The sequence below is a fragment of the Streptomyces sp. NPDC006393 genome (genome assembly GCF_040628575.1).
Classification (GTDB): Bacteria; Actinomycetota; Actinomycetes; order Streptomycetales; family Streptomycetaceae; genus Streptomyces.
The window spans coordinates 1-50,162 of record NZ_JBEXZD010000054.1 but is presented as its reverse complement, the minus strand read 5'-3'; the positions used below and the strand labels follow the sequence as shown (position 1 = coordinate 50,162).

Genomic DNA, 50,162 nt, shown 5'->3' with positions numbered 1-50,162 from the left:
ACCATTCGGCGAGCGCGGCCACCGTCGGAAGGTCGAAGAGCTTGCGGATGGGTATCTCGATCCCCAGCTCGCCGCGGGCGCGGGTGATCAGCCGGGTGGCGAGCAGGGAGTGCCCGCCGAGCTCGAAGAAGCCGTCGTCGAGACCCACCTTCTCCAGGCCGAGCACTTCGGCGAACAGCTGGGCCAGCGCCTCCTCGCGGGGGGTGCGGGGCGCCCGGAAGGGCGTGGTGGAGGTGAGGTCGGGGGCGGGCAGGGCCTTGAGGTCGAGCTTGCCGTTGGGCGACAGAGGCAGCCGGTCGAGCGGCACATAGGCGGCGGGGACCATGTACTCGGGCAGCCGGTCGGCCAGGTGGTCGCGCAGTGCGTCCGCGTCGGGGATGCTCGCGCCCTCGGCGGGGACGAGGTAGGCGGCCAGGTAGGGGGCCTTGTCGTCGGGGTGCTGGGTGACGACGGCGACCTGGGCGATGTGCGGATGGGCCGTCAGCGCGGCCTCGACCTCGGCGGGTTCGACGCGGTAGCCGCGAATCTTGACCTGGGTGTCGATCCGGCCCAGGTGCTGTATCCGGCCGTCGGGGGTGAGGCCGGCGAGGTCGCCGGTGCGGTACATCCGGGAGCCGGGAGGCCCGTAGGGGTCGGGGACGAAGCGGTCGGCGGTCAGGCCGGGCTGGTTGTGGTAGCCGCGCCCCGCCCCGGCCAGATACAGCTCGCCGGGTGTGTTCGGGGGCAGCAGCGCGAGGCCCGGGCTGAGGATGTACGCCCGCACGCCCGGGAAGGGCTCGCCGATGGGCACACCGTCGGTGTACGGCTCGTCCGGGTCCAGGAGGAAGCCGGTGGCGTAGAACGTCTCGCTGGGCCCGTAGCTGTTGATGACACGGGCCTCGGGCCAGCGTGTGCGCACCCGCTCCGCGAGGACCGGGGTCAGCACCTCGCCGGAGATGTTCAGGGCCGTCGGCCTGATGCGGTCGGCGAGCTGGTCGACGAGTTCGGCGAAGGCCGACGGCACCGAGCAGACGACGTCGACGTCCCAGGAGTCGCGTTCGGCCAGCTCCAGTACGTCGCGCACGATCTCGGCGGTGCCGCCCCTGGTGAGCGCGGCGAACGTCTCGAAGGTGGCGACGTCGAAGCCGAACGAGGCGGCGACGAGGATCCGCAGGCCGGACTCCGCGCCGGCCTGCGCGACCAGGGTGTCCACGGCGTTGACGACGGTGCTCTGGGTGACGCCCACGCCCTTGGGCACCCCGGTGGAACCGGACGTGTAGATGACGTAGGCGAGGTTGCCGGGGCCGGCCTTGGGCCGTGCCGCGGCCTGTCCGGCGGCCGTGGCGTCCGCGGACGTGGCCAGGAGGTCGACGTCGTCGAGGACGAGGACCGGGATGTCCGTGGCGGGGACGAGCCCCCGGGTGCCCGCGTCGGTCAGGATCAGACGGGGCCGGGCGGTGGGCAGCACATGCGGGAGGCGGGCGGCCGCGTAGGCGGGGTCGACGGGCAGATAGGCCCCGCCCGCCTTGAGCACGCCCAGGAGGGCCACGACCATGTCCACGGTGCGCGGCAGGACCACGTTGACCACGGTCTCCGGGCCCACCCCGCGCCGGACCAGCTCGGCCGCGAGGCGCTCGGCGCGGGCGTCCAGCTCGGCGTACGTGAGCGACTCGCCGCCCGCGACCACGGCGGCCTTGTTGGGGGTCCGCGCCACCTGTGCCTCGACGAGCTCGGTGAGCGTGACGTGGCGGGCCCGGGCGGCCGCGTCGTCGAACCGGGCCAGCATCCGCTCGCGCTCGCCCGGCTCCAGGGAGTCGATCTGCGCGATCTTCAGCCCGGGGTCGGCCGCCAGCTGCCGCAGGAAGCGCACCAGACGGGCCGCGTACGTCTCCACCGACTCCCGGTCGAAGACACCCGGCGCGTACTGGATGACGAGCTGGAGGTGCGGGTCGGCCGCCGCCGTCAGACACAGGGCGTAGTGGTTGCCCGCGAACGGGCGCAGGCCGGTGAAGGTGATCCCGCCCGCGGCGTCGCTGGCGTCGCCGAGGCCCTCCCGGTCGACCGGGTACGACTCGAAGACGACCAGCGTGTCGAACAGGGACCGCACCCCGGCGGACTTCTGGATCTCCGCGAGCCCGTGGTAGTGGTGCTCCACCAGGCCGGCCTGCCGGCTCTGAAGCCGGCCCAGGACCTCGGCGACGGTGTCACCGGGCGCGTACCCGACCCTCACCGGAACGGTGTTGATGAACATCCCGACCATCGACTCCACGTCCGCCACCGCGGGCGGGCGCCCTGAGACGGTCGCACCGAACACCACGTCCTGGCGGCCGGTGAGCTGGCCGAGCAGCAGCGCCCAGGCGCCCTGCACCAACGTGTTGACGGTGACGCCCAGTTCGGAGGCGCGCCGGACGAGCTCACGCGCCTCGTCGGCGCCGAGCGCGACCTCCACCTGGTCGCGGCCACCGTCGTCCGCGCTCGCGGAGTCGGGGGCGAGCAGGGCCGGCTCCTCGAACCCTTCCAGTTCGGCCGCCCACGCCCGGGCCGCCTCGTCGTGGTCCTGCCGGGCGAGCCAGGCCAGGAACTCGCCGTAGTCGCGGGGGGCGGGCAGAGCGGCCGGATCGCCGTCGGAGGCGTAGAGCAGCAGCAGGTCCTGCATGAGCAGGGGCGTGGACCAGCCGTCGTAGAGCGCGTGGTGGGCGGTCAGCACGAGTTCGGGCCGCTCGGGGTCGAGGACCGCCAGGGCCAGCCGGATCAGCGGAGGGTGGTCCGCGTCGAAGTAGGTCGTCCGGTCCTCGGCGAGGAACCGCTCGAACGTCTCGGTGCGCTCGGCCTCGTCGAGCGCGGTCAGGTCCAGGTGCCGCCAGGGCAGGGTCACCGACTGAGGTACCACCTGGACGAGATCGCCGTCCGCGCGGTCGATGAACGCCGCGCGCAGGACGGGATGGCGGTCGAGCAGTGCCTGTCCGGCCCGGTGCATCCGCTCCGGGTCGACCGTGCCGGAGAGGTGGAACACCAGCTGGATGTGGTACGGGTCGAACTCCGCCCCGGCCAGCTTCGCCTGGAAGAGGATCCCGGACTGTGCCGGGGTCGCCGGCCATATCGTGGCCAGTCTGCCGAAGCGGTCCTCCCAGGTGTCGATCTCGTTCTGGGAGACCTTGACCAGTGGTGCGTCGCTCGGGGTCGGTCCGCCGGCGCCGGGGGTGGTGGCGTGCCGGGCCAGGGCGGTCAGCGCCTGGACCCACAGGCCGGCCAGTTCGGTGACCTCCTCGCGGGTGAGGACACCGGTGGGGAAGCCGAAGTAGGCCGTCAGTTCGTCCCCGTGACCGGTGTCGGTGGCGACCGCGTTGATCTCCAGTGCGGACAGCACCGGCATGTCCGCGTCCGGTGCGGCGATCAGATCCTGGTGGCTGGTGTCCGGGGCCCAGCCAAGGCCCCGCAGTTCTTCGGGCAGGTCGGCGCCGGAGGCCTTGCCCAGGTAGTTGAAGCCGATCTGCGGCCGGCGCCGCCCGGACAGGGCGGGAGCCGTGTCGGGGTTGAGGTGGCGCAGCAGGCCGTAGCCGATGCCGTGGTCCGGCACCGCCCGCAGCTGTTCCTTGACGGCCTTGACCGCCTTTCCGGCGGCCCGGCCGCCGGCGAACGCGTCGCTCATGTCGACGCCGGTCACATCGAGGCGGACCGGGTACATGGCGGTGAACCAGCCGAGAGTGCTCGACAGGTCCGCGCCGGGGATCAGGTGCTCCTCGCGGCCGTGGCCCTCCAGCCGGACGAGGGTGGAGGAGGCGGATTCACCACGGGTTCGGCGCCAGCGGGCCAGGGCCAGGGCGAGGCCGGTCAGGAGTCCGTCGTCGACTCCGCCGCGGAAGACCGTCGGCAGCGTGTTCAGCAGGGCTTCGGTGACATCGGCCGGGACCTGGACGCGGACGGTGTCCACGGTGGCGGTGATGTCCCGCGCGGGGTCCAGCTCGCGTGCTCCCAGGACCGGCTCGTCGCCGGACAGGATCTCCTGCCAGACGGGCAGTTCCGCCACCCGCTTCGGGGTGGCCGCCTCCTCGGCCAGGGCGTGCGTCCAGCGGCGCAGTGAGGTGCCCCCGGCAGCCGGTTCGGTCCGCTGCCAGGCGGAGACCAGGTCGGGCAGCAGGATCCGCCAGGAGACGCCGTCGACGACCAGGTGGTGCAGCACGATCAGCAGCCGGTTCGTCTCCGTCGCGGAGGTGAACCACACGAACTGCGCCATCACCCCCGCGTCCGGGTCCAGCCGGTCCGCGGCAGCGTCCAGTTCGGCCTGCACGTCCACCCCGTAGGGGACCTGCCACAGCAGCGCGTCGGCGTCCACGCTGCCCACCGGCTCCATGCGCAGGCCCGGGTCGGTCCGGTCGAGCCGGGAGCGCAGCACATCGTGGCGGTCCACGACCGCCTGCAACGTGGCCACCAGCCCCGCACGGTCGATGCCCTCGGGCAGGGTCAGCAGCGCCGACATGCAGAACCGGCCGATCCCGCCGCCCAGGGCGAGGACGTGCGCGGCGGTCGGCGGCAGCGGAGCCCAGCCCACCCCGCCACCGGGCAGCTCGGCCAGTACGACGCGTTCCTCATCGCTGCGGTCCTGGACCAGTTCGGCGAGCCGGGCGACCGTGCGGTGCTCGAAGACCTCCCGGGTGCTGACCAGTACGCCGCGGGTCTTGGCCCGCGCCACGACCTGGATGGAGCGGATGCTGTCGCCGCCGGAGGCGAAGAAGTCGTCGTCGATGCCCACCTGGCCGGCACCGAGCACATCGGCGTAGACCTCGGCCAGGATCCGCTCGGTGTCGCCTCGCGGGGCCCGGTACTCGGCGCCGGTGAACTCCGGCTCGGGCAGCGCGGCCCGGTCCAGCTTCCCGTTCGCGGTCAACGGCAGCCGGTCCAGGACCACCAGGTGCGCGGGGACCATGTAGTCCGGCAGCCGCCTGGCCGCGTACCGTCGCAGATCCGCCACCGACACAGTGGCGTCGATGGCCACATCGCCGTCCGCGGCGCCGGCGCCCGCCTGCGCCACATAGCCGACGAGCCGTTTGGTGCCGGTGTGGTCCTCGCACACCGTGACCACGGCCCGGCTGACCGCGGGGTGCTGGGCGAGGACCGTTTCGATCTCGGTCGGCTCGACCCGGATACCGTTCACCTTGACCTGGCTGTCGGCCCGCCCCGCATACCTCAGCCGGCCGTCCGCGTCCCACTGGGCCAGGTCACCGGTGCGGTACATCCGCGTGCCGGGAGGGCCGAAGGGACAGGCGACGAACCGCTCCGCGGTGGCGGCGCCGTTCCTGTGGTAGCCACGGGCGACCAGCCCGGCCACGTACAGCTCACCGATCACACCCGGCGCCACCGGCGCCAGCTCCGGACCCAGCACGTGGGCGCGCATGTTCGCCAGCGGCCCTCCGACCGGCACCGCGCCGGTCCCGGCCCACTCCCGCGGAACGGTGAAGGCCGAGGCGTAGAAACTCTCCGTCTGGCCGTAGGCGTTCATGACACGCGTCCCGGGCAGGGTCTCGTGCACCCTGCGGACCAGGTCCGAGGAGAGCGCCTCACCGGCGAGGACCACCGTCTCCACCTCGAGTGCGAGACCGCCCCCGCCGTCGGTGGCGATCTGGTCCAGCAGCGCGGAGAACACCGTCGGCACAGCGCTGATCGTGGTACCCGACCAGCCACCACGTTCGGCGAGTTCCAGCACGTCACGGACGATCTCGACACTCGCCCCACTGGTCAGCGCGGTGAAGATCTCGAACACGGAGACGTCGAAGTTCACCGAGGTCGCGGCGAGCATCCGGGAGCCTGCCCCGACATGGGTCCGCCGGCGCAGGTCCTGCACGCCGTTGACGACGCTGCGGTGGGTGACGGCCACGCCCTTGGGGGTTCCGGTCGAGCCGGAGGTGAACATCACGTAGGCGAGGTCGTCCGGCCCGATACGGACGTCCGGGGCTTCGCGAGCGGGGCCTTCGAGACTCAGGTCGTCGAGGTGAAGCACCCGCTGCCGGCACTTCGCCACCGTGGCCGCCGTCGCGTAGTCGGTCAGTACCAGTGCCGGGTCGGCCGTGTCGAGCAGGAGGTCGACGCGCGCGGACGGGTAGCCGGGATCGATCGGCAGATAGGCGCCGCCCGCCTCGAGCACCGCCAGCAGCGCCACCACCAGGTCCGCCGACCGCGGCAGCGCCACCGCCACCAGCACATCCGGGCCCACCCCGCGGTCCCGCAGCACCGCCGCCAGCCGGCCCGCACGCGCCTCCAACTCCCCGTACGACAGCACGGTCTCCCCGCACACCACCGCCGCGGCATCCGGTGTGCGCGCCGCCTGCGCGGCCACCAGCTCCACCACCGTCGCCCCGTCGACCGGTGCCGCCGTCTCGTTCAGCCCGGCCAGCCGGTCCCGCTCACCCTCGGTGAGCACGTCCAGCCCGCTCAGCCGCGTCCCCGGGTCGGCGACCACCTGCCGCAGCACCCGCACGAAGCGCTCCACCAGACCCTCGGCCGTGGCATGGTCGAACAGCTCCGTCGCGTACTCCAGGCGCCCGTAGGCGCGCCCGGACGGGTCCGGGACGATGTTGAAGAACAGGTCGAACTTCGACGTCTGCGTGCCCATCGGGACGGGCGTGACGCGCAAGCCCGGCACCTCGATCTCCGACCACGCGAACTGCCAGGCCAGCATCACCTGGAACAGCGGGTTGTAAGCGGTGGTGCGCTCCGGATTGAGCAGCTCCACCAGATGCTCGAAGGGGATGTCCTGGTTGTCGTAGGCGCCGAGAGCCCGCTCCCGCACCTGCCGCAGCAGATCACCGAACGTCGGGTTGCCCGACAGGTCGACGCGCAGCACCCAGGTGTTGGCGAAGAACCCGATCAGGTCCTCCAACTGCTCATCGGGGCGCCCCTCGATCGGACTGCCGATCGTCAGATCGTTGCCGGCGCCCAGATGGTGCAGCAGCACCGCGAGCACCGCCTGGGCGACCATCGGAGCGGTGGCGCCGTGGTCCGCGGCCAGCTTCCCGATCCCGGCCACCACCTCCGCGTCCAGCTCCAGGTCGACATGGCCGCCGTCATGCGTGGCCGAGGTCGGCCGCGGCCGGTCCAGCGGCAGCTGCACCGGCTGCGGCACGCCGGCCAACTCCTCGCGCCAGTACGCCAGTTGCTCCGCCGCGACGCTGTCCGGGTCGTCCTCCTCCCCCAGCATCTGCCGCTGCCACACCGTGTAGTCCTTGTACTGCACCGCCAGCGGCTCCCACTGCGGCGCAGCCCCCCGCACCCGCGCCCCGTACGCCGCCAGCAGATCCCGCATGAACGGCGCCATCGACGCCCCGTCCGCGGCCACGTGATGGAACACGAACACCACCACGTGCTCCTGCGGGGAGACGCGGAAGGCAGTGGCCCGCAACGGCAGGTCCGCATCCAGCTCGAACCCCGCGCCCACCACCTCGCGCAGCGCCGCATCCACCGCGTCCGCGGCCACGTCCACCACCCGGAACGGCACCCGGGCCTCAACCGGCGGCAGGATCCGCTGCTCCGGCGTCCCGTCCTCCCGCTCCACGAGCAGGGTCCGCAGGCTCTCGTGCCGGGTGACCACGTCCGTCACCGCCGCGGCCAGCGCCGCCGTGTCCAGCGGCCCCTCCAGGCGCAGCACGAACGGGATGTTGTACGTCGCGGACGGCCCCTCCAGACGATGGAGGAACCACAGCCGACGCTGAGCGAAGGACAACGGGATCATCGTGCTACTCCTCAACGTTCATCTGTCGCAGCCGAAGGCGGTTCGACTTGGCCGACTTCTCGATCCGGCCCGCCAGCTCGGCGACGGTCGGACTGCGGAACACCGTCGTGACCTTCACATCGACGCCGAGCTCGTTGCGTATGCGGCCGACCAGCCGGGTGGCCAGCAGCGAATGCCCGCCGTTGTCGAAGAAGTCGACGTCGATGCCGACCTCCTCCGCCCCGAGCAGCTCGGCGAACAGCCGGCACAGGACTTCCTCGTGGTGATTGCGCGGGCCCCGTCCGGTCGCGACCGCGGCGCGGTCCGGTGCGGGCAGCGCGTTGCGGTCGAGCTTCCCGCTGGGCGTCTTGGGGAACTCGGCGAGCGGCACGATCGCCGAGGGGACCATGTACTCCGGAAGGTGCTCCCGGGCCAGGTCCGTCAGGGCCGTGATGTCCAGCTCGGCCGGGTCCGCCGTGCCGCCGCCCGGCACCACGTAGGCGACCAGCCGCTGATCGTCGGCACGGTCCTCGCGCACCAGGGCCACCGCGCTGTCGACATCCGGGTGCGCGGTCAGTGCCTGCTCGATCTCGCCGAGCTCGATGCGGAAGCCGCGGATCTTGACCTGGAAGTCGGAGCGGCCGATGTACTCCACCTGGCCGTCCTCGTTCCACCGCACGACATCACCGGTGCGGTACATCCGGGTCCCCGGCGCGCCGAACGGGCAGGCCACGAAGCGGCTCGCGGTCAGACCGGTCTGCCCCAGGTAGCCCCTGGCCAGCTGGACACCGGCGAGGTACAGCTCACCGGTGACCCCGGGCGGGACCGGGCGCAGCGCCGCGTCCAGCACATACACCTGGGTGTTCCACACGGGTGTGCCGATCGGCAGCCGGTCCGCGCCCGGCACGTGCTGCCACGCCGTGACCTCCACCGACGCCTCGGTGGGCCCGTAGAGATTGTTCGCGGTGCAGCCCGGCAGCAGTTCGACGAACCGGTTGGCCAGCGCGGCCGGGAACGCCTCGCCCGCGACCTCGATCCAGCGCAGGCTGGTGCACTCCTTGGCCGACGGCTCGGTGACGAACGCCTCCAGCAGCGACGGCACGAAGTCCGCACCGGTCACCCGCTCCCGCCGTATCAGCTCCGCCAGGTAGGCCGGATCGCGCCGCCCGTCCGGACGCGCGATGACCACGGCCGCGCCCACCAGCAGCGGCGCGAACAGCTCCGGCACCGAGACATCGAAACTCGCCGTCGTGCTCAGCAGCACCCGGTCCTCGACCGTGACGTCGAAGTGCGCCAGACCCCACTTCAGCCGGTTCATGATCGACCGGTGCGCCACCGGCACACCCTTCGGGCCACCGGTGGAGCCGGAGGTGTAGATGACGTAGGCGGCGTTGTCCGGTGACAGCTCCCGCTCGGGGTCCGTCTCCGGGTATCCGGACACGTCCGGCAGCACCCCGTCCAGCAGCAGCAGCGGCTGCGCGCTGTCCAGCACGTGCCGCACCCGGTCCTCGGGCAGCTCCGGGTCCAGGGGCACATAGGCCGCACCCGCCTTGACCACCGCGTAGACCGCCACCAGCAGATCCACCGAGCGCGGGATCTTCACCGCGACCAGCTTCTCGGGCCCCGCCCCCTGTTCGACCAGCCAGTGCGCCAGGCGGTTCGCCCGACGGTTGAACTCCCCGTACGTCAGCCTCTCCTGCTCGCCGATCAGCGCGACCGCGTCCGGGGTCCGCTCCACCTGCGCCTCGAACGCCTCCGGCAGGGTCCCCGCGGCCACCGGGTGCGCGGTGTCGTTGACCCGCCGCACCAGCCGGTCCCGCTCGTCCTCCGCCAGCACCTCCACGGCACCGACCGGCGCCGACGGGTCGGCGAGCACCTGGTCGAGGACCCGGACCAGCCGGGCGGCGATCATCTCGGCCGCCTCGCGGTCGAAGAGGTTCCTCTGGTAGTCGAGGGAGAGCCGCAGGTAGGGGTCGGAGGAGTTGAGGGTGAGCGGGTAGTGCGAGCCCGCGAACGGGCGGATGGCGTCGATGGTGAAGCCCGCCGAGTCGTTGGCCTCGACGATGCCCTCGCGGTCGATCGGGTAGTTCTCGAACACGACGATCGTGTCGAACAGGGCGGGCAGGCCGGTGCCTCGCTGGATGTCGGCCAGGCCGTAGTAATGGTGGTCGAGCAGGGTGATCTGCCGGTTCTGCAGATCGGTGATGACATCGCCCACCCGGTGGTCCGGCCGGCACAGCGCCCTGGTCGGCAGGGTGTTGATGAACAGGCCGACCATCTCGTCGCTGCCCACCAGGTCCGCCGGGCGGCCGTTGACGGCGGCGCCGAAGACCACGTCCTGCTGCCCGGTCAGCTTCGAGAGCAGGATCGCCCACGCGCCTTGCAGCAGGGTGTTCAGCGTGACCCCGAGTTCCGCGGCGCGCCGGGCGAGCTCCCGCCCCTTGTCGATCGACAGCGGCACCTCGACCCGTCCGAGGGAGGACGCCTCCCCCTTGGACGGCATGCCCGCGGCCACGAGGGTCGGCTCGTCGAAGCCGTCGAGCTCGGCCTTCCACCGGGCGGCCGACGCGTCCCGGTCCTGCCGGTTCAGCCAGGCCAGGTAGTCGCCGTAGGAGCGGACCGGAGCGAGCTCGCCGGTCCCCGCGTACAGCCGGATCAGGTCCGTGATCACCAACGGCGACGACCAGCCGTCGAACAGGGTGTGGTGCGCCGTGAGGATGAGCTTCGCCTGCCGCGGCCCGCAGGTGAGCAGGGCCAGACGGAGCAACGGCGGCCGGGCCGGGTCGAGCTGCTCGGCCCGGTCGTCGGCGAGGGCCGCCCGGAGCGCCGCCTCCTGCTCGGCCTCGCTGCGACCGGTCAGATCGATGTGCCGCCAGGGCAGGGCCACGTGCTCCGCCACGACCTGCACCGGATCGCCGTCGGCCGTGGTGAGGAACGCGGAGCGCAGGTTCGGGTGGCGCCGGAGCAGTGCCTGCCCGGCCGCCCGTACGCGCTCCGGGTCCACGGGCCCCGACAGGTGCAGGACGAACTGCATGTGGTAGACGTCGAAGGTGCCGTCGGCGAGCGCCGCCTGGAACTGGATGCCGGACTGGCCCGGGGCCTGCGGCCACACCTCGACCAGCCGGCCGTAGCGCTCCTCCCAGGTCTCGATGTCGTCCTGGCGCACCGTGACCAGCGGGGCGTCCGAGGGGGTGAGCCCGCCGATCCGCGGGCGTGCGGCGTGCGCGGCCATGCCGTGCAGCACCTCGACCCACAGCTCGGCCAGTTCGGTGGTCCGCTCGCGGGACAGCACCCCGGTCGGGAACATGAAGGCGGCCTGCAACCGCGTGCCGTCGGCGGTGTCCGTGGCGACCGAGCTGACCTCCAGGACGGACAGCGCGGGCAGGTCCGGGTCGGGCTCCGCGATCAGCTCGGCGGACCAGGGCGCCGGTCCCCAGCCGTCCGTGCGCAGGTGCTCGGGCACGTCGGCGTCGGAGATCCGGCCGAGGTAGTTGAACCCGATCTGCGGTGCCGGGAGGTCGGCGAGCTGTTCGGCGGTCTCCGGGTTCAGGTGGCGCAGCAGCGCGTATCCCAGGCCCTTGTCCGGGATCTCGCGCAGCTGCTCCTTGACCAGCTTGATCGCTCTCCCGGCCGCGGGGCCGCCGGCCAGCACCTCGGCCAGGTCCACTCCGCGGACGTCGACCCGGGCCGGGTACATGGTGGTGAACCATCCGACGGTCCGGGAGAGGTCGGCGCCGGGGACGGCGTCCTCCTCGCGGCCGTGCCCCTCCAGGCGGACCAGGGTCGGACCGTCCGCGTCGCGCCACCGGTTCACCGCCAGGGCGAGCGCGGCGAGCAGCACGTCGGTACCGGTGCCCTGGAACGCCGCGGGGAGCCTGGTCAGCACCGCCTCGGTGACGTCGGCGGGCAGCTGCACCCGCACGGTGTCGACCGTGGACCACACATCCACCGCCGGGTCGAACGCCCGTGTGCCCAGCGGCGGGTTCGGCGCTTCGAGCAGGTCCCGCCAGTACGCCAGTTCCGCTTCCCGGTCCTCGGAGAGCGCCTCGTCCTGGAGCGCCGCCGCCCAGCGGCGGGCGGAGGTGCCGACCGCGGGCAGCTCGGGGGCCCGGCCGGAGCGGATCCGCTGCCACGCCTCGGCGAGGTCCGACATCAGGATCCGCCAGGAGACCCCGTCGACCACCAGGTGGTGCAGCACCACGAGCAGCCGGCCCGCGCCCGACGGCGGAGCGAACCAGACGAAGTCCGCCACGGTGCCGGCTTCCGGGTCGAGCCGGCCGACCGCGTCGTACAGCTCCGCCTTCGCCGCCGCCAGTGAGGCCGGCTCGTCCCAGCGGCCGTCGCAGTCGACCCGGCGGACCAGGTCCGCCGCCCGCACGGTGCCCTGCTCGCGTACGACGAGGGAGGGCTCGTCGCCGCGGACCAGCCGCGCGCGCAGCAGGTCGTGCCGGTCGAGCACCGCGTCCAGTGTCGCGGCGAGGCCGTCCGCGTCGATGCCCGCGGGCAGTTCGAGGACCATCGACATGGCGAACCGGTTCGTCCCGCCGCCGTGCTCGAACACCTGCCGTGCCACCGGCGGCAGCGGCATCGGGCCGACGCCGCCGCCGTCGAGCTCGGCGAGCACGGGCACCCGGTCCTGGCGGGCGGAGGCCGCTTCGGCGAGGCGGGCGGCCGTTCGGCACTCGAAGATCTCCCGTGTGGACAGCTCCAGGCCCCGCGCGCGGGCCCGCGCCACCACCTGGATCGACCGCAGGCTGTCGCCGCCCACCGCGAAGAAGTCGTCGTCGACGCCGACCCGGTCCACGCCGAGCACGTCCGCGTACGCCGCGGTGATGATCACCTCGGCCTCGGTGCGCGGCTCCCGGTAGGCCTCGCCGAGGAACTCCGGTTCGGGCAGGGCCGAGCGGTCCAGCTTGCCGGTCGGGCCGAGCGGCAGCCGGCCGAGGGCCACGAAGGCCGACGGCACCATGTAGTCGGGCAGCCGCGCGGCGACGAACGTGCGCAGCTCGGCGGCCGAGGCTCCGGCCAGTACGTCCACGTCGCCGATGCCGCCGGCGCCGTCGTCACCGACGGCTCCCTCGCCGGTGTGCACCACGTACGCGACGAGCCGGCGCCCGCCCGAGGGCACCTCCCGGCTGATGACGACCGCCTCGCTGATGCCGGCGTGTGCGGTGATCGCGGCCTCGACCTCGGCCGTCTCGATGCGGAAGCCGCGCACCTTCACCTGGCCGTCGTCGCGGCCGACGCACTCCAGCTCGCCCCGCGCGTTCCAGCGGGCCAGGTCGCCGGTGCGGTACATCCGCTCGCCGGGGGGGCCGAAGGGGCCGGCCACATAGCGTTCGGCGGTCAGGCCCGGGCGGCCGTGGTAGCCGCGGCCCAGGCAGGTGCCGGCCACGTACAGCTCACCGATCACGCCCTGCGGCACCGGGGCGAGTCCGGGGCCGAGGACGTAGGCCCGCATGTTCCCCAGCGCGGTGCCGATGGGCGCGACGTCGCCGTCCGCCCACTCCCCGGACGCCGCGAGGGAGAACGTGGTGGCGTAGAAACTCTCGCTCTGCCCGTAGGAGTTCACGATCTGCACACCGGGCAGGGCCTCGCGCACCTGCCGCACCAGCCGCCCCGGGAGCACGTCGCCCGCGAACACGACCGTGCGCACGTTCGGCGCCTTGTGGAGGTGTTCCACCAGTTCCCCGAGGACCGAGGGGACCCCGCTGATCACATGGCCGTCCCAGCCGTCCCGCTCGCCGAGCGCCAGCGCGTTCGCCACCACCTCGGCCGTGCCGCCGGTGGTCAGGGTGGTCAGCAGCTCGAAGACGGAGACGTCGAAGTTGACCGAGGTGCCGGCCAGCATCCGCCACCCGGGCGGCGCGTCGAGGACGCGCACCAGCTCCCGCACCCCGTCGACGACGCCCCGGTGGGTGATCGAGGCGCCCTTCGGCTTGCCGGTGGAGCCGGAGGTGTACATCACGTACGCCAGGTTGTCCGGGCCGAGCGGCGAGATCCGGTCCGTGTCGGCCGGCGCCCCGGCGGGCGGTTCCCATTCCGCGCGGTGGTCGAGGTTGACGCACGTCATGTCGCTCCGCGGCAGGGCCTGCCAGGTGGCGGTGTCGGTGACCGCGAACCGCGGGGCCGCCTCGGACAGCACGCTCTCCGCGCGCCCGCCGAGGTACTGCGGGTCCAACGGCACGTATCCGGCACCGGACTTGAGGATCCCGAGCAGGCCGGCCACCAGGTCCTCCGTGCGCGGCAGCGCGAGGACCACCAGGTCCTCCGGCCCGGCGCCGCGCCGGATGAGCTCCCAGGCGACGCCGTTCGCCCGGTCGTCGAGCTCCCGGTAGGTCAGCGTCCGCTCGTCGCACACGATCGCCGGGGCATCGGGCGTCCTTTCCACCTGGCTCTCGAACAGCTCCGGGACCGTCGGCCCGCAAGCCCGCGCGGCACCGCCGTCGGACCGGGTGAGCAGCAGGTCCCGCTCGGCCGCGTCGAGCACGTCGACGGTGCCGATCGCGCGCTCCGGCTCGGCCGTGAGCCGGCCCAGTACGCGGACGAACCGCCGGGCGACGGTCTCGGCCGTGTCCCGGTCGAACAGGCTGGTGGAGTACTCCAGACGGCACTCCGCCCCGCCCGAGCTGTTCGGCAGCAGGTCGAAGAACAGGTCGAACTTGGCCGTCCCGGTCTCCAGCCGCTCGGTCCGGACGCCCAGACCGGGCAGTTCCAGGGGCGGCACCGGAGGCTGCCAGGAGAGCATGACCTGGAAGAACGGGTTGTAGGCGGTGGACCGGTCCGGGTTGAGCAGTTCCACCAGCCGCTCGAAGGGCATGTCCTGGTTGTCGTACGCGGCGAGGGACCTCTCCCGCACCCGCTCCAGCAGTCGGCGGAAGGTCGGGTTCCCCGACAGGTCCACCCGCAGGACCCAGGTGTTGACGAAGAACCCGACGAGGTCGCGCAGCTCCTCGTCGGTGCGGTCCGTGATGGGCGCGCCGATGGGCACGTCGTCACCGCATCCCAGGTGGTACAGGAGCACCGCGAGCGCCGAGTGCATGACCATCGACACCGTGGTGTCCGCCTCCGCGGCCAGCTTCTCCACGGCCGCGAGCAGGTCCGGGCCGATCGAGAACGGGACCCGGTCACCCTCGGGGCTCATCACCCTCGGGCGCGGGCGGTCCGTCGGCAGGGCCAGCGGCTGCGGCAGATCGGCCAGCGTCTCGCGCCAGTACGCCAGTTGGCGGGCCGACACGCTGTCCGGGTCGGACTCGTCACCGAGCACGTCCCGCTGCCACAGCGTGTAGTCCGCGTACTGCACCGGCAGCGGCTCCCAGTCCGGGGCCCCGCCCTGGCTGCGGGCCGCGTAGGCCGTGGTGAGGTCGCGGAACAGCGGCCCGAAGGACTCCCCGTCCACGGCGATGTGGTGGGCCACGACGACGAGGGTGTGCTCGCGCGGCCCGCACCGCACCAGCCGGGCGCGGATCGGCGCGTCGGCGGCCAGGTCGAAGGTGCGGGTGGCCACCTCGTCGACCGCCGCCGCCCGCTCCTCCTCCGTGACCTCGACGACCGGCAGGTCGAACGGCTGCTCCCCGGACGCCAGCACCCGCTGGTGCGGAACGCCGTCGCCGTCCTCGACGATCACCGTGCGCAGGACCTCGTGCCTGTCGACGACGTCGCGGAGCGCCGCCCGAAGCGCCCCCACGTCCAGCTCACCGGTCAGCCGCAGGGCGAAAGCGCCGTTGTAGGTCGGCGACGGGCCTTCGAACCGGTCCACGAACCACAGCCGGCGCTGCGCGAACGACAACGGGATCATTGTTTCTCCAAATCGGCGGAACCAGGAGGGAGCAACTCGTCACTCAGCTGAGGTCGAGCAGGTCCAGGAGTTCGTCGTTGTAGAAGTCGTCGATGGAGCAGGCCCCCGACAGCGTGGAGAAGTACCGGTCGATGTGCTCCTGGTGTCCGACCAGCATCCGCAGCATGTCGACCCGCCCCTCGGGCTTCAGCTCGGCCACATTGAGCGCGCCCTGGTAGTGGCTGAGGGCTTCGCCGCTGAGGTCGTTCTCGTAGCGCTTCAGCGCCGTCCCGAGCGCGGCGTCGTCGTGCAGCCCCTGCCCGATGTGGTCGGTGAGCGACTGGGCCTGGACGAAGGCCTCGGTGATGCCGCGGGCGGTGATGGAGTCCTTGTGGTTCACCGCGTCGCCGACCAGCACCCACCCGGGCCCGTGGGCCTTGCGGAAGTAGTTCTCCTGGTGGCCCGTGCCGTAGAGCTGCTCCACGCGCTCGCCCGCTTGCATCCGCTCGTACAACTCGGGCGCCGTGGTGCGGAAGGAGTCCAGGTAGAAGGGTTCCACTCCCTTGCGGACGTCGTTGTACAGGTCCTGCGGGAAGTAGGTCATGAGCAGGGTGAGGTCGTCGTTGGTGGGGATGACACCGATCCAGCGACCCGGCCGCTCGTACAGCTCGAAGTGCGAGGGGACCCCGGACCAGTAGCTGTAGTAGGTGCAGCTGACCCGCGGGTGCTCGAGGACGTTCGGCGCGCCGACCTTGCGGGCCACCAGCGAGCGCATGCCGTCCGCGCCGACGACGAGGCGCGCCCGGTCCGTCGTCTCGGTGCCGCCGGGCGTCGTGTACCGCACGCCGACGACCCGGTCGTCCTCCCACACCAGGTCCTTGACCGCACAGCCCTCCCGGAACTCCACGCCGGACTCCACGGCGCCTTCGGCGAGGACCGGGTCGAGCACATACCGCCTCGGCGCGTACGTGTACCGCAGGCCGTCGACCGGCAGGGAGAAGCCCTCGATGCGGACACCGGGGCCCTGGTAGCTCTGGAGCGTGATCGGCCGGCAGCCCGCGTCGCGGAGCTTGTCGAGCAGCCCCCACCGGTGGAGCAGACCCATGCCCTGCATGTGGATGTAGTGCGAGGACAGCGTGTCCTGCGGGAACCGCGCTTTCTCCAGGAGGAGGACTCGGTATCCCTGCTGCGCGAACAGCATGGCCGTCGGCGAGCCCGCGCAACGGGCACCGATGACAATCACGTCGTACATGGCGCGCCTCTCTTACCAGGTAGTTTTTTGGACGCAACGCGGCTGCGGCCGGAAAACCCCTTCGGGGTTCGGCGCGTTATCGGCGCAGCGAACCCAGGGATTCGATGTACGCGGAGATCGACGCCACCGTCGGGTTGAGGAACATCTGGTCCATGGGGACCTCGACGCCCAGCTCCTCCATGAAGGCGCCCTGGATTTTGACCATGATCACGGACTGGCCGCCCAGGGCGAAGAAATCGTCGTCGGCCGCTATGTCGTCGCGGTTCAGTTCCCGGCACCAGATGGCGCGCACGCTGTCGGCAGTCATCACAGTCCTCTGTTCTTGAGGGCGTCGACCAGCGCCGCGCGGTCGACTTTCCCGTGCGGGCTCAACGGAATGCGGGGGATGTTCACGAACCTGGCCGGCACCATGTTCCGCGGCAGTGTCCGAAGAAGGCCGGTGCGCACCTCGTCCTCGGCGAGATCGCCCGACGCCGGGACGACGAACGCGGTCAGTTCGGCCTCGCCGGCGTCGGTGTACGTGACCGCCACGGCGGCCTCCCGGACCCCGGCCAGCCGGCCGAGGGCGCGCTCGATGTCGGCGGGGTCGATGCGCATGCCCCGCACCTTCACCTGGGCGTCCATCCGGCCGGCGACGACGAGTTCGCCGGCCTCGGTGACACGGCCGCGGTCGCCCGTGCGGTACAGCCTGAGCGGGGCGCCGTCGACCTCGATCGTCGTGAACTTCGCGTTCTCGGGGCCCGCGGCGCCCAGATAGCCGGCGCCGACGCCTGCCCCGGAGATGCAGATCTCGCCGTACTCCCCCGCCCCGACCCCGCGGAGCCGCTCGTCGAGGACGTGGATGCCGGTGTTGTAGGCCGGCCTGCCGACCGGTGCGATGTCGTGGTCGCCGCGCCAGTAGCCGGCGAGGTCGTACGACGTCGCCACGTCCGTGCACTCGGCGACGCCGTACTGGTGCAGGAGGGTGCACGTGTTGCCCTCGCGCCGCGCCCACTGCGCGAGCCGTTCGGTCTTCAGCGGCTCCCCGCCGAAGAGCACGTAGTCGAGGCGGGTGAGCGCGTCGCCGCCGCGTGCGGTCTCCCAGTCCACCAGCAGGTACAGCGTGCTGGAGGCGCAGTGCACCACGCGGATGTCGTGCTCGGTCAGGATCCGGTAGGCCATCATGGCGTCGAAGTTGCGGCTCGCCATCAGGTACTGGGTGGCGCCGCAGAACAGCGGTGTCATCAGGGCGCGCTGGGACAGGTCGAACCCGAACGCGCTGACGACCAGGTTGTTCGACCGGCTGTGCAGGCCGTACTCCAGCTTCAGCCAGTTCATCAGGTTGAACCAGCCCTCGTGCCGCACCGCGGTCAGCTTCGGCGTGCCGGTCGAGCCGGACGTGAAGACGGCGTAGCAGATGTCGTCCCCGGTGACGGGGACACCGGGGGCGGTCGACGGGAGACCCGCCAGGTGGCCGGAGAGCTGTTCGAGGTCGATGACGTCGACGGCCGCCGACTCGACCATCCCGGCCGTCGCCGGGGAGGCCACGATCAGGGCGAGACCGGGGACCTGGCCCAGCAGCAGCTGGAGCCTGGCCGCCGGGTAGGCGGGGTCGAACGGGACGTAGGCCGCGCCCGCCTTCAGCGTGCCGAGTATGGCGACGAGCATGTCGATCGAGTAGTCGAGGCAGACGCCGACCTTCGCACCCCGGCCGTGTCCGCGCGCGGCGAGGAAGTGCGCGAACCGGTTCGCCCTCACGTCCAGCTCCGCGTACGTCACCTGCCGGCCGGCCCAGGAGACGGCGACGGCGTCGGGAGCGGCCTGGGCGTTCGCCTCGAACTGCTGGTGGACGACGGGCGCCGAGGGCAGGGCGACCCGCTTTCCCTGAAGGATCATCAACTGACTCCGATACGAGAGGTCTCCGGTCGGACGAGCCGCCGTCGCACCGCGGACAGCGGGCTTGCCGGCAGCTTCGGGCGGTGCGCCTCTGCCAGGCGGTGCGCCTTTGCCAGGCGGTGCGCCTCTGGGCTAGGCGGTGCGCCGGTCAGCGGTGTCGAGCATCCGGGTCACCCACTGGTCGACGGGCAGGCCGTGCGCGGCAGCCACCTTCGAGTAGTGCTCCAGCTGGTCGGCGGACAGCTCGATGGTGAGCGTGGCGACCTTCCGCCGGCGCGTCCCGGCGGCCGCCGGCTCGGCCGGCCGGAGCCCCTCCTGCTGCTCGGCGCCGCCGCCGGGGGCGATCTCGGCCTTGTCGCTCTGCACGGCCAGACCGGCGCGGACCGCCCTGCGGAGTTCGTTGCGCGACCACTTCTGCTGTTCGGCCTTGCGCAGCCAGTAGTCCTGCTCCGGCGGCGACAGCCGGGTCACCTCGGCGTGGTGGGCGAAGCTGAGGCTTTCCCGCCTGCGGTGGTGCTCGAAGCGGCGGGCCACCCACGCGTAGTTGCGCAGGGTCTGGTAGTCGAGCCCGGTGCGCTCGATCGCCTCCTTGTACCGCCGCCACCCGTAGGTGGCCTCCCCGTAGATCAGCCAGTCGGCGAGCCACCACGCCGAGGAGTTCGCGAGCTCGCGCAGGCTGCTCCCGATCTGCTCCCAGGACCGTTCGGGCAGGTTCTGCGGGAAGATCATCCCCGTCTTCTGCACCGTGGCCCGACTGCCCACGAAGGACAGCAGCACATCGCGCTGCGCCGGCTCACCGCCGTTCTCCGCCGGCCTCGTCCGGTATCCGCTCGCGGTCCTCACGGCCCCCGTCACAACCTTCATCTCCCCACTCAGAGTGTTTCTTCGGGCGTAGACCGTCATCCGCCCGGGCACCCGGGCGGCGGTCGCCGGCGTTCCCGGGCACCGCGGGCCGCGGCGCTCTCCGGTTCACGGGGGCGGACAGCGCCGTCCCGGGTCGGGTCCGCGAGACCCCGCCGGTGCTCAGTCCGCCGCCATGGCCTCCTGGAGGCTCTTGGGGCGCAGGTCGGTCCAGTTCCGCTCGACGTACTCCAGGCACTCGGCCTTGGCCGCCTCGCCGAAGACCACGCGCCAGCCCGCGGGCACCTCGGCGAACACCGGCCACAGGGAGTGCTGCTCCTCGTCGTTGACCACCACGTAGAAGCGGCCGTCCGCGTCATCGAAGGGGTTCGTGCTCAACTGGCACCGTCCTTGTCCGTCATGGGATGGCTCGGGATGGGAGATCGCCGGGCCGGGTGCGGGAGTGCGCCGGGCGCGCCCGCGCCGATCGGCGTCCGTCCGGTCGACAGGACACCCGGCTGTCCGGTCGACAGGACACCCGGCACCGGTGGCGGCCCCGGCGATGCCACGTCACCGTAGGGACCCGGTCGTCGGCGCAACAAGGTCGGCAGGCCCGCCGGCTTTTCGCCGCCCGCCCGCGCCTGCACACCGCCGGGATCCTCTGTACCCGACCGGTTTCCTGTGCCACGATGCCGCGCTCGCGGGTCGGCCGGGCAGGTGGGCGGCCGGGCGGCCGGGACCACCGTCCGGGAGCCGCCGCACCGGCGGCGGAGCCCGTCCGGCACCGCACCCCCCCCGCCGGCCCGGAACCGTTCCGCGGTGCGAGGCCGCGGGGCCCGATCCGAGGGAGAGCGATGGACGGCACACGACCTGCCCTGCGCCTGTTCGTCCTGCACCACGCGGGGGGCTCCCACGTGCTGTACCGCCACTGGCCGGCCGCGCTGCCGGACGCGTGGGACGTGCGGCTGCTCGACGCCCCGGGCCACGGCCTCCTCCTCGACCTGCCGCGGATCGACGACGCCGGCCGTCTCGCCGAGTTCCTGCTGCGCGGCATCGAGCCCGAACTGACCTGCCCTTACGCCTTCTTCGGGCACAGCATGGGCGCCCTCGTGGCGTACGAGATCACCCGGCGGGCCGTCGACCGGGGTCTGCCGCCGCCGGTGTGGGTCGGTGTCTCCGCGCGCCCGGCGCCGCGGCCGGCGGGGCCGGGGCAGCGGTACCCCGAGTTGTCCGACGCCGAGCTGCGGGCTCGTCTGAGACTGCTCGGCGGCACACCCGACGGGGTCCTCGACGACCCCGGCCTGTGGGCCCTGTTCGCCCCGGTCATCCGGGCCGACCTGCACCTGGTGGAGAACTGGCGCCCCGATCCCGGCGCCGGTCCGCTGCCGGTGGCGCTGTCCGCCTACGCGGGCGCCGAGGACCGCTCCGCCTCACCACCGCGGATGGCCGGCTGGGAGGAGCACGCCGGACGCTTCCTGGGCCTGCGGGTCTTCGACGGCGGTCACTTCTACTTCCGGGACGACCCCGCGCCGCTGCTGCGGCAGATCGAGCAGGACGTGACCACAGCGCTCGGCACGATGCCCGTACGCCCAACTGACCTGCGGCTCGGTTGAGTTGACGCGAGCGGTGCGCAGCGGGTGCGGGACTGTCCGGTGCGGCGCCGAAGCTATCCGCGGGCGATGCGGGTGACCTACTCTGCCGCCCACGAACCGCACAAATGGGGAATCAGGCACGTGCGGACGACTCTCAGGAACGGGGAACGACGATGGCGACACGGAAGAGACCGAGGGCCGGTGCGGTCGCACTGGTGGCGGTGGCGCTCACGGCCACCGTCCTCACGGGTCCCGCCCGGGCGGCGGAGGACCCGGCCGGCACGGCGACCGGCCACCAGGCCACGCAGAGCGCGCTGGAGGCGGCCGTCGCGGCGGGTGTCCCGGGCGTCACCGCCGAGGCACGGGACGCGGACGGGGTCTGGAAGTCGGCGGTGGGCGTGGGCGACCTGGCCACGGGTGCGCCGCGCGGCAGGAACGACCGGTTCCGCGTCGGCAGCATCACCGACACCTTCGTGGCGACGGTCCTGCTGCAGATGGAGGCGGAGGGGAAGCTCAGTCTCGACGACACGGTGGAGCGCTATCTGCCCGGCGTGGTGACGGGCGACGGCAACGACGGCAGCAGGATCACGGTGCGGCAGCTCCTCAACCACACCAGCGGCCTGTACGACTACCTCGCCGACCCGGCGTACTACGAGACGTACACCCTGGGCGACGGCTTCCTCCGGCACCGGTACGACACCCTGACGCCGGCGCAGCGCCTGAAGGTGGCCTTCTCCCACCCGCCGATGTTCCCGCCCGGGGCCAGGCACTCGTTCTCGCACACCAACGACATCCTGTCCGCGATGGTGGTCGAGAAGGTCGGCGGCACGTCGTACGAGTCCCAGGTGCGCAGGCGCATCATCGAGCCCCTCGGGCTCAGCGCGACGTCGAACCCCGGCACGAGCACCGGTGTGCCCCGGCCGAGCAGCCGCGGCTACTCCAAGCTCTTCTACGGCACGCAGCCGGACCGGACCGACGACGTCACCGAGTTGAACGGGTCACAGAACTGGGGCGACGGTGACATCATCTCCAGCGCGGGGGATCTGAACCGGTTCTACGGGGCCCTGATGAGCGGGAAGCTGCTGCCGGCACAGCAGCTGACGGAGCTGAAGACGACCGTCGTCAACCCCGATTTCCCGATCTCGTCCTACGGGCTCGGCATCGAACGGCTCACGATGGGCTGCGGCACGACCCTCTGGTACCACGACGGGGGCGTGGTGGGCTCGCTCACGATGGTCGCCTTCACCGAGGACGGCCGCCACCGGCTCACGTTCAACTACAACGGCGACTGGGAAGTGTCGCAGCTCCTGCCCACCCTGAACGCCGAGTTCTGCGACACGGCGTCCCACTGACGCGCCGGGACCCGGATCGCGTGGGGACGACCTGTCCGTCGACCAGGAGGGTTCATGACAGTGCGAGCGGCCGTGGCCGGAGCCAGCGGCTACGCGGGGGGCGAGCTCCTGCGCCTGCTGCTGGCCCACCCCGAGGTGGAGATCGGTGCCCTGACCGCGCACTCCAGCGCGGGACAGCGTCTGGGCACGCTGCAACCGCACCTGACTCCGCTGGCCGAGCGGGAGGTGGAGCCCACCACCGCGGACGTCCTGAAGGGGCACGACGTCGTCTTCCTCGCCCTGCCGCACGGCCGGTCCGCCGCCGTCGCACGGCGACTGGGCGAGGAGACGCTCGTCGTCGACTGCGGGGCGGACTTCCGCCTCGCGGACGCGGCCGACTGGGAGAGGTTCTACGGCTCGCCGCACGCGGGCACCTGGCCCTACGGCCTGCCCGAACTGCCGGGCGCCCGCGCGGCGCTGGCGGGCGCCCGGCGCATCGCGGTGCCGGGCTGCTACCCGACCGCCGTGTCGCTGGCGCTGTTCCCCGCGTACGTGGCGGACCTGGCCGAACCGGAAGCGGTGGTCGTCGCGGCGTCCGGCACGTCCGGCGCCGGGAGGACGCCCAGGGCGGACCTGCTCGGCAGCGAGGTCATGGGATCCATGCGGCCGTACGGCGTGGGCGGCGGCCACCGGCACACACCCGAGATGGTGCAGAACCTCAGCGCCGTGGCGGGCCGCCGGGTCGCCGTCTCCTTCACCCCGACCCTGGCCCCCATGGCGCGCGGCATCCTCGCCACCTGCTCGGTCGCGGCGCGGCCCGGGGTCGGCGCACCCGACGTGCGGGCCGCCTACGAGAAGGCGCTGGCCGGCGAGCCGTTCGTACGGCTGCTGCCCGAGGGACGGTGGCCCGGCACCGGGGCCGTGCACGGATCGAACACCGCCCAGGTCCAGGTGGCCTTCGACGCGGCGGCCGGCCGGATCGTCGCGATCAGCGCCATCGACAACCTCACCAAGGGCACCGCGGGCGGCGCCGTGCAGAGCATGAACATCGCCCTCGGGCTTCCCGAGGAGACCGGGCTTTCCACGATCGGAGTCGCACCGTGAGCGTGACCGCAGCACGAGGCTTCAGGGCGGCGGGCATCGCCGCGGGAATCAAGGAGAGCGGCAACCGGGACCTGGCTCTCGTCGTCAACGACGGGCCGCGCCGTGCCGCGGCGGGCGTCTTCACCTCCAACCGCGTCCAGGCTGCCCCCGTCCAGTGGTCCCGGCAGGTCCTCGCGGACGGCGAGATCCGCGCGGTCCTGCTCAACTCCGGTGGCGCCAACGCCTGCACCGGACCGCAGGGCCTGAAGGACACGTGCGCCGCCGCCGGGCGGGCCGCCGAGCTGCTCGGCCTCGGCTCCGGCGACGTGGCGGTCTGCTCCACCGGGCTCATCGGTGTGCCCCTGCCCATGGACCGGCTCCTGGCCGGCGTCGAGAGCGCCGTCTCCCGGCTGTCCGCCTCCGGCGGCGAGGACGCGGCCCTCGCCGTCATGACCACCGACACGGTGTCCAAGACCGCCGCCGTCACCCGGGGCGAGTGGACCGTCGGCGGCATGGCCAAGGGCGCGGGCATGCTCGCCCCCGGGCTGGCCACCATGCTCGTCGTGCTCACCACGGACGCCGACCTCGACAGCGGCGTACTGGACCGGGCCCTGCGGGACGCCACCCGTGTCACCTTCGACCGGATCGACTCCGACGGCTGCATGTCCACCAACGACACCGTGCTGCTGCTCGCCTCCGGCGCCTCCCGGGTCACCCCGGACCACGGGGAGTTCGCCGAGGCCGTCCACGCGGTCTGCGCCGACCTGGCCCGGCAGCTGATCGGGGACGCGGAGGGCGCGAGCAAGGAGATCCGCATCGACGTCGTGGGCGCCGCGAGCGAGGACGACGCCGTCGAGGTGGGCCGTTCGATCGCCCGCAACAACCTCCTCAAGTGCGCCGTCCACGGCGAGGACCCCAACTGGGGTCGCGTCCTGTCCGCCATCGGTACCACCTCCGCCGCCTTCGAACCCGACCGGTTGAACGTCGCCGTCAACGGCGTGTGGGTCTGCAAGGACGGCGGCGTCGGCGAGGACCGCGCGCTGGTGGACATGACCGGCCGCGACGTCGAGATCACCGTGGACCTCTCGGCGGGCGCGGACTCCGCGGTCATCTGGACGAACGACCTCACCGCCGACTACGTCCACGAGAACAGCGAGTACGCCACATGAGCGCTTCCCCGTCCCCCCGGACGCCCCCTGGACCGGCTCCCAACGCGGCACTGACCGAGCGCTGGCAGGGCGTCATGATGGACAACTTCGGCACCCCCCGGCTGCCCCTGGTCAAGGGCCGGGGCGCCCGGGTCTGGGACGCCGAGGGCAACGAGTACCTCGACTTCCTCGGCGGCATCGCGGTCAACGCGCTGGGCCACGCGCACCCCGCGGTCGTACGGGCGGTCCGTGAGCAGGTCGCCTCACTCGGACACGTCTCGAACCTGTTCATCGCCGAACCGACCGTGCGCCTCGCCGAGCGCCTGCTGCGCCTCGCCGGGCGCCAGGGACGGGTCTACTTCTCCAACTCCGGTGCCGAGGCCAACGAGGCGGCCTTCAAGATCGGCCGGCTCACCGGCCGCCCGCACATGGTGTCGGCCACCGGCGGCTTCCACGGCCGCACCATGGGCGCCCTGGCCCTCACCGGCCAGCCGGCCAAGCAGCGCCCCTTCCTGCCGCTGCCGGGCGAGGTCGGCCATGTGCCGTACGGGGACGTCGACGCCCTGCGCGCCGCCGTCACCCCGCGCACCGCGCTGCTGGTCCTGGAGCCCGTGCAGGGCGAGAACGGCGTGGTCGTGCCTCCGCCCGGCTATCTGCGCGCGGCCCGCGAGATCACCGCGGCGACCGGCACCCTCCTCGTCCTGGACGAGATCCAGACCGGCGTCGGGCGCACGGGCCACTGGTTCGCGGCGCAGGCCGAGGGCGTCGAGGCGGACGTCGTCACCCTCGCCAAGGGCCTGGGCGGCGGTCTGCCCGTCGGCGCGACGCTCGCCTTCGGCGCGGCCGCCGAGCTGCTCACGCCCGGCGCGCACGGCTCCACCTTCAGCGGGAACCCCGTGGTGTGCGCGGCGGCCCTCGCGGTGCTGGACACCATCGAGGAGACGGGCGTCCTCGACCATGTGGTCCGGGCCGGGGAGCGGCTGCGGCACGGCCTGGAGGCCCTGGCCCACCCGCTGGTGCGCGAGGTGCGCGGCGCCGGACTGCTGGTGGGCGTCGTGCTCGACGGGGAGCACGCGGCGCGCGTGCAGCGGGCGGCCCAGGACAGGGGGCTCCTGGTGAACGCGGTGCTGCCGGACGTCATCCGGCTCGCCCCGCCGCTGATCGTGTCGGACCGTGAGGTGGACCTCTTCCTCGACGGCTTCCGGGCGGCCCTGTCCGAGGCGGATCACGTCCGCTCGGTGCCGTCCCCGGCCGTCGTTCCGGGTCTGGTGTAGAGGACGTCGCGGGCCTGCTCGGCGGCGCGGGTGATGCTCTCGCCGACGAACTCGACGAAGCGGGCGATGTTCTCCAGGCGGGTGGCGGCCGGGGTGTCGGGGCCGAGGACGGCGACGCCCTGGCGCGCGGTCTCGGCGAGCTCGAAGTTGGACCGGGCGGCGGCGACCATCGACTGGTACCAGACGTCGTCGTCGACGGCGTAGCGCTCGCGGCGGCGTTCGTCGCGTTCCCGGCGGATGAGCCCCTGGCTCTCCAGGAACGTGATCGCCTTGGAGACGGACGCCGGGCTGACCTGGAGGCGCTGGACGAGTTCGGAGGCGGTGAGGCTGCCCGCGTCGGTGGTGAAGAGGCAGGTCAGCACCCGGGACATCATCTTGGGCAGGCCCTGTTGCATGAGGAGGGTGGTGAACGCCTCCTCGTACTCGCGTACCGCCTCGGCGTCGCGTCCGTGGGCCTGCGGGGGTGCCTCCGCACCCCGGGGCGCGGCCTGCCTGCGACGGTGGGCGCGGCGCTCGGTGGCGCGGTGGGCCAGGTCGGCGCGGTAGGCGGTGGGTCCGCCGTTGCGCATCACCTCGCGCGTGATCGTCGAGGTCGGACGGTCCAGACGTCTGGCGATCTCCGCGTAGGCGAGGCCGTCGGCCAGCCCCGTCGCGATCTGCTGGCGTTCGGGCTGGGTGAGCCTGCCTCCCGGCATCGTGTGCCCTCCTTCGTGGTCCGTGATGTCCCCAGCATAGCGTTCATCTTCAATCTATTGCAACGAACAGACGGAGGGGTCGTTGCATTAAAAGCAGGTCCATTGCAATGATTTATTAGCTATGACCTGCGAAGTTATCGACTCCACGCAACAAGCTTGTTGCCATAACCTTGAACGCAACGTAGCGTTTTCTACATAAGAAACGAAGAAGCCGAAGGAGCGCACGATGCGGAAGACCGAGCCCACGACGCAGAAGTTCGACACCCCCGCCCCCATCTCCGCCGTCCTGGACATCCCCGCGGGACGCATCCAGCTCATCGCCGCCGATCGCGCCGACACCGTGGTCGAGGTCCTGCCCGCCAACGCCGCCAGGAGCCGCGACGTCAAGGCGGCCGAGGAGATCGAGGTCGTCTTCAGCGACGGCATCCTGCGGATCGCGGCCCGGGAGGCGACCAACCGGATCCTCGGCCACTCCGGCTCCGTCGAGGTCACCGTCCAGCTGCCCGCCGACTCCCGCGTCGAGGCGAAGTCCGCCGGCGCCGAGTTCCGCGGCGTCGGACGGATCGGCGACGTCACCTTCACCGGCGGCTACCGCACGGTCAAGCTCGACGAGGCCGCCAGCGCCCGCCTCACCGCCCACGACGGCAACGTCTCGGTGGGCCGCCTGAACGGTCCCGCGGAGATCAGCACCCAGAGGGGCGACATCCAGATCACCGAGGCCGTGCGCGGCACGGTGACGGTCCGCACCGATCAGGGCGACATCACGGTCGGCACCGCCCGCGGCGTCTCCGCCTCCCTGGACGCGGGCACCGGCCACGGCCGGATCCGCAACGCACTCAGGAACACCGGCGGCACCCCCGACCTGACCATCCAGGCCACCACCGCCTACGGCGACATCACCGCCCGCAGTCTCTGACCACCCGCAGTCCTCGAAGGAGCACCCCTCATGAGCACTTTGGCCATCGCGGCGAACGGGCTGCGCAAGTCGTACGGCGACAAGGTCGTGCTCGACGGCGTCGACCTGGCCGTCCCGGAAGGGACGATCTTCTCCCTGCTCGGTCCGAACGGTGCCGGCAAGACCACCGCCGTCAAGATCCTGTCCACCCTCATCACCGCCGACGCCGGCGACCTGCGCGTCGGCGGCCACGACCTCGCCACCGACGCGCAGGCGGTGCGTGCCGCGATCGGTGTCACCGGGCAGTTCTCCGCCGTCGACGGACTGATCACGGGTGAGGAGAACATGCTCCTGATGGCGGACCTGCACCACCTGTCCCGGTCCGAGGGGCGGCGGGTCACCGCCGAACTCCTGGAGCGCTTCGACCTGGTGGAGGCGGCGAAGAAGCCCGCCTCGACCTACTCCGGCGGCATGAAGCGCCGCCTGGACATCGCCATGACCCTGGTGGGCAGCCCGCGGATCATCTTCCTGGACGAGCCGACCACCGGCCTGGACCCGCGCTCGCGCCACACCATGTGGGGCATCATCCGCGAGCTCGTCACCGGCGGGGTCACGGTCTTCCTGACCACCCAGTACCTGGACGAGGCCGACGAACTCGCCGACCGCATCGCCGTCCTCCACGACGGCCGGATCGCCGCCGAGGGCACCGCGGAGGAGCTGAAGCGGCTGATCCCGGGAGGACACGTCAGGCTCCGCTTCACCGACCCCGCCGCCTACCGCGCCGCCGCCTCCGTCCTGCACGAGGCCGCCCGGGACGACGAGGCGCTGGCACTGCGGATCCCCAGCGACGGCACCCAGCGCGAGCTGCGCTCCATCCTCGACTGGCTGGACTCGGCCGGCGTCGAGGCGGACGAACTGACCGTGCACACCCCCGACCTCGACGACGTCTTCTTCGCCCTGACCGACAGCGGCACCGTGCCCACCCAGCCGAACCAGCCCGAGGAGGCTGCCCGATGAGCACCCCCATGGCTCCCGCCCGCCCGACCCGGCTCTCCCTCGCCGTGCGCGACTCGTCCACGATGCTGCGCCGCAACCTGCTCCACGCCCGGCGCTACCCCTCCCTCACCCTGAACCTGCTGCTCACGCCGGTCATGCTGCTCCTGCTGTTCGTCTACATCTTCGGCGACGCGATGAGCGCGGGCCTCGGCGGCGGTGCCGACCGCTCCGACTACATCGCCTACCTCGTGCCGGGCCTGCTGCTGATGACCGTCGGCTCCACCACGATCGGCACCGCGGTGTCCGTCTCCAACGACATGACCGAGGGCATCATCGCCCGCTTCCGCACCATGGCCATCCATCGCGGCTCCGTGCTCATCGGACATGTCATCGGCAGCGTCCTGCAGTCGGTCATGAGCGTGGTCCTCGTCGGCGCCGTCGGCGTCGCCATCGGCTTCCGGTCCACCGACGCCACCGTCCTGGAGTGGCTCGCGGCCTTCGGACTGGTCGCGCTGTTCTCGCTGGCGCTCACCTGGATCGCGGTCGGGATGGGCCTGGTCAGCCCGAACGCCGAGGCCGCCAGCAACAACGCGATGCCGCTGATCTTCCTCCCGCTCATCTCCAGCACCTTCGTGCCCCTGCACAGCATGCCGGGCTGGTTCCAGCCGATCGCCGAGTACCAGCCGTTCACGCCCGCCATCGAGACCCTGCGCGGACTCCTCCTGGGCACCGAGATCGGCCACAACGGGTGGCTCGCCATCGCCTGGTGCGTGGGCCTGGCGGTGCTCGGCTACTTCTGGTCGGCCTCGAAGTTCAACAGCGACCCGAAGTAAGCGCCGTGACGGTGCCGGCGGCCTCCCGCCGACTCGTCCCCGCTCCCCCGAGGGCGGCGTACTCCGACACCGGTCGGTGTACGCCGCCTCGTTCCTGTGCGACAGGCCGATCCCGCGTTCCCGTCGACGGGACAACTCCCCGGCGGAAAGCCGCCGATGACGCCACCCGGCCGTCGGCGCCATGCCACGCAGAAGTTCGCCGCGCAACCGTTCGAGTGCCGCTCCGGTGCCGCCCCAGCCCGTCCTGCGAGGCTTCTCCCCGGTTATGCACCCTTCTCTTGGAGGCATGATGGCGCATCAGGCCGATCAGACCGCGGGGTCGCGTGGCGGCACGGCAACCACTGCCCCGCAACGCCCGCCACGGCAGCCCCGCGCCACGACGGCCGCGCCGCGCCGGGCCCAGGTGCTGACGACCAAGGTGGGCCTCCAGATGCCGGCCAAGATGGCCTACGACGAGTGGGAGCGGGCCGGGCGCCAGCTCGCCGACGTCCTCGACTCCTCCTCCTGGTGGCTGGGCGACTGGCTGGTGTACGGCAAGGACCACTACACCGACCGGTACCAGCGCGGGATACGCGCCGCCGGCCTGTCGTACCAGACCCTGCGCAACTACGCCTGGGTCTCACGGCGCTTCGACCTCACCCGGCGCCGGCCCGCCCTGAGCTTCCAGCACCACGCCGAGCTGGCCTCCATGCCGGCCGCGGACCAGGAACTCTGGCTCGACCGCGCCGAGCAGCGGCAGTGGACCACCAAGCAGCTGCGCAGCGCCATCCGCGCCGCGCGCCGGGGCGAGCAGCAGCAGGACACCGCCATCGAGCCGAGCCGGCGCCTGGAGGTCCCCGGCAGCCGTCTTCAGCGGTGGCACAAGGCCGCCGAGCGGCTGGGCGTCGACTTCGAGCAGTGGGTGCTGACCACGCTGGACAGCGCCGCCGCGAGCGCCCTGGACGTCCTCGGCACGCCGGAGGAGCGCCCCGAGATCTCCGAGCTCAAGGGCGTCACGGGCATGAAGGGCCTCGCCGAGCGGCCCCGGCCGGTGGCCATCAGCGCCTGAGTCCCCGGGCGCCGAGGCGTCCGGCACGTCACGGCAGCCGGTTCATCAGTCCGGCGACCTCGCGCCGGTAGGCGCACCCGCTGTTCCCGAACGACTCCCGCACCCGCTCGCGCACCTCGCCCGGCTGCTCCTGGCTCAGCTTGAACATGCCGTCGGCCCCGGTCACCGTGAAGCGGAAGGCCCCCACGCCGGGCACGATCTCGCGGAAGTAGCCGAGCGACTCGGTCATGTCCCAGCCGTTGCCGAACGCCCCCTCGAAGGCGCGCACGGTGGACCGCACCACGCCCAGCGTCTCCTCGACGGAGTCGATCTTCTCCACCACGCCCCGGACGTGCACCGCGGTGAAGTTCCAGGTGGGTGCGGCCGGAGTCTTCTCGTACACGGTGGGCGACACATAGGAGTGCGGGCCGGTGAACGTCAGCAGCAGGACGCTGCCCGACTCCAGCGCCGCCCAGTGCGGGTTGGCCCGGTTCATGTGCCCGAGCAGTGTGGCCCCCGGCAGCTCCCCGCTGAGGTCGCCGGACGTGTCCGGGTCGAAGATGACCGGCAGATGAGTGGCGAAGGGACCCTGCTCGGGGCTGCCGTTCGTCACCGCGAGAGCCAATGGGTTACCCCGGATCAGATCCACCATCCATGAACTGTCCGGTTCTCGATAAAAGCTGGGCACGAACATTCGGATTCACCCTTCCGGAAATTGGCTCAGGGCATGACTCCGGCTCACCGAGGCCGCGCCATACGGTAGTTCCAAGAATCCGCGCCGACCGTACCTCCGTCCCGTCGGCAGGACAAGGCTTTTCATATTTCGAGCACCGGCATGAAGGCCGAAAACGTCCTTCATGCCGTCTCCCGTTTTCGCCGAGAAATTCTCCCCGAAAACAGCGCATTCACCGACGCCGGCACCGGCTCCCCGGCGACGGGCACCGCCGTCCGGCGCCGCACCGCGGCCGTCCCCCCTCGGCCCCCGAAACGGCCCTGGACGAGGGGCCCCAGGCAAGGAATCCCCGTCGTCGGGCGTCGGATCCACCTCTCTCACCAGCGACTCCGCCACCGCTCCAGCGTCCCGAGACGAGTTCTCAGGATCGACTTGCCAACATCGTGGCAAGAATTTGCCAAGCCGGAAGGCGCCGTCGTCCCCACGCCCGCTCCAGGGGGTGGGGCACGGCGGGAGGCACAGCGGTCCCTCCGGCCGCCGGTCGAGTTTCCAGACGCAATCGGGAGCAATTTCATGGACACAGCGGGCAGGAGCAGCCACGAGATCTACGACCTGGTCGGCATCGGGTTCGGCCCGTCCAACCTGTCGCTCGCGATCGCCCTGGAGGAACACGGGGCGAGCACCGAGCAGCATCCGGTCAGGTCCCACTTCTTCGAGCGGCAGCCCACGTTCGGCTGGCACCGGAACATGCTGCTGCCGTCGACGACCATGCAGATCTCGTTCCTCAAGGACCTGGCGACCTTCAGGAACCCGACGTCCCGGTTCGGCTTCCTCTCGTATCTGCACGCCTCGAACCGGCTGGTGCAGTTCGTGAACAACCAGGACTTCTTCCCGACCCGGCAGGAGTTCCACCAGTACCTCGAGTGGGCGGCGGCCGGCCTGCGCGACCGGGTCACCTACGGCGCCGAGGTCACCTCGATCCGTCCCGTCGTCGAGGCCGGGTCCCCGGCGTCCGACCTGCTGGAGATCGAGGCGCGCGGCAGCGACGGCACCACCAGCGTGGTCCTGGCACGCAACGTGGCCATCTCGACGGGCCTGGTCCCGCGGCTGCCGGAGGGCGTGACGTCCGACGAACGGGTGTGGCACAGCTCCGAGTTCCTGAGCAGGTTCCACGCACAGCCCCCGGACGAGCTCAGGAGCGTGGCGGTGGTCGGCGCGGGCCAGAGCGCGGCCGAGATCACCCGGTTCCTCCATGACTCGCTGCCGCACGCCCAGGTCTCCGCGATCGTCCCGTCCTACGGCTACTCGATCGCCGACGACACCCCCTTCGCCAACCAGGTGTTCGACCCCGGGGCGGTCGACGAGTACTACTTCGGCACAGAGCGGGCACGGGACGCGTTCTGGCGCTACCACCGCAACACCAACTACTCGGTGGTCGACGCCGACGTCATCCGGGACCTGTACAGGCGCTCGTACGACGAGCAGGTCCGCGGCAGCCGGCGGCTGCACTTCCGCAACCTCACCCGGGTCGCCGAGGTCAGACGCGCCGGGAGCGGGACCCAGGTGGTCCTGCGCTCGCTGCGCGACGACCGGACGGAGGAACTCTCCGTCGACGCGCTGGTGTTCGCCACCGGCTACGACGGCCTGGACCCGGCCCGCCTGCTCGGCGACTTCGACCAGCACTTCCTGCGCGACGCGACGGGCAGGCACCGGGTGGAACGCGACTACCGCCTCGTCCCCGCATCGGGACTGACCTGCGGCGTCTACCTCCAGGGCGGCACCGAGCACAGTCACGGGCTGTCGTCGTCCCTGCTGTCGAACATCGCCGTGCGCAGCGGCGAGATCGCCGATTCGATCGTGCTGCGGCGCGCCGAGCGCGAACTGGAACGCACCTGCCCGGTGGAGGAAGCGGCCTCGGCCGCCTGAGTGCGTTCCGCCGGAATCCACTCGTGTTCAAGCCGTCCGCGATTGACATGCGAGCGCCGAGTCAGTCATTCCACTGTCCTGTTGACAGAACGCGACTCGACAGCGGGAGACTGAACAGAAGAAGCAGCCGCAATTCCAAGCGATTCGACGGGAAACGATGTTCCGTCGGTCCGCGTTCGCGGGCGATGATTGCGGCCGACCGACTGCTCGGGCCGACAGGTGTTCACCTTCCCAGAAGCCCTCAGCACAGCCAAGTTTTCTCGTGCCGTACTCAAGCGCATGCCCATTGGTCATCGGGGCCCGGCCCGTGGCCGGGGTCCCGCACAGAAGGAGTCGTGCCTATGAGCGCCAACTGCCCGGCCGGCGGCCTCGTCACCCGGCATGCGAGGTACTCATGACCGTCAGCGCGCACCCGGCCCTGGCCAAGGCCCGGTCCGTCGGCGACGCCGTGCCGTGGCTGGCCCGCCACCAGGGCCGGACGGTCGTCATCAAGCTGGGCGGACACGCCATGGTCGACGAGGACCTCACGGCGGCCTTCGCCCGCGACGTCGTCTTCCTGCGCTGTGCCGGGCTGCGGCCCGTGGTGGTGCACGGAGGAGGCCCCCAGATCGACGCCGAACTCGCCCGGCGCGGCCTGAAGCGTGAGTTCAAGGCCGGGCTGAGAGTCACCTCGCCGCCCGCCATGGACGTGGTGCGCATGGTCCTCGCCGGCCAGGTGCAGCGCGAGCTGGTCGGGCTGATCAACCGCTACAGCCCGCTCGCCGTCGGCATGACCGGCGAGGACGCGGACACCCTCACCGCGGTGCGGCACGTGCCGTGGATCGACGGGGAACCGGTGGACGTCGGCAGGGTCGGCGACATCACCGGCGTGGACACCGGCGCCGTGGACAGCCTGCTGGCGGGCGGCCGGATCCCGGTCGTCTCGCCGCTCGCGCGGAGCGCCGAGGACGGTCTGGTCTACAACGTCAACGCCGACACCGTGGCGGCGGCGCTCGCGACCGCGCTGCGCGCCGAGGCGCTCGTCATGCTGACGGACGTCGCCGGGCTGTACGCGGGCTGGCCGCACAGCGACGAGGTCATCCCGCGGCTCACGGCCGGGGAGCTGGAGAAACTCCTGCCGGAGCTGAGCGACGGCATGGTGCCCAAGATGACCGGCTGCCTGCACGCCGTGCGGGGCGGTGTGGGCGCGGTCCGGGTGATCGACGGACGGATCCCGCACTCGCTCCTCCTCGAGATGTTCACCGACGACGGCGCCGGCACGGTGATCGTGCCGGACCCGGACGAGGAGGAGGAGATCCTGCCGTGAAGGAGAAGAGGCCACAGCGACAGCAACGGCAAGCCATCGGCCCGGTACGGCCCCACGGGCCGCAGCCGTCGGCCCTCGTTCACGAGCTGCTCGTCGCGGCCGGGACGGACGCGGACGAGGCCCGCGGACTCGCCCGCCGTCTCGCCGCCTCCCTGCCGCCCGAGGCCAGGCTCGTACTCCTGGGCGCCCTCGCCGAGGCCGGCGCGTGGCACGACGACGACCGTACGGTGCCCCCGGCCCTGTCCGGCCTGACCCTGCTGCCGCCGTACGAGGAGCACCAGCCGGACGGACCGGCCGACGCCCCCGGATGCGGTGACCCCGCGTCCGGCGACCCCGATCTCCGGCAGGCGGCCCACACCGATCCGCCCGACGGCCTCATCCGTCTGCGGTTCGCCGACGAGATCGCACTGGAGCGGGCCGGTGCCGCCTTCGGCGCCGCATCGGGCCCGGGCTTCGGCGACGCGTGGAGCGACCCCGCGGCGCTCACCCTCCAGATTCCCGGTGACGCCGGCGTCGAGACCCTGCGGGCGGTGCTCGCGGTCCTCGACGCGGCGGCCGTCACGGCCGAGTCGCTCACCGTGCACACACACGAACTCGACGACGTCTTCGCCGCGTTCACCGCCCTGCCCTGAGCCCCGGGCCGCGGCGGGCACCGTCCCCGGTCAGCCGGCCCACCCGGCCGTGGCGCCACCGGCCCGGTGCTCCTCCTGGATCCTGCGGAGCAGGTCCTTGTGGTCCCTGACCAGTTGCTCGATCCGGGCCTGGAGACGCGCCGCCTCCGCCACCAGGTCCGGATGGCGGGGACGCGATGCCGTCAGCCCCGGACAGTGGTGGAGGATCGCCTCCAGGCGGGCCCGCAGCACCGGGCCCGGTTCGATGCCGAGCGCGGCGACCAGCTGGCGGCGCGCGCGTTCGTAGACGCCGAGGGCCTCCGCCTGCCGGCCGCTCCGGTACAGGGCGACCATCAGCAGGTCGTGGAAGCGCTCGCGCAGCGGATGCTCGGCGGTGAGCCGCTCCAGGTCGCAGATGATCTCGGCGTGCCTGCCGCAGTTCAGGCTTGCCTCGTACAGGGCTTCCAGGGTGGTGAGGCGCTGCTCCTCCAGGCGTTCGGCCTCGGCCGTGCACAGGGGGCCGTGGCGGCTGTCCTGCAAGGCCGGGCCCTGCCACAACGCCAGGGCGTGGCCCAGGAGCCGCGTCGCGTGACAGGGGTCCTCGGGGACCGCCGCCCGGCCCTGCGCGGACAGGCGGGTGAAGCGGTCCACGTCGGTCGAGGCGCGGCCGAGCCTCAGCAGGTACCCGGTGGGCAGGGTGCTGATCCACTCGTGGCCCGGGGCGGGCAGCAGCCGGCGCAGCCGGGCGACGTGGGCGTGGAGGGCGTTCACCGCGTGGGAAGGGGGCCGGTCGCCCCACAGCTCTTCCACCAGGCGGTCCACGGACAGCCGCTCGCCCGCGTGGATGACCAGGGCGGCGAGCAGGGCCCGCTGCTTTGGGCCGGAGGGCACGATGCCCGTCCCGGTCGTCCCGTCGTACACGACCACCGGTCCCAGCAGCCGGAACTCGGTCGCCCCGCCGCGCACCGGGGCCGGAGCGGGCAGGTCGAGGACGGCGGTCATCGGGCCACCGTGGACGGCGCCCGGGCCAGCAGCAGGGCGCGGCGCACGTCGTCCTGGATCCGCCGGGCGACCTCCGCGAGCCGGTCCTGGAAGTAGAAGTGGCCGCCGTCGAACAGGTGCCGGCCCAGGAAGTGCTCGGAGGCGGCCGCCCAGCCGTCCAGGCGGTGCGGTGGCGCCACCTGGTCCCGGGTGCCGCCGAACACCGAGAGGGGGACCGGCAGCGGCGCGGTGAGGGGCCTGGTGCGCCAGGTCTCGCTCATGCGCAGATCGGCGCGGATGGTCGGCGCGAACAGCTCCCACAGCTCCTCGTGGTCCAGGACCGAGGAGGGCGTACCGCCCATCGCCGCCAGCTCCTGGCGCAGTTCCGCGTCGGACAGCAGGTGCCGGCGCACGGCGTCCCCGTCGGGGTGCAGCGTGCCGCGCGCGGACACGCCGATCCACACCGGCGGCGTGCGGCCCGCGTCGAGGAGGCGGCGGGTCAGTTCGTAGGCCACGAGCCCGCCCATGCTGTGCCCGAAGAACGCGTAGCGGCCCGTCAGCCGGCTGTCCAGCTCGTGCAGGAAGTGGTCGAGCAGGGCGCCCACGTGGGTCAGCGCGGGGCGCCTGTCGCGCGGGCCGCGGCCCGGGGCGTCGGGGATCTGCACGTCCCAGCCGGCCGGGAAGCAGGACGGCCAGTCGCGGTAGGCCAGATGCGAACCACCGGAGTGGTGGAACACGATCAGGCGCAGCGTGGACTCTTCCGCCTTCGGCATGGCGACTCCATCGAGGGACACTGCGGCGGCCGGTCCGATGACCGGCCCGAACCGGGGTGCGGACTTTGGACGATAGCCGCGTCCCGGCCGCCGAAGCCGCCCGCACCGGCGGGCCTCGAGCGGTCCTCCAGCCGTGCTCCACCGCATCACGACGGCCGGTCGCCTGCGCCGCCGGCACCACCGTCCGCTCCGGACCGCGCGGTGCTCAGGCCAGGTCGTCGCGGGTCACCCGGCGGTGCGCGATGCGCCACCCGCCGCCGGTGCGGACCAGGACGTCCTCCATGACGCACACGTACAGGACCCTGGAGCCGCCTCCGCTCGGCGTGGCGTACACCAGGGCGGAGCAGCGGGTGTGCAGCGACCCGTCCGCCTGGGGCTGTACGTCGAGCATGCCGACCCAGTGGTCGAGGCGGCCGCCGGCCCGCCGCTGCCGGGCCGCGCCGGCGCGCACGTAACGGGCGAGCCCGGCGCGGGCGCCCACCGGGCGGGGCAGGAAAGGCAGTTCGAGGACGGCGTCCTCGGTGAAGGTGCCCGCCCAGCGCTCGATGTCGTGCGCGTCCAGGATCTGCACCTGGTGCGCGTAGAACTGCTGAGCCTGCGCGTACAGGGCAGCGAACGGCCGCCCCCGGAGCGTGCGTTCGGCGGTGCCCACCAGCTCGACGGTCATGATCTCAGCCTCCGCCTCCGTCCGTCTCCTCACGGTGGTGAGGGACGCCGGGCGGACCCCGGGCACTTCGAGGAGTCCGGACTCGGTGCGGACAGTGTCCGGCGCTCGGCTCGAGCCTCTTTCGAATATCCCTCGGCCCTCCCGACGACGGTGGATGCCCCGGGGCCACGACGGCCGGTCAGGCGGCCGTCCGGGGCCGGGGTGCGGGCTCGGGGCGCTCCGCCGGCAGGTTGCGGCGGGCCCGGGCGACCGACGGGCCGATCGCCGCCGTGCCGGTCAGGAAGAGCGCGGCCAGGGCCAGCCAGCCCACGGAGTCATGGCCGACGACCAGGAAGGAGACCAGGGCGGGGCCGAGGGTGGCCTGGACGACCACGTGCAGGTGGAAGGCGCCGAGGTACTCGCCGCGTGCCTGCTCGGGGGCCAGGCCGAAGCCGAGGCCGAAGCCGCTGGCCGACTGCCACAGTTCGGCGAGGGTGAACAGCAGGACCGCGGCGAGCGCGATCGCACCGGTGCCCCAGGATCCGGTGAGGCCTCCCGCCGCCAGGGCGGCGCAGGCCAGCATGCTCACCAGTCCCGCCCTGCGGGCCGCGCCGACGGCGCCGTCCAGGTTCTCCGAGCCGCGGGCCGCCGCCACCTGGAAGAGGACCACCAGGACCGTGTTGACCGCGAGGATCAACGGGACGATGCCGTGCGGCAGATGGGTGTTCCTGACGATCCACAGCGGTATCCCGGCGAGGAGGACCGCGCTGTGCAGGGCGAGCAGGCTGGAGGCGCCGATGACCCCGAGGAAGGGCAGGTCGCGCAGGACACGGAAGGGTCTGGCGCCGTCGGCGGCGGCCCGTACGTCGGTCGCGGGCAGCTTCAGCACCAGCGCGGCCGCCACCAGGAAGGTCAGGCCGTTGCCGAGCGGGAGCAGCCGGAGGGCGTCCTCGCCGAGGGAGATCAGGGCCGCCGCCGCCAGCGCGCCGACCGAGAAGCCGGCGTTGAACAGGGAGCGCAGCGCGGCCCGCGCGGTGACGCGTTCGCCGTCCGGGACGAGTTCGGCGATCAGGGCGCCGAAGGCGGGTCCGCAGCCGTATTCCAGGGCGCCGGTCACGACGACCACCGGGAAGTAGGCGGCGGGTGAGTGGACGGCCGGGTAGAGGGCGTAGGCACCGGCCAGGAGGAACAGCAGGACGGCGAGCAGCCGCCGGGCGCCCGTCCTGTCGGCCAGCCGGCCGAAGACGAGACTGGCGGCGAAGCCGCTGAGGCCGGCGAGGGAGAGGCCGAGGCCCACGACGGTGGCGGGCAGGCCGGCCACGGTGACGAAGTAGACCGCGGAGCCGGCCATGAACAGGCCGTTGCCGACGCTGTCGACGCAGTGCAGCGCACCGAGCGTCCTGGCCGGTCCGCGCAGTGACGAGAACGTGCGCTGAATGAACGTTTTCACAACGGTGGGTCCCCTCGTCGTCGGTCCGGGTCGGTGCGGGGCCGTCCCGGCCGGCCCGTCCCGGCCGGCCCGGCCCGACCGGCCGGCTGTCGGCTCGTCGCTCGGTACGCTCAGGTGCCGCCGGCCGCCGGCGACGGCAGGCCGGGGCTCCAGGCGGGGGCGACCACCACTCCGGTCAGGCCGGGCGGGGCCAGGTGGGCCGCGGCGGCGCGGGCCACGTCGGCCGCGGTCAGGGCGCGCAGCCGCTCCTCGTAGCCGGCCGGCCAGCTCGCCGGCAGGCCGCTCGCCAGCACCGCGGCGTACGTCGAGGCCAGCCCGGACCGGGAGGAGCAGGCCATCGCCATGGAACCGACGGCGTAGTTCTGGGCGTTGCGCAGTTCCCCCGCGGTGAAGGCGCCGGCCGCCAGACGCTCCGCCTCCTGGGCGATCAGGGTGAGGGCGCGGGCCGCGCCGTCGTGCCGTACGTCGGCCTCCACGGTCAGCACGGCGTCATGGCCCAGCGGGTCCAGGACGGCGCGCGGCGCGTAGGCAAGGCCCTCACGTTCGCGCAGGACGCGGGTGAGGCGGCTGGCGTAGTAGCCGCCGAGCATGAGCACGGCCAGCTGGAGCGCCGGGTAGTCGTCGTGGCCCCGGCCGGGTACCAGGCCGCCCAGCCGGAGCAGCGTCTGCGGGGTGGCCGGGTGGAGCACCGTGGTGCGGGGGCGCGGGGCGGGTGCGGGTGCCGGGGGTGGTGGTGCGTCGCCCGAGGGCAGCCCGGTCGCCTCCGACGGCACACCGCTCGCCGCGGGCAGCAGTCCGGCCGCCTGGGCCAGGAGCTCGTCGACCGGGTTCGGGCCGACGGTGACGCTACGGCGACGGGCGGGTCCCGCGCTGTGCAGCAGAGCCGCGGTGTCCGGGCCGTCGACGCCGGCGGTCTGGGCGGCGGTCGCCGCCCGGCCGTAGGGGTGAGGGCCGTAGACGGCGGCGAGGAAGCCGGTGCGGGCGAGGAGCGCGGGCGCCGGTTCGGCGGCGGCCAGCCGTCGGGCGACCCGCTCGGCGGCCTCGCGCACCCGGCGGGCCTCGTGCGGCCGGCCGGCGTCGAGGCAGTCGCGGATCCGGGCGCAGGTGGCGGCGAAGTCGCCGGCGAAGGTGCGTACGGCGATGACGGCCCGGTCGCTGCGCGCCTCCACCCGTACGGTCGCGAGGTCCGCGGCGGCCTCGGTGAGGGCGTCGCGCAGTGCCTCGGCGGTCACCTCGACCCGGGCCTGGTGCGGGCCGGGCGCCGGCGCCAGCGGGAACAGCAGCCTGGCCTCGGTCAGTTCACCGGTCCCGGGCCGCCGCACGGCGACGGCCGTACCGCGACCGCTGACGTGTTCGCGATGCGGGGGGGCGGTGAAGCCGGGGGCGGCAGCGGGTGGCGCCGGCGCGGGCAGGGGTGCGGCGGGGGCGGTCATGATGCGGCTCCTCTCCGGGCGGGGCCGGCCGCGGTCGCGGAGGACGTCGTCGGGGCCGGAAGGCTGGTGAGGCGGGCGGCGGGGGCCGCCGCGTAGCGGGCCGCGGCGGCGGCGACCTCGGTGTCGGCGAGCCGGTGCAGGGCGCCCGGCAGGGTGGCCAGGTGGAGCGGGTCGCCGTGGACGGCGGCTCCGACGCACAGCCAGGACGCCTGGCTCGCCACGGAGTCCAGCTCGGCGTGGAGCGCCAGGGCGAGCTGTCTGCGGATACGGGCCAGGGGCTCGGTGAGCCCCACGGTGCCGTCGGCGACGGTGCGAAGGACGGAGCGCAGGCAGTGTTCGGCCTCGTCGGGCTCGGTGTCCACGGGGTGGGGGAAGTCCACGGCGAACAGCGCGTCGTGGGCGACGTCGAAGGGGTTGCCGGTGCGGTGGGCGCGGGCCCGGAACGCGCCCCAGGTGCGCCGGGTGCCCGGGTGGCAGGCGCAGTCGGTGCCCAGTGTCTCCAGCAGTTCGCCGAGCAGCACGGTGGCGAGGTGGGCGCCGGGTTCGGTGGCCGGGTCCGGGGTGCGGAAGCCGAGCGCGGTGCGCGCGGTGCGGGCGATCCGCTCGGGGCGCACGGCCCGGCGGTGGTCGGTGAGCGGGGCCTCCCGGACGTGGGGGCGGGGCCGGCCGGCGCGCGGGGGCACCGGGGACAGGTGCTGCTCCACCAGGTCGCGGGCCTGGTCGGGGTCGAGGTCGCCGACGAGCGCGAGGTGCACGTTGCCGGGTGCGTAGGACTCCTCGAAGAAGCGCCGCAGCGCGGCGGGGCCGAGGTCTTCCAGGGCCTCGATGTCGCCGTATCCGTTGTGCCGGTTCTCCCAGGTGTCGTGCAGCAGGCCGGGCAGGTCGAACAGGACCAGCCCGCCGTGCGGGCGTTGCAGCATGTTGCGGCGTATCTCGGCCTGGACGACGGCGATCTGCGCCGCGACGTGGCCGGCGCCGAGGTCGGGGTCGGTGAGCCGGTCGTGTTCGATGCGCAGTCCCAGCTCCAGCGCGCCCGCCGGGAGGATGGCGGTGTACTGGGTGTAGTCGGCCGCGGTGCGTGCGTTGGTGGTGCCGCCGGTGGCGGCCACGGCGTCGGTGAGCGGCCTGCTGCTGGAGGCGCCCTGGGCCAGGACGTGCTCCAGCAGGTGGGCGGCGCCCGCGACCGGCTCGTTGCGGAATCCGGTGCCGACGTGGACGCAGGTGGCGACGACCTGGCAGCCCGGCAGCGGTTGCACCAGGACGCGCAGGCCGTTGTCGAGGCACAGGGCGGTCGGCTGCGGGGTCATCGGGGCTCCTCGTTCCACAGGGGTGTGTCGGCGCGCAGCACCGAGTACAGGACCTGGTCGTGCCAGCGGCCGGCCCGCCACTGGGCGGAGCGCAGGGTGCCCTCGCGGGTGAAACCGGCCTTCTCCAGGGCCCGCTGCTCGGCGAGGTTGGCGTGGTCGGTGAAGGCCTGGACACGTTCGGCCCGGGTATGGGCGAAGAGGTAGCGCACCAGGTGGCGCTGGGCGGCGGTGCCGGTGCCGCGGCCGCGGGCGGCGGGGAACAGCCCGACCGCCATGGTCCAGCAGGAGGAGGTGCCGGGGCGTCCCCAGGCGGAGGCGAACCACTCGACGCGGCCCACGGCGGCACCCGCCGCGGTGACGGTGAGCATGCCGCCGTCGGGGCCCAGCAGCCCGTCCTCCGCGTGGCGGGCGCGCAGCCGGTGGGTGGGGGTGAACCCGAACCACTGGAAGGGGCCCGTGCCGTCCTCGGTGGCGAACTCCCGCTCGAAGAGGTCGAGGTCACCGGGGGTGACGGGGCGCAGGGACACCTCGCTGGTCATGTGCTCACTTCCTGGGCGGCCGGATCGGAAAGCGCCGCGCCGAGTCGTCCGGCGGGCAGCGGGGACCCAGCATCCACCACCTCGCGCCAGCCGGGCGGGGGCACTCCCCGGCGCAGGTCGCGGTGGTCGGCCAGCCAGCGGCAGGCGAAGCGGACCAGCGCGCGCAGCGGTACGGCCCGGCAGAGCGCGCCGCCGACGCGCGCGCCGGCCAGCGGGGCGCCCGCGGCCTCGTAGGCGGCGCCGAGGGCGTCGAAGTCGCCCTCCCACACGAGGAGTTCGGGCACCTCCAGCCAGCGGGTGCGGCCGTGCCCGTCCGGTTCGGGCACCGCCCACAGTCCGGCGCGCCGGCCCGGGTAGGCGGTGGCGTACTCGGCGAGGTGCAGGGCGGTGCACTTCCCCCAGGGGGCGCCGAGCAGCAGCACGGTGGCGTCGAGGTCCCACAGCCGGCCGAGCGGTCCGTGGGCGGAGAGCCGCCAGGGTGCGGGGTGGTCGCGCACGATGCGCTCGGCCAGGGGGCCCTGGGCGGCGAAGGAGACGTGCGGATGGCCGGAGCGGAGGGTGCCGGGCTGGGTTCTGAGCAGTTCGGGCAGCACGCCCATGGTGCGGGCGACGGGGGTGCGCCGCGGGTCGAAGGGGGGCATCTGGGCCGCGGTGTCCGGGTCGGCGGCGGCGCGGGCGAGGTCGGGCGCGCGCCAGGTGCGCGGATGGCACAGCTGGGGGGTGAAGGCGGGCATGACGAGCGTGCCCCGGGGGCCGACGGCGTCGCGCAGGCCGAGCAGGACACCGTGGGCGCCGCCGACGACGTAGCCGAAGGAGCTGAGCGACGTGTGGACGATGACGGTGGCGCCGGGGCGGACGCCGAGGCCGGTGAGGCCGTGGGCGACGGCGGACCTGGTGACCACGTGCCGGTCCGTCATGGTGCCACCGCCTGCGGGACGGTGTCGCCGGCCGCCGGGGCGAGCTCGTCGGCGACGGCCGACAGGACCCAGTGGTACCAGGCGCGGATGTTCCCCGGCCGGCTGAGGGGGTGTGCCTCGGAGCGGAAGAACGCCACCTCGCTGCGGACGCCCTGGCGGGCGAGCGCGCGATGGGTGCGCAGGGTCTCCGTGGGCGGTACGAGGCCGTCGTGCAGCCCGTGCGAGAGCAGCACCCGGGTGCCGGGCCGTACGGTGCGCGGGAAGAGGCTGTTGAGCTGGTAGAGCGGGCGCCACTCGGTGGGGTCCCCGAACTCGCGGATCCACTGCCAGCCCACGTCGCTGCCCTCGGCGACCTGGGTGAGGTCCAGGGGGGCGGCGTGCGCGACGACCAGGTCGGGGTTGAGGGACTCGGCCGTGGTCAGGGCGAGGTAGCCGCCGAAGCTGCCGCCCATCAGGGCGAGGGGGGAGTCCAGCAGGCCCTGGGCGGCGCGGACCGCCTCGACCTGGGCGGCGGCGCTGGCGGCGGTGCCGCCCCGCCACTGGCGCCAGCCGGTGCGGACGGCGTCCGGGTAGCCGAGGCTCATCGGCGGTTCGACCAGGATGACGGCGAGGCCGCAGGCGACGAACGGCCACGGGTTCCACCGCCAGGACCATTCGCTCCAGCTCTTGAACGGGCCGCCGTGGTAGAGGACGACGGTGCCCCGGGCCGGGCCGTGTTCGGGCAGGCACACCCAGCTGGCGACCTCGCCGTCCGTGCCGGGGATCCGCTGCGGCCGGTACTGGAGCCGGCCCGGCAGCGGCGGCGCCTCGGCGGACACCACGTGCTCGGCGGTGCCGGTGTGCAGCCCGGTCACCTCCAGAACGGGCGGCGTGTCGGGGGCAGAGGTCAGGACCGCGGCCCGGCCCGCGTGGATACGGGCGTTCATCACCGACGCCCGCAGCGGCACCGGCCGCCAGGAGGCGTCGTCCAGGTCGTGGACGTACAGGCCGCGGCGCGGCCCGGACTCGGCGGTGCACACCAGCCGGCGCGGCCCGTCCCAGCCCACCGGGCGCTGCCACAGGCCGTCCTCGGCGGCCAGCAGGACGGGCGGGCGCAGTTCCTCGCCGACCAGGCAGGCGTACTGGCCGATGGGCTCGTTGTCCCGGCGGAGTGTGGTGCCGAGGTAGGCGACCCGGCCGTCGGGGCCCTGCACGGGGTAGCACAGGTCGACGACGTCGGAGAACAGCTCCCGGGTCGCGCCGTCGCCGTCGGCGGCGAGGGACAGCAGCCCGAAGTTGCGCACTCCGTGGCGGTGGTGGCGGAAGACCCCGAGGAGCAGTGCGGCCCGGCTGGTCCAGGCCGCCTCGCCGGTGAGGACGAGGTCCGCGGGGACGTCGGGGGCGAGCCGGCGCGGGGCGGTGCCGTCCAGCGGCACCAGGTGGACCTGCCACGCGCCCTGCGGCTGCTTGGCGTGGCTGAGGGTCATGTCGGAGCCCTCGGCCCACACCGCGTCGGAGCCCGCCAGCAGGCCGTCGGGGTGCTCTCCCGGGCCGCCGAAGGTACTGGTGGTCACCGCGATCCAGCCGCCGCCCGGCCGGGGGGCGAGGGCGCCGACCCGTCCCTGGGTGGTCAGCAGGACCTGTTCGGGGCCGCCGTCGGCGGGGCGCAGTCCCACCAGAGTGCGGCCCTCGGCGCGGCGCACGCACACGTATCCACCCGGCACCGGCAGTGCCTGGGTGCCCCAGGGCACCGTCCAGGTGGGTTCCCAGGTGCCGTCGGGGCTGCGCCGGTAGTGGACCAGGTGCGGGTGTTCGGCGCCGTGCCGGGTGGGGACGTCGACGCGCAGCAGCAGTCCGTCGTCGCCGTGGGCGGCCACCTCGGTGGGGCGCGGTTCGGCGCACAGCGCCTCGGCCAGGGGCATGCTCCGGGTGAGCGGGCCGGCGGCCGGCGCGGTCGGGTTCATCGGGCCGCCGCCGGCGCGTGCAGGAGCCGCGCGATCAGGGCGAGGTCGAAGGCGCCGGCCAGCCGGGCGGCCTCGGCGGTGTCACGGAAGCCGCGCTCCAGGGCGCACAGCCGGTACTCGTGGTCCGATCGGGCCTGCCACAGCTGCCGCAGCAGGGCGTGCCGGGCCGCCGTCGTGGCACTCGGCGCGGAGGGCGGCAGCAGCAGCGTCAGGCACCGTTTCTCCAGTTCGTCCAGGGTGGTGCCGGTGACCGCTTCGGCGGGCAGCTCCTGGTAGACGAGCCGGCCCGGGGGGAGGCGGAAGGTACGGGCGAGCAGCCGTTCGTCGGCGCTCCATCCGGCGGTGGCCTCGGTGGCCCGGGCCAGCTGGGCGTCGGGGCGGGGAGCCGGGGCGAACCCGGCCGCGCCGAGGATCTGGCCGGCGGAGCCGGTGCGGCCGGTGGTGGCGGCGGCCAGGCGCAGGGTGTAGGCGCGGTGCCGTTCGGGGAAGTCCGCGGCGAACAGCTGAAGGCAGGCCAGGGCGAGCCGGGCGCTGACGGCGGAACCCGGCTTGAGCGGCCGGTGCTCGAAGTCCCATTCCCTGCCGTAGGAGCTGGGCCAGGCGGCGGCGGTGCCGGGGCCGGAGGGCGGCGGCGGAACGGGACGGGAGGCCAGGGTGTCCAGGGCGTGGCGGGCGTCGCGGGCCTTGATGTCTCCGTGCCGGTCCAGGTGGTCCAGGAGCAGTTGCATGGCGTCGCGGTCGGGGCCGGCGGCACGCCGCAGGCCCGCTACGGAGCGTTCGGTGAAGTGCAGCCGGGCGGCGGCCCGTTCGAGGCGGGCCGCCTGGCCCGTGTCCAGCCGCCGTGCCCGGAGCAGTTCGGCCAGTGCGTGCCGGACGGACACCATCGCCTCGGTCAGCCGGCGGGCACCGGCGCTGTCGTCGGCGTGCAGGACGGCGACGTCGGCGTCGGCGACCAGCCGGCCGGCGCGGGCCTCGGCGTACACATGGCCGAGTCCCTGCATGCCGAAGCCGGCGAGTTCGGCGGCGCGCAGGGCGCCCAGGCTGGCGGTGCCGGCGACGTGCACGCCGCGGGCGAGCTGGGCGAGGATCTCCTTGTGCCGGACGGGCGCGAAGTGCTGGTAGACGCCGTCCACGATCAGGACCTGGTCACCCGGGCGCAGGCACAGGTCGAAGAGGTCGCCGTGCCGGACGGGCGGCCGGTACTCGAAGGGGCCCGCCGGCCGCAGCGGTTCCGGCAGGGTCGGGCCGACGAAGGCGATGCGGCGGGGGGTCACGCGAAGCTCCTGCTGGCGAGGGACTGCGGGCGGGGATGCTGGAGCGCGAGCCCGAGCCCCGGCGCGAAGACCTGGACGACGGCGGGCCACGGCTGTGCGCCGGGGGTGAGGTCGACGGCGATCACGGGCCGGCCGGTGGTGCGGTGCACGGCGGTGACGAGGCCGTCCAGCACCTCGCCGAGGGACACGGCCGGCCGCAGGGCGCGGGGCAGCGGCTCGGTGCGCCGCGGCGTGGGCCGGGGCCGGTCCGCGGGGGCTCCCAGACGGCGGAAGGTCCACTCGGGGATGTCGTCGCGTCCGCCGCTGATGGTGGAGCCCCGGCTCTGCACGGCTTCCAGCAGGGCCCGTTCGACGGCGATCGCGGGGTCGGTGTGGCAGCCGGACCCGGCGAAGATCTGCCACATCTCGGGTTGGGTGAGCCAGCAGGTGTACGCCCAGGTGCCCGGCACGGACGGGATGCGTTCCAGGGCGACGTCGGCGCCGGCGGCGCGGATCCGGGCGACCACCGCGCCGAGCCTGTCCCCCACGGTGTCCAGGTCGGTGGCCACCGCGTCGCCCTCGCGCAGCCGGGCCAGGGCGTCCCGCTCGACGGCCTCCAGCAGCCCGTGCAGCGCGGCCTCGACGTGGTCGTTGCCGGAGGCCAGGCCGTTGGTGGTGGTGACGAAGGTGGCCGGCTGCCAGCGGTCGGCGGCCCAGCCGCGCAGTCCGACCGCGGCCGCCGGGACGAGGGCGGGCACGCCGCCGGCCAGGTCCCAGCCGCCGGTCCAGTCGAGGACGGTGCGGTCGTCGACCAGCGAGACGGGGTGCAGGGACAGCTCGTCGACCTGATAGCCCGGGGCCAGCGCGCGGGCGGTGCCGCGGGCGGTGACGGCGGGCCGGGCCTGCTCGGCGACGGCGACCTCGACGGACTCCATGACGGCCGAGATTCGGGCGGCGGTGTGCGAGATGCCCTTGCCCGCGCTGGCGACCAGGGTGGCGGCGGCCGGCCGGATGGCCGTCCACACCGGAACGTCGAGGATGTCGAGGCCGGTGAGGTCGGCGACCCGGGTGATGCCGCGGTCGGGAAGCTGCGGGGCGAGCCGGGCCCAGGTGTCCTCCAGGCCGGTGGTGCGCAGCGTTCCCTCGGTGACGGCTGCGGGGCCCCCGCCGCTCATCCAGGGGGCGCGGCGGGAAACCCGCAGCCCCGTCACCGGTGCTCCCTGCGGAGGGTGACGGCTGCCCGGGTCACGGCGCTCTCGTCGGCGCCGGCGAGATGGGCGAGCAGGGCCTCGCGCAGCAGTTCGATGCGCTGGTCCAGGGAGTGCCGGTGGTGGCTGTCGTGCAGGGCCCGGAAGGCGGGGTCGCCGAGGAAGCCGGCGAGGAACACCTCGGCGAGGTTCTCCGCGGTGGGCTCCTCGATGGTGATGGCGATGTGGATGGAGTTGCCCTCGCGGGCGGTGGCGTAGTGCGGGGTGCTGTGCGGCATGTACAGCACGTCGCCGGGGCGCAGGGTCAGCTCGACGCGGCGCTCCTCGGGGATCTCGCCCTGGTGCAGGGTGGAGTCGCCGGTGGAGGTCTCGTCGATGCGGCCCACCACCCAGTCCTTGACGCCGGCGACCTGGAGGATGAAGACGTGCGCGCCGTCGTAGTGGGCCTGCATCGCGGTCTTGCCGGGCGGGCTGAGGAAGACGAACGACTCCAGCCCGCCGCTGAAGTGCGGCTCCAGGCCCTTGACCAGGGTGCGGATGCGCGGATGCCAGTGCTCGGCCTGGTTGAACTTGAAGGTGGCGCCGGCCGCGAAGTCCTCGCGGATCCGCTCGGGCCGGATGTAGCCGGGCAGTTCGTGGCCGACGACCCGGCGTTTGCGGGTCATGTCGCTGATGGCGGTGCGCACGCCCTCGTTGAAGACGGTGAAGTACGGCCGGGACAGCAGGCCGCACTCGACCTCGTCCCACATCTCCTGCTCGGTGATGAGCCGGGTGAGGTCGCTGTGCGCGCGCAGCAGGACGGGCTGGTTGGCCCAGTGGTCGCGGAAGAAGGCCTCGGTGTCGCCGACCAGGTGCTCCAGCCGGGTGGGCACCCCGTCGTGCCCGTCGTGCCCCGCCGCCGGGACGGTCTCGCGGATCTCGGTGGTCGTGGTGGTCATCAGCCGATCGCCTCCCGCATCGTCTCGAGGGCCGTGCGCGCCCAGTGGGCGCCGTCCAGGGTCCGCGCCCGCTCGGTCAGGGCCGAGCGGACCTCGCTGGTGCGCACCGTGAGCGGGCGGGTGTGGAAGTGGTGCACGAGGTTGTGCTCGTCGTCCAGGAACCGCCGCAGGAGCGCGTCGATCAGGTCCTCCGGGGTCGGTTCGGTGAGCGTGAACGTCAGGTGGAGGGAGTCCCCGTCGCGGGCGACCGCGTCGTGCGGCCAGCCGTGCGGCAGGTACAGCACGTCGCCCGGTTCGAGGGTGAAGACATGGGTGGGGCGGTCGGCGTCGACGTCCAGGCCCGCCGAGGCGCCGATCTGGTCGGGCTCGGCGTACAGGTGCCACTCCTTGCGGCCTTCGAGCTGGATGGCGAGCACATGGGCGGCGTCCCGGTGGGGCAGCATGCCGCGTGACTCCTCGGGCGTCCAGAAGACGTAGGAGTTGGCCGCCACGGGCAGGATGTCCTGGAGCTGCCGCGCGATGTCGCGGGTGGGCCGGTGCCAGTCCCCCACCTGGTTGAGCTTGAGCGAGGCCCCGCCCGCCATGTGGCGGCCCACGGCCTGGGGGTCGGCGAATCCGGCGACCTTGTGCCCGATCACGTCCCGCTGCGTCGTGTACGAGGACACGGTGGGCACCTCACCGTGCTTGAGCAGGGTGAAGTAGGGCCACTTGAGGAGACTGCTGTCGAGCAGCCGCCGTATGTCGTCCGACGTGAGCAGCCCGGAGGGGTCGACGGCCTGCTTCTCGACGCGGTGCGAGACGCCCCACGCGGCGTCCCCGAGGAGCCTGTCGGTCAGGGCGGCAGGCAGTGGGGTGGCTGCGGTCATGCGGGTGCCAACCTTTCCAGTCCGTGGCGCCCGGGAGCACGACCGGCTCCCGGGCGGCCGTCTGCTGATGCCGTCAGGCCTCGTTGATCTGGCTGAGGACCGTCATGGGGGCGTCCGCGGCCTCCTCGTTGTTGTTGAGGACGGCGGCCTTCTCCGGGTCGACGAGGCCCTCGCCCGCGAGGCGGGACTCGGCCGGCGAGGCAACAGCGTCGGTCTCGTTCAGGGACTGGAAAACGTCGCGCAGAGCCATGCGAAACCTCCTTTGGGACCACTGCCATTCAGTGGCCGTTCCTGGAGGAAACACGAGTGGCCTCGGGAAACGCCCGAGCGGTCCTCGCAGCGGGCTCGAACGCGGCCGTCTCCGCTGGTGCACGGGGTGAACGGCCGCCGGGGTCCGGACTCAGCCGACGACGGTCCAGGTGTCGCCGCCGGCCAGGAGGGCGGCCAGGTCGCCCTTGCCGCGCTGTTCGATCGCGGTGTCGAGCTGGTCGGTCATCAGGGTGTCGTAGACCGGCCGGTCCACGGACCGGAACACCCCGATCGGTGTGTGGTGGAGGGTGTCGGGGTCGGCGAGGCGGGAGAGGGCGAACGCAGTGGTGGGGGAGGCGGAGTGGGCGTCGTGGACGAGGATGTCGGCCTCGTTCTCGGGTGTCACGGTGACCACGTTCAGGTCGCCGGTGGCCGCGTCCCGCATCACGCCCCGGGAGCCGTCGGTGCCGAAGCGGATCGGCTGCCCGTGTTCCAGGCGGATGAGGGCCTCCTCGGCCTGCTGCCGGTCCTTGAGGGCGTCGAAGGCGCCGTCGTTGAAGATGTTGCAGTTCTGGTAGATCTCGATCAGGGCCGTGCCGGGGTGGGCGGCCGCCTGGCGCAGTACCTCGGTCAGGTGTTTGCGGTCGGAGTCGATCGTGCGGGCGACGAAGGAGGCCTCGGCGCCGATGGCCAGTGACACCGGGTTGAAGGGGGCGTCCAGGGAGCCCATCGGCGTCGATTTGGTGATCTTGCCGAGTTCGGAGGTGGGGGAGTACTGGCCCTTGGTGAGGCCGTAGATCCGGTTGTTGAACAGGAGGATCTTGAGGTTGACGTTGCGGCGCAG

36 protein-coding genes are annotated in these 50,162 nt (G+C 73.1%); 12 read left to right on the top strand and 24 right to left on the bottom strand.

Annotated elements, in window-relative coordinates:
- The 7 genes from ABZ484_RS22280 to ABZ484_RS22250 all read right to left on the bottom strand — a co-directional run.
- Positions 1-7,702, bottom strand: a 7,702-nt coding sequence (locus ABZ484_RS22280) for an amino acid adenylation domain-containing protein (RefSeq protein WP_358867651.1), incomplete at its 3' end; no start/stop codon positions are given.
- Positions 7,703-7,706: 4 nt separating this feature from the next.
- Positions 7,707-15,479 (bottom strand): amino acid adenylation domain-containing protein, encoded by a 7,773-nt coding sequence (locus ABZ484_RS22275; protein ID WP_358867650.1) that lies wholly within the window; start codon positions 15,477-15,479, stop codon positions 7,707-7,709.
- A gap of 43 nt (positions 15,480-15,522) precedes the next feature.
- Positions 15,523-16,710, bottom strand: a complete 1,188-nt coding sequence (locus ABZ484_RS22270) for an NAD(P)/FAD-dependent oxidoreductase (protein ID WP_358867649.1) — start codon at positions 16,708-16,710, stop codon at positions 15,523-15,525.
- Between the two features lie 76 nt (positions 16,711-16,786).
- The gene (locus tag ABZ484_RS22265) at positions 16,787-17,017 is read right to left on the bottom strand and encodes a phosphopantetheine-binding protein (RefSeq protein ID WP_358867648.1); all 231 of its coding nucleotides are present in this window, start codon (positions 17,015-17,017) and stop codon (positions 16,787-16,789) included.
- A complete protein-coding gene (locus tag ABZ484_RS22260) occupies positions 17,017-18,585 on the bottom strand; it encodes an amino acid adenylation domain-containing protein (RefSeq protein WP_358867647.1) in 1,569 nt (522 codons plus the stop codon). The genes ABZ484_RS22265 and ABZ484_RS22260 overlap by 1 nt, the downstream gene beginning before the upstream one ends.
- A gap of 132 nt (positions 18,586-18,717) precedes the next feature.
- Entirely contained in the window at positions 18,718-19,428 is a 711-nt protein-coding gene (locus tag ABZ484_RS22255) for an LmbU family transcriptional regulator (protein ID WP_358867646.1), read from the bottom strand.
- Positions 19,429-19,608: 180 nt separating this feature from the next.
- Positions 19,609-19,824 carry an MbtH family protein gene (locus ABZ484_RS22250; RefSeq protein WP_358867645.1) on the bottom strand — a complete coding sequence of 72 codons (216 nt, stop codon included), beginning with the start codon at positions 19,822-19,824 and terminating at the stop codon, positions 19,609-19,611.
- A 455-nt stretch (positions 19,825-20,279) separates the two neighbouring features.
- Here ABZ484_RS22250 and ABZ484_RS22245 point away from each other — a divergent pair, with 455 nt between their 5' ends.
- The 5 genes from ABZ484_RS22245 (at position 20,280) to ABZ484_RS22225 (ending at position 25,853) form a co-directional block, all read left to right on the top strand.
- Positions 20,280-21,038: an alpha/beta fold hydrolase gene (locus tag ABZ484_RS22245; protein WP_358867644.1), complete on the top strand. Its 759-nt coding sequence runs from the start codon at positions 20,280-20,282 to the stop codon at positions 21,036-21,038.
- Between the two features lie 152 nt (positions 21,039-21,190).
- Positions 21,191-22,369, top strand: a complete 1,179-nt coding sequence (locus ABZ484_RS22240) for a serine hydrolase domain-containing protein (protein ID WP_358867643.1) — start codon at positions 21,191-21,193, stop codon at positions 22,367-22,369.
- 54 nt (positions 22,370-22,423) lie between these two features.
- The gene (gene argC, locus ABZ484_RS22235; RefSeq protein ID WP_358867642.1) at positions 22,424-23,452 is read left to right on the top strand and encodes an N-acetyl-gamma-glutamyl-phosphate reductase; all 1,029 of its coding nucleotides are present in this window, start codon (positions 22,424-22,426) and stop codon (positions 23,450-23,452) included.
- Positions 23,449-24,600 (top strand): bifunctional glutamate N-acetyltransferase/amino-acid acetyltransferase ArgJ, encoded by a 1,152-nt coding sequence (gene argJ, locus ABZ484_RS22230; RefSeq protein WP_358867641.1) that lies wholly within the window; start codon positions 23,449-23,451, stop codon positions 24,598-24,600. Before argC ends, argJ begins: the two co-directional genes overlap by 4 nt.
- On the top strand, positions 24,597-25,853 hold the full coding sequence (locus tag ABZ484_RS22225) for an acetylornithine transaminase (RefSeq protein ID WP_358867640.1): 1,257 nt from the start codon (positions 24,597-24,599) through the stop codon (positions 25,851-25,853). The genes argJ and ABZ484_RS22225 overlap by 4 nt, the downstream gene beginning before the upstream one ends.
- On the opposite strand, the gene ABZ484_RS22220 is transcribed toward ABZ484_RS22225, so the two are convergent.
- Positions 25,805-26,548, bottom strand: coding sequence for a helix-turn-helix domain-containing protein (locus tag ABZ484_RS22220; protein ID WP_358867639.1), 744 nt, complete (start codon positions 26,546-26,548; stop codon positions 25,805-25,807). The two genes, ABZ484_RS22225 and ABZ484_RS22220, sit on opposite strands and share 49 nt — an antisense overlap.
- Before the next feature lie 226 nt (positions 26,549-26,774).
- On the opposite strand from ABZ484_RS22220, the gene ABZ484_RS22215 reads away from it, so the two are divergent.
- From ABZ484_RS22215 to ABZ484_RS22200, 4 genes are all read left to right on the top strand, one after another.
- Positions 26,775-27,464, top strand: coding sequence for a DUF4097 family beta strand repeat-containing protein (locus ABZ484_RS22215; protein ID WP_358867638.1), 690 nt, complete (start codon positions 26,775-26,777; stop codon positions 27,462-27,464).
- Positions 27,465-27,494: 30 nt separating this feature from the next.
- Positions 27,495-28,460: an ATP-binding cassette domain-containing protein gene (locus ABZ484_RS22210; RefSeq protein WP_358867637.1), complete on the top strand. Its 966-nt coding sequence runs from the start codon at positions 27,495-27,497 to the stop codon at positions 28,458-28,460.
- On the top strand, positions 28,457-29,272 hold the full coding sequence (locus ABZ484_RS22205) for an ABC transporter permease (protein WP_358867636.1): 816 nt from the start codon (positions 28,457-28,459) through the stop codon (positions 29,270-29,272). Before ABZ484_RS22210 ends, ABZ484_RS22205 begins: the two co-directional genes overlap by 4 nt.
- A 430-nt stretch (positions 29,273-29,702) precedes the next feature.
- Positions 29,703-30,320 (top strand): LmbU family transcriptional regulator, encoded by a 618-nt coding sequence (locus ABZ484_RS22200; RefSeq protein WP_358867635.1) that lies wholly within the window; start codon positions 29,703-29,705, stop codon positions 30,318-30,320.
- 28 nt (positions 30,321-30,348) lie between these two features.
- On the opposite strand, the gene ABZ484_RS22195 is transcribed toward ABZ484_RS22200, so the two are convergent.
- Positions 30,349-30,993, bottom strand: a complete 645-nt coding sequence (locus ABZ484_RS22195) for an FMN-binding negative transcriptional regulator (protein WP_358867634.1) — start codon at positions 30,991-30,993, stop codon at positions 30,349-30,351.
- 552 nt (positions 30,994-31,545) lie between these two features.
- Between ABZ484_RS22195 and ABZ484_RS22190 the strand changes: the two genes are divergently transcribed.
- From ABZ484_RS22190 to ABZ484_RS22180, 3 genes are all read left to right on the top strand, one after another.
- Complete coding sequence (locus ABZ484_RS22190; RefSeq protein ID WP_358867633.1) at positions 31,546-32,898, top strand: lysine N(6)-hydroxylase/L-ornithine N(5)-oxygenase family protein; 1,353 nt, start codon at positions 31,546-31,548, stop codon at positions 32,896-32,898.
- A gap of 394 nt (positions 32,899-33,292) precedes the next feature.
- Entirely contained in the window at positions 33,293-34,204 is a 912-nt protein-coding gene (gene argB, locus ABZ484_RS22185; RefSeq protein ID WP_358867632.1) for an acetylglutamate kinase, read from the top strand.
- Complete coding sequence (locus ABZ484_RS22180) at positions 34,201-34,836, top strand: hypothetical protein (RefSeq protein WP_358867631.1); 636 nt, start codon at positions 34,201-34,203, stop codon at positions 34,834-34,836. The genes argB and ABZ484_RS22180 overlap by 4 nt, the downstream gene beginning before the upstream one ends.
- A gap of 30 nt (positions 34,837-34,866) precedes the next feature.
- On the opposite strand, the gene ABZ484_RS22175 is transcribed toward ABZ484_RS22180, so the two are convergent.
- The 15 genes from ABZ484_RS22175 to ABZ484_RS22105 all read right to left on the bottom strand — a co-directional run.
- Complete coding sequence (locus tag ABZ484_RS22175) at positions 34,867-35,817, bottom strand: AfsR/SARP family transcriptional regulator (RefSeq protein ID WP_358867630.1); 951 nt, start codon at positions 35,815-35,817, stop codon at positions 34,867-34,869.
- Entirely contained in the window at positions 35,814-36,569 is a 756-nt protein-coding gene (locus tag ABZ484_RS22170; RefSeq protein WP_358867629.1) for an alpha/beta fold hydrolase, read from the bottom strand. The genes ABZ484_RS22175 and ABZ484_RS22170 overlap by 4 nt, the downstream gene beginning before the upstream one ends.
- A gap of 205 nt (positions 36,570-36,774) precedes the next feature.
- Complete coding sequence (locus ABZ484_RS22165) at positions 36,775-37,236, bottom strand: nuclear transport factor 2 family protein (RefSeq protein ID WP_358867628.1); 462 nt, start codon at positions 37,234-37,236, stop codon at positions 36,775-36,777.
- Positions 37,237-37,414: 178 nt separating this feature from the next.
- The gene (locus ABZ484_RS22160; protein ID WP_358867627.1) at positions 37,415-38,665 is read right to left on the bottom strand and encodes an MFS transporter; all 1,251 of its coding nucleotides are present in this window, start codon (positions 38,663-38,665) and stop codon (positions 37,415-37,417) included.
- Positions 38,666-38,775: 110 nt separating this feature from the next.
- The gene (locus ABZ484_RS22155) at positions 38,776-40,098 is read right to left on the bottom strand and encodes an insulinase family protein (protein ID WP_358867626.1); all 1,323 of its coding nucleotides are present in this window, start codon (positions 40,096-40,098) and stop codon (positions 38,776-38,778) included.
- Positions 40,095-41,405: an insulinase family protein gene (locus tag ABZ484_RS22150; protein WP_358867625.1), complete on the bottom strand. Its 1,311-nt coding sequence runs from the start codon at positions 41,403-41,405 to the stop codon at positions 40,095-40,097. Before ABZ484_RS22150 ends, ABZ484_RS22155 begins: the two co-directional genes overlap by 4 nt.
- Positions 41,402-41,944 carry a GNAT family protein gene (locus ABZ484_RS22145; protein WP_358867624.1) on the bottom strand — a complete coding sequence of 181 codons (543 nt, stop codon included), beginning with the start codon at positions 41,942-41,944 and terminating at the stop codon, positions 41,402-41,404. The genes ABZ484_RS22150 and ABZ484_RS22145 overlap by 4 nt, the downstream gene beginning before the upstream one ends.
- The gene (locus ABZ484_RS22140; protein ID WP_358867623.1) at positions 41,941-42,861 is read right to left on the bottom strand and encodes an AAC(3) family N-acetyltransferase; all 921 of its coding nucleotides are present in this window, start codon (positions 42,859-42,861) and stop codon (positions 41,941-41,943) included. The genes ABZ484_RS22145 and ABZ484_RS22140 overlap by 4 nt, the downstream gene beginning before the upstream one ends.
- Positions 42,858-44,804 (bottom strand): prolyl oligopeptidase family serine peptidase, encoded by a 1,947-nt coding sequence (locus ABZ484_RS22135; protein ID WP_358867622.1) that lies wholly within the window; start codon positions 44,802-44,804, stop codon positions 42,858-42,860. Before ABZ484_RS22135 ends, ABZ484_RS22140 begins: the two co-directional genes overlap by 4 nt.
- The gene (locus tag ABZ484_RS22130; protein ID WP_358867621.1) at positions 44,801-46,078 is read right to left on the bottom strand and encodes a TfuA-like protein; all 1,278 of its coding nucleotides are present in this window, start codon (positions 46,076-46,078) and stop codon (positions 44,801-44,803) included. The genes ABZ484_RS22135 and ABZ484_RS22130 overlap by 4 nt, the downstream gene beginning before the upstream one ends.
- Positions 46,075-47,268: a YcaO-like family protein gene (locus ABZ484_RS22125; RefSeq protein WP_358867620.1), complete on the bottom strand. Its 1,194-nt coding sequence runs from the start codon at positions 47,266-47,268 to the stop codon at positions 46,075-46,077. The genes ABZ484_RS22130 and ABZ484_RS22125 overlap by 4 nt, the downstream gene beginning before the upstream one ends.
- Complete coding sequence (locus ABZ484_RS22120) at positions 47,265-48,203, bottom strand: cupin domain-containing protein (RefSeq protein ID WP_358867619.1); 939 nt, start codon at positions 48,201-48,203, stop codon at positions 47,265-47,267. Before ABZ484_RS22120 ends, ABZ484_RS22125 begins: the two co-directional genes overlap by 4 nt.
- Positions 48,203-49,069, bottom strand: coding sequence for a cupin domain-containing protein (locus tag ABZ484_RS22115; RefSeq protein ID WP_358867618.1), 867 nt, complete (start codon positions 49,067-49,069; stop codon positions 48,203-48,205). The genes ABZ484_RS22120 and ABZ484_RS22115 overlap by 1 nt, the downstream gene beginning before the upstream one ends.
- A gap of 73 nt (positions 49,070-49,142) precedes the next feature.
- A complete protein-coding gene (locus ABZ484_RS22110; protein WP_358867617.1) occupies positions 49,143-49,319 on the bottom strand; it encodes a hypothetical protein in 177 nt (58 codons plus the stop codon).
- A 150-nt stretch (positions 49,320-49,469) separates the two neighbouring features.
- On the bottom strand, positions 49,470-50,162 hold a 693-nt coding region (locus ABZ484_RS22105), incomplete at its 5' end, for a thiamine pyrophosphate-dependent enzyme (RefSeq protein ID WP_358867616.1).

What these genes read in the sequence shown, in the direction of transcription:
- ABZ484_RS22195 (WP_358867634.1), bottom strand. Translation starts at nt 30,993, where the DNA reads ATGTTCGTGCCCAGCTTTTATCGAGAACCGGACAGTTCATGGATGGTG.
- ABZ484_RS22215 (WP_358867638.1), top strand. Translation starts at nt 26,775, where the DNA reads ATGCGGAAGACCGAGCCCACGACGCAGAAGTTCGACACCCCCGCCCCC.
- ABZ484_RS22210 (WP_358867637.1), top strand. Translation starts at nt 27,495, where the DNA reads ATGAGCACTTTGGCCATCGCGGCGAACGGGCTGCGCAAGTCGTACGGC.
- ABZ484_RS22245 (WP_358867644.1), top strand. Translation starts at nt 20,280, where the DNA reads ATGGACGGCACACGACCTGCCCTGCGCCTGTTCGTCCTGCACCACGCG.
- ABZ484_RS22275 (WP_358867650.1), bottom strand. Translation starts at nt 15,479, where the DNA reads ATGATCCCGTTGTCGTTCGCGCAGCGCCGGCTGTGGTTCGTGGACCGG.
- ABZ484_RS22265 (WP_358867648.1), bottom strand. Translation starts at nt 17,017, where the DNA reads ATGACTGCCGACAGCGTGCGCGCCATCTGGTGCCGGGAACTGAACCGC.
- ABZ484_RS22145 (WP_358867624.1), bottom strand. Translation starts at nt 41,944, where the DNA reads ATGACCAGCGAGGTGTCCCTGCGCCCCGTCACCCCCGGTGACCTCGAC.
- ABZ484_RS22270 (WP_358867649.1), bottom strand. Translation starts at nt 16,710, where the DNA reads ATGTACGACGTGATTGTCATCGGTGCCCGTTGCGCGGGCTCGCCGACG.
- ABZ484_RS22120 (WP_358867619.1), bottom strand. Translation starts at nt 48,203, where the DNA reads ATGACCACCACGACCACCGAGATCCGCGAGACCGTCCCGGCGGCGGGG.
- ABZ484_RS22205 (WP_358867636.1), top strand. Translation starts at nt 28,457, where the DNA reads ATGAGCACCCCCATGGCTCCCGCCCGCCCGACCCGGCTCTCCCTCGCC.
- ABZ484_RS22190 (WP_358867633.1), top strand. Translation starts at nt 31,546, where the DNA reads ATGGACACAGCGGGCAGGAGCAGCCACGAGATCTACGACCTGGTCGGC.
- ABZ484_RS22200 (WP_358867635.1), top strand. Translation starts at nt 29,703, where the DNA reads ATGCCGGCCAAGATGGCCTACGACGAGTGGGAGCGGGCCGGGCGCCAG.
- ABZ484_RS22150 (WP_358867625.1), bottom strand. Translation starts at nt 41,405, where the DNA reads ATGACCCCGCAGCCGACCGCCCTGTGCCTCGACAACGGCCTGCGCGTC.
- argB (WP_358867632.1), top strand. Translation starts at nt 33,293, where the DNA reads ATGACCGTCAGCGCGCACCCGGCCCTGGCCAAGGCCCGGTCCGTCGGC.
- ABZ484_RS22140 (WP_358867623.1), bottom strand. Translation starts at nt 42,861, where the DNA reads ATGACGGACCGGCACGTGGTCACCAGGTCCGCCGTCGCCCACGGCCTC.
- ABZ484_RS22115 (WP_358867618.1), bottom strand. Translation starts at nt 49,069, where the DNA reads ATGACCGCAGCCACCCCACTGCCTGCCGCCCTGACCGACAGGCTCCTC.
- argC (WP_358867642.1), top strand. Translation starts at nt 22,424, where the DNA reads ATGACAGTGCGAGCGGCCGTGGCCGGAGCCAGCGGCTACGCGGGGGGC.
- ABZ484_RS22175 (WP_358867630.1), bottom strand. Translation starts at nt 35,817, where the DNA reads ATGACCGCCGTCCTCGACCTGCCCGCTCCGGCCCCGGTGCGCGGCGGG.
- ABZ484_RS22170 (WP_358867629.1), bottom strand. Translation starts at nt 36,569, where the DNA reads ATGCCGAAGGCGGAAGAGTCCACGCTGCGCCTGATCGTGTTCCACCAC.
- ABZ484_RS22155 (WP_358867626.1), bottom strand. Translation starts at nt 40,098, where the DNA reads ATGACCGCCCCCGCCGCACCCCTGCCCGCGCCGGCGCCACCCGCTGCC.
- ABZ484_RS22260 (WP_358867647.1), bottom strand. Translation starts at nt 18,585, where the DNA reads ATGATCCTTCAGGGAAAGCGGGTCGCCCTGCCCTCGGCGCCCGTCGTC.
- ABZ484_RS22110 (WP_358867617.1), bottom strand. Translation starts at nt 49,319, where the DNA reads ATGGCTCTGCGCGACGTTTTCCAGTCCCTGAACGAGACCGACGCTGTT.
- ABZ484_RS22220 (WP_358867639.1), bottom strand. Translation starts at nt 26,548, where the DNA reads ATGCCGGGAGGCAGGCTCACCCAGCCCGAACGCCAGCAGATCGCGACG.
- ABZ484_RS22165 (WP_358867628.1), bottom strand. Translation starts at nt 37,236, where the DNA reads ATGACCGTCGAGCTGGTGGGCACCGCCGAACGCACGCTCCGGGGGCGG.
- ABZ484_RS22135 (WP_358867622.1), bottom strand. Translation starts at nt 44,804, where the DNA reads ATGAACCCGACCGCGCCGGCCGCCGGCCCGCTCACCCGGAGCATGCCC.
- ABZ484_RS22240 (WP_358867643.1), top strand. Translation starts at nt 21,191, where the DNA reads ATGGCGACACGGAAGAGACCGAGGGCCGGTGCGGTCGCACTGGTGGCG.
- ABZ484_RS22225 (WP_358867640.1), top strand. Translation starts at nt 24,597, where the DNA reads ATGAGCGCTTCCCCGTCCCCCCGGACGCCCCCTGGACCGGCTCCCAAC.